The following is a 55,068-nucleotide window of genomic DNA, read 5'->3' as shown; positions in this document are numbered from 1 at the left end:
GCCATCCACTGTGCCTTGCGCGCCTTCGCCCGTGACGGACTCAAAGTCTTCTGCCGCCGTCACCCTGATGCCGCGCGCTTCCGCGCCGCGAACGATAGCGGCTGCCAGTGGATGTTCGCTCGCCGCTTCCACCGCCGCGACAAGCGTCAGCAGTCCGGTTTCGTCCCAGCCATCGGCGGGCGCCACGGTTACCAGTTTCGGCTTGCCCTCGGTCAGCGTGCCGGTCTTGTCGACCACGACAGTATCCACTTTCTCCAGCGTCTCCAGCGCCTCGGCATTGCGGATCAGGATGCCGTTCTGTGCGCCCTTGCCGGTGCCCACCATGATCGACATCGGCGTTGCCAGGCCAAGTGCGCACGGGCAGGCAATGATCAGGACGGCCACGGCATTGACCAGCGCGAAGGCCAGCGCCGGGTCCGGCCCGAACATGGCCCACACGATGAAGGTCAGCACCGCTGACGCCACAACCGCCGGTACGAACCAGGCCGCGACAATATCCGCCAGCCGCTGGATCGGTGCCCGCGAGCGCTGCGCCTCGGCCACCATGCGCACGATCTGCGCCAGCACGGTGTCTTCGCCAACGCGCGTTGCGGTCATCACCAGGCTGCCGGTCGTGTTCACCGTGCCGCCTGTGACCGCGTCGCCCGCCACTTTTGCGACCGGTACGGGCTCGCCTGACACCATGGATTCGTCGACGGAGGAATGGCCCTCGGCCACCTCGCCGTCCACGGGTACTTTCTCGCCGGGGCGGATGCGTAGACGGTCGCTGGATTTGACTGCGTCGAGATCGACATCTTCCTCGCTGCCGTCCGCGCGGATGATCCGTGCCGTTGGCGGGGTCAATTGCAGCAGGGCGCGAATTGCACCGGACGTGGCGCTGCGCGCGCGCAGTTCCAGGACCTGCCCCAGCAGGACCAGCGCCGTGATCACTGCTGCCGCTTCGTAATAGACGTGGACGTTTCCGTTCATGTCCCGGAACGCATCAGGAAACAGGCCTGGTGCGATGGTCGCGACCAGGCTGAACAGGAAGGCCGTGCCGACGCCCAGCGCGATCAGCGTGAACATGTTCGGGTTCCATGTCCGGATCGAGCGCCAGCCGCGGCTGAAGAAGGGTGCCGCGCCCCACAGCACCACCGGCGCGGCCAGGGTCAGTTGTATCCATTGCGCCACGCCGGGTGGGACTATCCCGTGCATGGGCTGGCCGGGAATCATGTCGCTCATCGCATAGACAAACAGGGGCAGGGCAAATGCGGCGCTGATCCAGAACCGGCGCGTCATACCATCCAGTTCGCTCGTATCCTCGTCCAGCGACACAGACTCCGGTTCCAGCGACATGCCGCAGATCGGGCAGCCAGAGTTCGACGTCTCGCGCACCTGCGGATGCATCGGGCAGGTCCACACCGTGCCGGAAAAGCTTTCAGGTACATGATCATAAGCCGAGTCCGGTTTCGTCGCTTCGCCGCCGCCGTGGCAGCAAGCATGCGGTTCGGGCGAGTCAGCGGCTGTGTGCGCGTGATGTGTGTGGGTGTGGGAAGACGTATCCATGATGCAGACGCTCCGGGGGTTGCCTTACGCCCACATAATACCCCATGGGGGTATATTCAAGATGCCGTGCGCCAGCTTCGCCGTCCGGCGGGTTGCCACATTTTTTTGAATGATCTGGGACGGGCCGGCCGTTCGGACCGGACGTTAATCCTGTGCGGAGGCGCCAGGTTCCACCAACACGCCCTCTTGCTCCAGTGCCCGAAGAACATCGCTCGCCATCCAGGTTTCGGTGCGCGAAATCTGCTGCTCGCGCTTCAGTTCCAGGCCGAAGGGCAGGACGAGTGCTTCCGGCGGTCCCACCGGCACGGTCTCATGTTCGGCGAACAGCGAGCGCGGTTCCGGCGTCGGCAGCATCGCCGCCAGCAGGAAGCCGCCGGCAAGGATCGCCCCAGCCCAGACATTTGACTTGAACACGCCCAGCGCGTCCTGCTCCTGGCTGGATTTCAGGCGCACCACCTGCCACAGGCCGTGGCCCAGGAAGGCCAGCGCCGTCACCGCACCTGCCCGGACAGATCCGTTGCTAAATGCCGCCAGCGCGACCAGCGCCGCCGCGCCCATGTGGAAACAAAAGCCCACCAGAACGGCCCGCTTGCCGAACAGGCGCGCTGTCGAGCGTACGCCAATCAGCGCATCGTCTTCGCGGTCCTGCAGGGCATAGATCGTGTCATAGGCAATCGTCCACAGGACCAGCCCGGCATAGAGAATGAACACCGGCACCGACAGGCTGCCCGCCGTCGCCGCGCCGACGAGAACGCCCCAGTTGAAGGTCAGGCCCAGCCAGGCTTGCGGCCACCAGGTTACCCGTTTCATGAACGGATAGGCCGCCACCAGCGGCAGTGCCAACAGCGCTACCAGTTTCGCGTCGCCCGGCAGGCAGGCCCACACGGCCAGCCCAATCGCCAGCTGCACGCCCAGGAATGTGAATGCGTCGCGCAGGGTTACTGCGCCGGAGGGCAACGGCCTGAGGGCCGTGCGCGCCACCTGCGCATCGAAGTCCCGGTCGGTAATATCGTTCCACGTACAGCCCGCCCCGCGCATTGCCACAGCGCCCAGCAGGAACAGCGGAACCCAGAACAGGTCGACAAGATAGAGCCCGGTGCGCATCCGCACGAAGGCCAGCCCGATCAGGCAGGGCAGGAAAAGCAGCCAGATGCCGACCGGTCGGTCCAGCCGCGCCAGCATGGCATAGGGCTGCGTCCAGTCCGGCAGCATCGCCAGCAGCCCGGGCAGGGCGCTGTCAGCCGGAATGGAACGCAGGGCTGGCCTGCCGGGAGTTTCAATTTCGCTCATCGCGCGGCTTATACAGGGATTTTCGGCACTTCACAGCATGAAGCAACCCTCACGCGAAAGTGCCTCAGGCAGTCTCCTCGAACGCAAATTGCTCGGTATCGACCGAGGCCTGCGCGGCGGGAGAATAGCGCGGGCCCTTGACGGCTTCCGGCTGGAACACCTCGTCGAGCAATGCCACCTGGTCCGGCGACAACGCCAGTTCGGCGGCCTTGAAATTGTCTTGCAGGTGCTTGCGACTGGTCGTTCCGGGGATCGGCACACAATCGGGGTCCTTCACCAGGGTCCAGGCAATCGCCAGCTGAGATGTCGTCACCCCCATGTCGCCTGCCATCTCCTGCGCCTGTTTCAGCAACGGCAGGTTCTCGGTCCAGTAGGGTTCGGTCCAGCGCGGGAAGATGCGGCGCATGTCGCTGGGGTGGTAATCGGCCGGCGCCGGCGGATTGTCAGCCAGGTAGCCCCGCCCGACAGGCGAGAAGGGCACGAACGTCACGCCCAGCTCCTTGCAGGCATCCAGCACCGCGATCTCGGGATTGCGTGTCAGCAGCGAATATTCCGATTGCATTGCCGAAACGGGGTGCACCGCATGGGCCCGGCGCAGCAGGCCCTCGCCCATTTCCGACAGGCCGACCATGCGGATCTTGCCTTCGGTCACGAGGTCGGCCATTGCGCCCATCGAATCCTCGATCGGCACAGCCTTGTCGGGCCGGTGCATGTAGTAGAGATCGATCACATCGCGCTGCAGTCGTTTCAGGCTGGCCTCGCAAGCGGTCTTGATACTCTCCGGCCGTGCATCGATCCGCCGCTTCTCGCCATCGAACATCAGCACGCACTTGCTCGCCTGCAGATAGTTATTCTTCCTGTCCTTGAGCGTTTCGCCGATCAGCGTCTCATTCTTGCCGAAACCATAGATCGTCGCCGTGTCGAGGAAATTGTATCCGAGATCGAGCGCCTCGTGCAGCAGCGCCGCCGCATCGCCCTCATCTGATGGTGGCCCATAGCCATGATGCAAGTTCATGCAACCGAGTCCCACAGGATAAACCGTGTCCGACCCCAGCTTGCGCGGTGTTGTGCTCATATCGAAGTCTCTCTGCTGGCCTCTTTGCGACAGACTAGGCGCCAGACGGCGAGCGGGGCAACCTGTGAATGGCGTGACAGTGCGCCGGAGCCTGATGATTCAGGTCAAGGCACTGCCATGCCTGCGGAGTCAGGATGACCGGGGATCACCAGACAGGAGGCGCACCCCATGGAAGATGTTGAAAAGCTGCTCAAAGGCACAGTCGATGAACTCGAAAAGCTGCTGGATGCCCGCAATGTGCTGGGTGAGGCGATTGAGCGCGACGGGACCACGATCATCCCGATGGTCAGTTATGGTTTCGGATTTGGCGCCGGCGGCGGCACCAGCCAGAAGAATGGCGCCAATAGCGGCACAGGCGCCGGCGGCGGAATCAAGCCGCTCGGCGCGATCATCATCGACAAGGCCGGTGCACGTGTCGAAGGCATTAAGGGCGCTGTGTCCAGTATCGCCGAAGTCGTCGGCGAAGTGGCCGCCCACGCCGTAGACAAGGCGTCGGAACGCGAGTCCAAGCCTGCCACGAAGAAGTAAGCCGCGGTGGCGGGCGTGCTTGCAGCCTTGGCCGGGGCATTTGTTCTGGTGCTTATGGTGCTGGTCCTTTTGCTCGGCACACCGGTGAAGCTTCAGCTGGCTTTCCGGTCACGTCCGCAACGTCGCGTGACCGTGAAGGCCCGCCTGCTCGGCGGCCTGACGCCTGCCATGGGCATCTATGACAGCGAAGCGGAGACACCCGCCGGCCCGCCGCCCGAACGCAAGCAGACGAAAAAGGGCGGCATGGCCTTGTCCAGGGTCCGCCGGATGGCTGCGGCGGCGCCGGACCTGCTGGCTGGCCTGCGGCGACCGGTCCATGTCGAGTCCATCGCGCTCGACGCCGAGTTCGGTCTGGGCGACCCGGCAGAAACCGGCCAGTTGTTCGGTATGCTGACACCGCTGATCTATGCCATGCCGCAATCGCCAGCCGTCAGCCTCGTCGTTCGCCCGAATTTCAATGAGTGCTGCCTGCGCGGGGCGGCGGACGCTGTCATCCGGTTCATCCCATTCGGATTCGTGCCGCCCGTCCTGCGCTTTGCCTGGCGCGCCTATGGTCCGAGGCGATGAAGGTCGCCCTGGAACAGCCGGTCCGGATTGGCGATGTCGCGGTCGCGGCCATCGTGGAGACCACGATCACATGCCATGAATGGCCCGGCCGCCTTGCGGTCCAGTCCCGCAAAAGACCGCTCGCCGTCCTAGTGCACGGCGCAGGCGTGACTCGCGCCTACAATGTGGAGGGAGTGGAAATCAGCCCGGACGATTTCGACGCACAGTTTCCCGGCCAGCGTGCGGATTTTGAATGCCGGCTGAATCCCGAGGGCGAACAGGCTCGACACCTCATGCAACCAGCACCGTCTTCCGGTTAACGAAGGCCTTGATGCCATCTGCCGCCAGCTCGCGTCCGTAGCCGGACTGTTTGATCCCGCCGAAGGGCAGGCGCGGGTCTGATGCAACCAGTGCATTCACGAAGGTCGATCCGGCTTCAAGATCGCGCGAGACCTGCTCGATCTCGCTTTCATCCTGCGTGAAGATCGCAGAGCCGAGCCCGAAATCACTCTGGTTGGCCCTGCGAATCGCCTCGCTCAGGCTGTCGACGCGCCAGACATTGGCAACGGGGCCGAACATTTCCTGATCCGCGCCTGGTGTCCCGTCTGGCGCGTCCGCCAGAACCTGTGGTGCGAACCACCAACCGGTGTCGGCGACCTTTGTCAGCTTGCTGATCCGCTTCGCGCCGCCCTTCAGTGTCGCCTCGACCTGTTCGGCGAGTTCGTCGCGAATGGCCTCGGTTGCCAGCGGGCCGATATCAGTGTCGTCAAGCAGCGGATCGCCGACGCGCAGCGCGTCGATCTTCGCCACCAGGGCCTCAGTGAATGCGTCGTAGATATGGGCGTGAACAAAGAAACGCTTCGCCGCGATGCACGACTGGCCATTGTTCCGTGTGCGCGACTTCACTGCCGCATCCACTGCCTTGCCGAGGTCCGCCGACGGCATCACGATAAAAGCGTCCGACCCGCCCAGCTCCAGCAGCGAGGGCTTCAGCTCGTCGCCGGCAATGCTGGCAACGCTGCGTCCGGCAGGGCCGGATCCCGTCAGCGTCACGGCCTTCACGCGGCGGTCGCGGATAACGCCTTCAACCGTTCTCGATCCGATCAGTAGTGTCTGGAAACAGCCTTCCGGAAATCCAGCCTCGCGGAACACGGCCTCGATATTCAGGGCAGAGCCCCACACATTCGAGGCGTGTTTCAACAGGCCGACATTGCCCGCCATCAGGGTCGGCGCGGCAAAGCGGAAAACCTGCCAGAACGGGAAGTTCCACGGCATCACGGCCAGCACCGGCCCGACAGGCAGGTGGCGCACATAGGCGCGTTTCGCTTCCGTCTGGATGTGCTCATCGGCGAGGTAGGCTTCGGCATGCTCGGCATAATGGCGGCAGACGAGGGTGCATTTTTCGATCTCTGCGACGGCTTCGCGCAGCGGCTTGCCCATTTCCAGCACCATCGTGCGGGCATAGGTGTCCTTTCGGTTCTCCAGGATGTCGGCGGTCTTGTGCATCAGGCGCGACCGTTCGGCGAAGCTGGTCAGGCGCCATGTCTGGAAACACGCGTCAGCTCGGTCGATCGCCGCATCGACACGGGCACTGTCGAACGGAGTAAATGTCTGCAGGACGTCTCCGGTGGCGGGGTTGATCGAGGTGACGACGGGCGTGCTCATGAGGCGATCCTTCGGCTTAACTTCAAACCTATATAGGCATATACAGCGCCGATGAGTTCCATGCCTCGCCTTTTCGTGAATGCCGACCTCGTCGCAGGCGAGTCATTCGCCCTCGACGAGGCGCAGGCGAATTACCTGATACGCGTCATGCGCCTCGGCTTCGGCGATGCGGCCCGCGTCTTCAATGGACGAGACGGTGAATGGCGCGCCGAGATCAGCAAGGCTGAAGGCCGTCGCGCCGAGATGACTCCGGCCAGGCAGCTGCGCGAACAGGCCGGGCAGGGCGGTCCGCTGCTCACGCTGCTGTTTGCTCCGGTGAAGAAATCCGAGACGGATTTCATTGTCGAGAAGGCGACCGAACTCGGTGCCGCCCGCATCCAGCCCGTCATCACCGAGCGTACGCAAACTCGCAACGTCCGCCTCGACCGGTTCCAGAAGATCGCCCTCGAAGCGGCCGAGCAGACCGAGCGCCTCGACCTGCCGGACGTGGCCGATGCTGTCAGCCTCGACGCCGCGCTCGCGGCCCTGCCATCCGGCACGGCCCTGATCTACTGCGACGAAGCAGGCGATGAGGCGGATGCGCCCTGGGGCGGGCAGGCGGGCCGGGCCCGGCCGATGGCGAATGTGCTGCCGGAGATCAAACGCCGTCCTGCCGCCATCCTGATCGGTCCCGAAGGCGGCTTCAGCCCGTCAGAACGCTCACACTTGCGCGCCCTCAAGGATACATATCCGGTGAGTCTCGGCCCCCGCATCCTGCGTGCTGAAACGGCGGCAGTGGCAGCGATGACCCTGTGGCAGGCCTTGTGTGGTGATTGGGGCGCCTAGAACGACCAGCGCTTCAGCGGCATCGGCACTTCGTCGACCCAGCGGCGCTTCCAGTCGAGTACAACGCCGACGCGGTGATCGATCTTGCCGTCCCAGTGCGGCTTCAGGCCGACCGCCTGCAGCAGGTCGAACAATTCCTGCGCGATGGCGATATGGGCAACGTCCAGTTCCGAGCGCACTGCGCCATAACTGAAATAAAGGCCGTGGCCTTCGACGGCGCTTTCGGTGTCCTGCTGGTGGAAAAACACGTAGCCGCGGGCCTGCTGGCCCATCGCTTCATAGTCTTCGATTTCCACGCCGATTTCGGCAGCCCCGCAATTGCCGCAACAAGTGAAATTCTGCCGCGCAACGACCCCATTGTCCTCAAGCGTGTCCATGGCCAGTTCAAGGCGGTCATAGTCGGTCAGTACCGGCCAGCTTTCCTGCTCATCGACCAGTGCCTGCACGGCGGTGACCAGCGCCTGGCGCACTTCGACCCGGCGGTCACGTTCGGACATGGTTGTCTCGAAGTCCTCGGTGAGTTCGAAGAGAATTTCCTCGATCTCGTCGATTTCCTCATAGCCGCCCCGCACGTGGATATGCGCCCACATTTTCAGGTCGTCACGCTCGTCTGCCTTCAGCCTGTTCACGCTGGTCCCTCTGAATTCTCATTTCCGACGAGAGGATAACCCGGTTGGCGTCGGGATGAAACATCCCTATGTGCACTTCCATCGCCGATTTATGGGAGGCACCAGATGACCACACCGACGTCGGACATCGACGAGTCCTCCGCGCGTATCGAATCCAAGTCAGAACTGGTTGAGTACCTTGCCGCAGGGTCAAAGCCCATGGCGGACTGGCGCATCGGTACGGAGCACGAGAAATTCGGCTTCATCAAGGATGGCTTGCGCCCGCTCCCTTATGAAGGCGACGCATCCATTCGCGCCATGCTGGAAGGCCTGCGCGACCAGTTCGGCTGGGAGCCGATTGTCGAGGGTGGCCACCTTATCGGCCTGAAACAGAACGGCGCCAGCGTTTCGCTCGAGCCTGGCGGCCAGTTCGAATTGTCCGGCGCGCCGCTCGAAACTATCCACCAGACCTGCAACGAGGTCGGCCGCCATCTGGAAGAAGTGCGCCAGGTGGCCGAACCGCTGGGCATTGCCTTCCTGGGGCTCGGCGCCAGCCCGCTCTGGAGCCTTGCCGAAACACCGGTCATGCCCAAGGGCCGCTACCGCATCATGACCGCCTATATGGACAAGGTCGGCCGCCTTGGCCGCCAAATGATGTTCCGCACCTGCACCGTTCAGGCGAACCTCGATTTCGGTTCGGAAGCCGACATGGTGAAGAAATTCCGCGTATCGCTCGCCCTGCAGCCGCTTGGCACCGCCCTGTTCGCCAACTCGCCGTTCCTCGACGGGCGCCCCAACGGCTTCCTGTCCTATCGCTCGCAGATCTGGACCGATACTGACCCCGACCGCACGGGCATGCTGCCTTTCGTCTTCGATCAGGGCTTCGGCTTCGAGCAATATGTCGACTATGCGCTCGACGTGCCGATGTATTTCGTCCGCCGCAAGGGCGAGTATCTCGACGCCAGCGGCCTCAGCTTTCGCGACTTCATGGCCGGCAAGCTGCCGATCCTGCCCGGCGAAAAGCCCGCAATGGACGATTTTGCCGACCATCTCTCGACCATTTTTCCGGAAGTGCGCCTGAAGCGCTTCCTCGAGATGCGCGGCTCCGATGCCGGTCCGTGGAGCCGCCTCTGTGCCTTCTCCGCCTTCTGGACGGGCCTGATGTACTGCCCGGACTGCCTCGATGCGGCCTGGGACCTCGTGAAGGACTGGACAGCTGCCGAGCGCGAATCCATGCGCCAGGGCGTGCGGACCCTGGGCTTGCGGACGCCTGTTCCCGGTGGCGGCTCGATGCAGGATCTCGCCAAGCAGGTGCTTGCCATTTCCCGGCAGGGCCTGAAGAATCGGGCGAACCTCTCCACGTCCGGGGACGACGAGACCGGCTACCTCACCGAACTCGACGATATCGCAACCACCGGGCTCACCCCTGCCGACCGCCTTCTGGCCCGCTATCACGGCCCGTGGAACCGCGATGTGCGTCCGATTTTCGCGGAAGAGGCGTATTAGGGGCACGCTTTTGCGCTGTCAGAGCCCTGCTTAAGCACAAATTGCCTTGAGCCTTCGCGCGGTGCGTGGTCAAACTCCCCGCTTGCGCCGCGTGCGTGCCACAGACTGAAACGAGCCTGGGGAGGGCCACTGTGACAGATACTACGATTTCAAAGATTGATCCCGTTGCGGGAGACACGAGCTTTTTCGGTCATCCGAAGGGCCTGCTGATCCTGTTCCTGACCGAGATGTGGGAGCGCTTTTCCTATTACGGGATGCGCGGCCTGCTGATCCTCTACCTGACGCAGCATTTCCTGTTCTCGGACGAGCGCTCAGCGGTGATGTACGGTGCCTATACGGCGCTGGTCTATGTCATGACGATTATCGGCGGAACGCTGGCTGACCGGTATCTCGGACAGAGAAAAGCCGTCACGTTCGGAGCCATCCTCCTGTGCCTCGGGCATTTCGGAATGGCGTTCGAAGGGTCCGGCTCGAAGGAAATCATCGACACCGGCACCGACCGGATCGAGATTGTTGACGAAGGGCGCGGCAGCAACCGCCAGCTGTTCATTGAAGACGACGGATCCCTGAAGCGGATCGTGTTCGATGGCGAGACCGGCGATATCAATGTGCTCGCATCCGACGACCGCCAGAAAGAGCCAACAGCGGAAGTTGCCCGGACCATACCGGCAGACGGTTTCACCACCGTGATCGAGCGCGAAGCCCTGTACATGAACATCCTGTACCTGTCGCTGGCCCTCATCATTGCCGGCGTCGGGTACCTCAAGGCCAACATCTCGACGATCGTGGGTGCGCTCTACGAGTTTGACGACCCGCGCCGTGATTCGGGCTTCACCCTGTTCTATATGGGCATCAACCTTGGCGCGTTCCTGTCTTCGATCACCTGCGGTATTCTCGGCATCGTCTATGGCTGGGCCTGGGGCTTCGGCCTCGCCGGCATTGGCATGCTGGGCGGCCTGCTCATCTTCCTGTGGGGACAGAAATACCTTGGCGGAAGAGCGGAGCCACCGAACCCGGAAATGCTGAAAAAATCCTTCCTCGGCCCAATCAGCGTGGAGCTGGCCTGCTATCTCGCAGGTCTGGTCATCATCGGCGTGGCCATGCTGATTGTCATGAATGCCGAGATCATTCCCGATGGATTTGTCGGCGGCCTAGGTGTGCTCGTGTTCATTGGTCTCGTCACCTACGCTTTCGTGACCATGAAGGGCGCCGAGCGGAATCGCATGTTTGCCGCGATCTACTTCGTTCTGGCACAAATCCCGTTCTGGGCGCTGTTCGAACAGGCGGGATCCTCGCTGAACCTGTTCACTGATCGTCTGGTCGACAAGACCATGTTTGGCGTCGAAGTGCCCGCGCCGGTCTTCCAGGCGTTGAATGCGGGCTACATCGTCATCTTTGCGCCAATCCTGGCCTGGCTGTGGATTGCGCTCGCGAAACGGAAGCTGGAGCCGTCAACACCGGTGAAGTTCGCCGTGGGCGTGTTCCTTGCCGGGCTCGGCTTCCTGTCGCTTGTGGCAGGGATTGGTGCGTCCGGGTCGACAGGCCTGACGGCCGTGTACTTCATCTTCCTGATCTACTGGGTGCACACGATGGGTGAACTCATGGTCTCGCCTGTCGGGCTGTCCGCGGTCACGAAGATGGCACCCGCGCGTGTCGTTGGCATGACGATGGGCGCATGGTTCCTCTATTCCGGCCTGTCGAACTATCTTGCCGGCATCATCGCTCGCGGGACCGGTGCTGAAACCATTGGCGGCCAGATCACTGATGTCGCCGCGGCCAAGGCCAATTATGCCGCCGTCTATGCGAATGTCGGATATGTCGCCATGGGCGTCGGCGTGGTGATGCTCCTGATCTCTCCGATCATCAAGAGCTGGATGAAGGCTGACCACTTGCCCGAAGAGTCTCCGATGGTTTCGGACGAGATGTCGTAGGAAAAGAGCGATACCAAACAAGAAGGGCGGCCTTTGCGGGCCGCCCTTTTTCGTTTTGGACGAAAACAAGTCTATCGCATCGGTGGATTGAACGGATCGGTGGGCAGGCCGCGCTTGATCCAGCCGTCGCCGTCGCCGAGATGCCCCGTCATGCCTTCGGACACATTGAACACGTGGGCGAATCCTTCCGAGACCAGCTTCTGTGCCGCAGATGTCGACCGGTTGCCCGATTTGCAGATTACCGCCACGGGGTGTTCGAGATCGCCATAAACCGCTCCCCGCGCCCGTGCGACAAAGTCGATATCCTGAAGCGTCGCGCCAACACTATCGCGCGGCATGCCGGTCATTGCCCATTCGGTCGGGGTGCGCACATCGATCAGGACCAGTTCGCCCTTTTGCGACATCTGGTAGGCCGAATCGGCGCTCAGGGTTTCGACATCCGCCATCGCCGCGCCACCAAGGCCAAGGGCTCCGCATACCAGTGTCAGGAACTGAATTCTCATTGCCGTCATTCACCTCTACGCTGCCAGAGGGCAGGCCCTCCGATAATGTGGCAACAACGTGGCAAAACCCCTGCGACGCCGCAAGAGTCTCATGGCAAAATGACAGGAATTTTATCCAGCGCCGCCAACGGTTAAGGCACCGACCTTGAGGGTTGGCTGTCCCACGCCCACCGGAACCGATTGCCCGGCCTTGCCGCATACGCCGACGCCGTCATCCATGGCGAAATCATTGCCGATCATGGACACCTGCTGCAGCACGGTCGGCCCGTGGCCGATCAATGTGGCGTTTTTCACCGGGGCAACGATCTTGCCGTCTTCGACGAGGTAAGCCTCGGTGCACTGGAACACGAAATTGCCCGACGTGATGTCGACCTGACCGCCGCCGAAGTCGACGGCCCAGAGGCCGCGCTTGATCGAGGCGACAATCTCGTCCGGGTCCTTGTCGCCGCCCAGCATGACCGTATTGGTCATTCGCGGCATGGTCTGCGCCTCATAGCTTTCGCGCCGCCCATTGCCGGTCGGGGCGACGCCCATCAGGCGGGCATTCAGCCGGTCCTGCATATAGCCCTTCAGGATGCCGTCCTCGATCAGGACCGTGCGCTGGGTCGGCGTGCCTTCATCATCGAAGGAGAGCGAGCCGCGGCGTGCCTCGATACTGCCATCGTCGATCACGGTGACGCCTTTGGCGGCGACCTGTTCGCCGATCCGTCCGGCATAGACACTCGTGCCCTTGCGGTTGAAGTCGCCTTCCAGACCGTGCCCGACGGCTTCGTGCAGCAGCACTGCGGGCCAGCCCGGGCCGAGCACGACTTCCATCACGCCCGCAGGCGTCGGGATGGATTGCAGGTTCACCGAGGCCTTGCCGAGCGCCCGGCGGACCATGCCCTGCCAGCGTTCAGGTTGGATCCACTCGTCATAGGCGGCGCGGCCGCCTGCGCCAGCACTTGCGGATTCGCGCCGGCCATTTTCTTCCAGTGTCACCGAAACGTTGAGGCGCACCAGCGGGCGTATCTCGGAGAAGGTCGCCCCGTCCGGGCGGACAATGTCGATCTCCCGGTGGCTGCCGGCGAGCGAAACCGAGACTTGCACAACGCGCGGATCAAGCGCCCGCGTCCAGGCATCGATTTCGGCGAGCAGGCCGGTCTTGACCGTGAAGTCCGGTGCGGAGGTCGGGTCAATCGGCGCATAGAGGCGGCGATTGGTCGGTTGCGGGCCGTCGGCCAGCTTGCCGGAATAACCGCGCTTGGCCTGGGACGCCGTCTGGGCCGCGCGGGTAATCGCGCCAAGAGACAGTTCGGAGCCATATCCGCTGCCCTGTGCCTCGCCCGCCACGACGCGCAGGCCGAAGCCCTGGTCGGTATCGAACGCAGCCGATTTCAGCCGCCCGTCATCGAACATGAAGCTTTCAGAGCGCGACCGCTCGATGAACAGGTCACCGTCGTCTCCACCGGAAACGGCATCAGACAGGATATCCGCAGCGCGGGCGACGTCGAAAGGCAATTGGGTCTGGGTCATCCATCCTAAATGCGTGTGATCGGCGTCCGCAGCAAGGGCAAAGCCTGTCATGCGGCACCAGAGGCTGCGGCCAACTCGCCGCCGCGCGGATCAACCTGCGTGCAAAATTCGACGGACGCCTAGTTGGTGGTGACTTCGAAACGTTCCATCTGGCGCTTGGCCAGGTCTGAATCGGGGTTCAGTTCATCGGCCCGCTTGAAGTCGAAATAGGCGCCCTGGATGTCACCCGTGCGCTCCTTGGCGATCGCACGATTGTAATAGGCGGCGTAGAGATCGTGGGAGTCGAGTTCTATCGCCTTGTTCAGCGACACCATGGCCGCATTGAAATCCTTCCGCATGATATGAGCGGCGCCTTCGTTGAGATAGGTTGCGCCTTCATCCGGATTTAGCCGCTTGGAGATGTCATAGTCCGAAAGGGCCGCCTCAAGCCTGCCCGCCCGCATGCGCAACACGCCGCGATTAGTATACGTGGCGGCCTTGTTCGTCACGTTCATGATCTCGGATTCGATCGCCTTGGTGCAGATTTTCTCGCCTTCGCTGGCGGAAACGCGCTGATACTTGGCCGCTTCGTAGCAGTCCTTGGCGATGCCGCCCCCGATAATGGTTACTTGCGCAATGGCCAAGGGGGCGGACAGCGTCACTGCGATCAACGCGAGTGCCGGGAATTTCAACATTGTCGTCTCCCTGTTCTTATTGTTTTTTCCAAAATAGCATGAATTCCCCAAAGCGGCGAGCGCCTGCGACAATATTGAGCGTCAAAACTGCTGGGTTGCGGGGGCGGTCTGATATAGATACAGCGGAGCAATTCCAACGAGACGAGGATTCCTTCGTGCGACACTTCCTTGCCGCCTTGTGCGCTTCAATACTGGCTGCACCGGCCTTCGCTGCCACCCCCGTCGACGGGGCGCTCGGCTTCCAGCCTGCTGCAACGCGCATTGCTGAGCGCATTCATTTCTTCCACGACGACTATGTCATGTGGATCATCACCGCGATCACGATCTTCGTGTCGCTACTGCTGATCTGGGTCATGGTGCGCTACAATCGCAAGTCCAATCCTGTGTCGCGCAAATTCAGCCACAACTCGCTGATCGAGGTCATCTGGACGGTCGTTCCGGCGCTGATCCTGGTCGCGATTGCCGGTCTGTCCTTCCCGAACCTCTACTATCAGGACGTCGTGCCGAACCTTGAGAAGATCCAGACCGAATCAGCTGAGCTGCTGGCAGACGGCAAGTCCGCAGCCTACGAGCGCTACACAAAGAACTATTTTCCGGACGCCGCAGCCAAGGGCTTCGTGAACGTGAAGGCCCAGGGCAACCAGTGGAACTGGACCTATTCCTACCCAGACATCCTTGACGCCGATGGCGTTGCGCTGGAATTCGTATCCAACGGCATCCACAAGGGCACCTCTGGCGATCCGACTGATACAGACGTGCGTCCGCGTAACCTTGCCGTCGACTATCCGATGGTCATCCCGGCTGGGCGTTATATCCGCTATTACACTGCGGCGGCCGACGTGATCCACTCGTGGACCGTTCCTGCTTTCGGCGTGAAAACGGATGCTGTACCAGGTCGTCTCAACGAAGGCTGGTTCCTGGTCGACGAACCGGGCGTCTATTACGGCCAGTGTTCGGAACTATGCGGCGTTGATCACGCCTACATGCCAATTGAGGTGCGTGTCGTGCCACAGGAACAATTCGATGCATGGGCCCAGCTGATGCTGGCAGGCGACTATGAAGCCGCCGCCGCGTCCGTTCGGACCATGGCCGCACTTGAGACGAGCACCCAGCTCGCCGCCAACCACTAAGCTTTGAGAGAAGAGTAGATCCGCCATGCCAATGGATGAAATCGCCCTCGACCATCACCACGATGCCCACGATCACAAGCCCGGCTTTTTCAAGCGCTGGTTCCTGTCGACCAACCACAAGGACATCGGAACACTTTATCTGATCTTCTCGCTGTGTGCGGGTATCGTCGGCTACACGCTGTCGGGCCTTATCCGTTGGGAACTGGCCGAGCCGGGCATCGGCCCGATGCTTTGGATCGTCGAACACCTTCAAGGCGTTCAGGGCGATGCGGCCATTGCGCATGCCAAGCATTTCTACAATACCGTGATCACCTATCACGGCCTGATCATGATCTTCTTCATGGTCATGCCAGCCCTGATCGGCGGATTCGGCAACTGGTTCGTGCCGCTTATGATCGGCGCGCCGGACATGGCCTTTCCACGTATGAACAACATCTCGTTCTGGCTGACGGTTGCCGGTTTCGTGCTCGCCTGTATCTCAATGGCTGTTCCGGGCACGTCGGCCGGTAACGGCTTTGGCGGTGGCTGGGTGCTGTATCCTCCGCTTTCCTCGACAACAGGTCACCCTGGGCCAGCCATGGACCTTCTGATCCTGTCGTTGCACACGGCCGGTATCGCGTCGATCCTTGGCGCCATCAACTTCATCGTGACCATCCTGAACATGCGCGCGCCTGGCATGACCATGCACAAGATGCCGCTGTTTGCCTGGGGCGTGCTGGTCACGGCTGTCCTGCTGCTCCTGTCCCTGCCGGTTCTCGCTGGCGCGCTGACGATGCTGCTGACAGACCGCAATTTCGGCTCGCAATTCTTCAATCCCGCCGGCGGCGGCGATCCGATCATGTTCCAGCACCTGTTCTGGTTCTTCGGTCACCCGGAAGTCTACATCATGATCCTGCCGGCCTTCGGCATTGTCAGCCACATCGTGTCGACCTTCTCGAAAAAGCCGATCTTCGGCTATCTCGGCATGGCCTATGCGATGGTTTCGATCGGCGTCATCGGCTTCGTCGTGTGGGCGCACCACATGTACACGGTCGGCATGAACGTGGACCTCAAGGCCTATTTCATCGCGGCGACCATGGTCATTGCGGTGCCCACCGGCATCAAGATCTTCTCGTGGATCGCGACGATGTGGGGCGGTTCCATCGACTTCAAGGTTCCGATGCTCTGGGCGATCGGGTTTGTCTTCCTGTTCACAGTCGGCGGCGTTACCGGTGTCGTGCTTGCCAATGCCGGTATCGACCATGCCCTGCACGACACCTATTACGTCGTTGCCCACTTCCACTACGTGCTGTCACTCGGCGCCGTATTCGGCCTGTTCGCAGGCTGGTACTACTGGTTCGAGAAGATGTTCGGCATCAAGTACAACGGCATGATCGGTGGTCTCCACTTCTGGCTGATGTTCATTGGTTCCAACGTCCTGTTCTTCCCGCAGCACTTCCTCGGCCTGCAAGGCATGCCGCGTCGTTACATCGACTATGCTGACGGTTTCCACACTTGGCACCTCGTGTCGTCGGTTGGTTATGCGATCACGCTCGTTGCCACACTCGTCTTCTTCGTCGGCCTCATCGAAGCGATGGTTCGCCGTCGCAAAGGGGTCGCCAATCCGTGGGGTGAGGGCGCAACGACACTGGAATGGACGCTGCCTTCGCCGCCGCCATTCCACCAGTATAACGAGCTGCCGCACGTCACGACCAAGGGCGGCCACTAGACGCTCAGTTTGCCGGCCCCGGTTCGGGCCTGCATACGGATACGAAAATCGGGGCGGCCCTGCGCTGAAAAAGCGTATGGGCCGTTTCGCTTGAATGCCCCATAAGGCCCTGACAATGACAGACGCACCCGCCACATCCACAAAGCGCTACGCCACGGCGAGCGACTATGTGAACCTGATGAAGCCGCGCATCATGATGCTCGTCGTCTTCACAGCGGCTGCGGGACTCATCGCAGCAGCGAGCGCCACCGACACGCCCATCAACCCGCTGATGGGCGCCATTGCCCTCCTGGCCGTGGCCTTGGGCTCTGGCGCGGCAGGTGCCATCAACATGTGGTTCGATTCAGATATCGATGCGGTCATGACGCGCACGGCCACGCGACCGATACCGTCCGGCGCCGTGCCACGTGAGGAGGCCATCGCGATGGGCCTGATCATGTCCGGCGTCTCGGTCATGCTGATGTGGCTGGCTTCGAACTGGCTGGCGGCCGCCCTGCTCGCCTTTTCGATCTTCTATTATGGCGTCATCTACACGATGTGGCTGAAGCGCTCGACGCCTCAGAACATCGTCATTGGTGGCGGGGCAGGGGCGTTCCCGCCCGTCATCGGATGGGCCGCCGTGACCGGCAACACGCCGCTCGATGCCTGGATCCTGTTTGCCATCATCTTCTTCTGGACGCCGCCGCACTTCTGGGCACTCAGCCTGTTGGCGCATGGTGAGTACGAGAAGGCGGGCGTGCCGATGTTGCCTGTCACACATGGCGCCAAGGCGACCCGCCTGCAGATACTGCTTTATACGATCATCCTCGTTCCGCTGGCACTGACGCCTGTGCTGACCGGCCTTGGCGGCTGGATCTATGCCGCCACGACGGGCGTGCTGGGCGCGGTTTTCATGACTTATGCTGTCAGGGTCTTCCTGTCGAAGGCCGGGGATCCCGATTGTACGGCAGCCGAGAAGAAACTGGCGCGGTCGATGTTCCTGTTCTCGATCCTCTACCTGTTCATCGTCTTCGCCGCGCTGATTATCGAGCGTGCAACCGGCCTGTATTTCGCTGTGAGGGGTTTCTAGATGACCGACGAGAAAGAGCCTTACGCTGGCGAGTTCGTCAATGCACCGATCCTTGATCCCGCGGCGATGGCCGCGCGCAAGAAGCGAAACGTCTGGCTGGGGCTTGCCCTGTTAGGCTTTGTGGTCCTCGTGGCAATTACGACCATGATCCGTCTCTCAAATACTGATCTCAGCCAAGGCGCCGGCTTCTATTACAGCAATAGCGGAAGCCCCGCTCCGGTCGACAAGGCCTCGGCCCTGCCGCCGGGCATGACCGAGGAGCAGGCCGCGCCTCCCGCCGGATTGGAGCCGACGGAGGCGCCGGAATGAAACTGTCCAACCGCACTATTGGCCTCATCGCTGGCGCCGTGTTCGCCGGGATGCTTGGCCTCGCGTTCATGGCGGAGCCGCTCTACAAGAGTTTTTGCCAGATAACAGGCTTCGGCGGCACGACCCGAATCGCGACGCGCGCGCCGAAGGAAATCCTCGATCAACAAGTCACCATGCGTTTCGATGCAAACGTGGCCGACACGGCATTGGTGTTCCGGCCGTTGCAGCGCGAGCAGACAGTGAAAATAGGCCAGCACGGACTCGCCTTCTTCGAGGTCGAGAACCCCACGGACAAGCCGATTCGCGTCATTGCCAGCTACAATGTGACACCGCATTTTGCAGGACCGTACTTCTACAAGCTGGAATGCTTCTGTTTCGAGGAGCGCGTGATCGCGCCCGGCGAATTAAAGAAGCTGCCGGTCGTCTACTTCATTTCCCCAGACATGATCGATGATCACGTGGCCGGGCAGCTCGAGACGATCACGCTCAGTTATACGTTTTTCGACAGTGCAGCCTATAAAGGGCCTCTCAAGCAGGAAGCCAGGGGTGCGGCGAATTCAGCCGCTCCGGGTTGAACCGGTTGCGTTTTTGGCGCGGAGCGGGCTAAACAGCGCAAAGCTATACGTGATAATTTCAAGGGGTTTTCCAAGCCATGTCCAGCGGCGACGTCAAACACGACTACCACCTCGTAAATCCCTCGCCCTGGCCGCTGATCGGCTCACTGGCTGTGCTGGTACTGGCCGTCGGCGGCGTGACCTACATGAAAGGCCTGTTCGGCCTTGAAAAAGGCAGCATCTGGCTGATGGCCCTCGGCTTTGCCATGGTCGCCTATGTGATGATCGGCTGGTGGCGCGAAGTCGCCAAAGAGGGCGCTATTGGCGACCATACACCGGTTGTCAGCATTGGCCTTCGCTACGGCATGATCCTGTTCATCGCCTCGGAAGTCATGTTCTTCGTGGCCTGGTTCTGGGGCTTTTTCGAATTTTCGATCTACGATCAGGCGCGTGTCGGCGACACGTGGGATGCGACCAACCCGCTCTATGCCGATGCATTGGCTCGCTTCAAGGACTGGCCACCGGTCGGCGTCGAGACGTTCGATCCTTTCCACCTTCCGCTGATCAATACCCTGGTCCTGCTCCTGTCAGGCACCACGGTGACCTGGGCGCACCACGCGCTTCAGCACAATGACCGGTCCGGCGCCAAGCTTGGCCTGCTGCTGACCATCCTGCTCGGCATGGGCTTCACCGCGCTTCAGGTGATCGAATACAGCCATGCCGGCTTCACCTACGATGGCACGCTTTACGGCTCGGCCTTCTTCATGGCCACTGGCTTCCACGGTGCGCACGTCGTGATCGGTACCATCTTCCTCGCCATCTGCCTGATGCGCCTGTTGATGGGCGGCATGACCCCGCAGAAGCACCTCGGCTTCGAATTTGCGGCCTGGTACTGGCACTTCGTCGATGTGGTGTGGCTGTTCCTCTTCGCCTTCGTGTACGTTGCGCCGTACCTGATTTTCGAAGGCGGCAAGTAAGCGCCTTCTTGCGAACCTGACCCGATCCCAGGCCCGCCGGCGCGTCCAACCGCCCGGCGGGCCTTTTTCTTAAGAGGCCTGCCCGCCATGTCATTTCGCCCGATGCCTGTGCTCACGCTGTTCACCGTGCTCAGCCTTGCGTTGCTGGTCTGGCTCGGCAACTGGCAATATGGCCGCTTCCTCGAGAAGATGGCGCTGGACAAGTCCGAGCCGGAATGGACGGTTATTGACGGAACGGTCGTGCCGGGCAGCGAGTCCATGGTCTATTCCTATATTGATGCCGCCGCAGCGTGGCGGCGCGTCGTCGCCATCGACACTGGCGAGGAGGTTGTCTTCACGCCGACGGAAGTAATCTACCAGGTCGAGCCGCCGCAGCCCTGCCAGGGCCCGGAATGCGGAGCCGGCCTGCGCTTTGCTGCGCGCGGCCTCTACCAGGTGCCGCGTGGCCGCAATGCCTTCAGCGGAACCGACAGTCCGGAAGCGGGCATCTTCTACACGCTTGATCCGCAAGTCCTCGCAACCCTCTTGCCCGCAGGCGAGGCCGGTCGTGTGCACGGCCGCGTGTTCGAACCTGACACGATACAGCTCAGCGAGAATGGCCGTACAATGGTCGGCGACAACCCGTTCGCGCGTGTTCGCGCTGACTCCAAACTGCCGCCGCAGCGTCATTTCGGTTATGCGATCACCTGGTGGGGGCTCGCCATCGCGCTGCTCGGCGTGTATCTCGCCTTCCATTACCAAACGGGCCGCCTGCGGCTGCGCAAAGGGAGCGATGCGTGAAATATGTCTCGACACGCGGGCAGGCCGCACCAGTAGATTTCATTGGCGCCTGCCTTGCGGGCCTGGCGCCCGATGGCGGTCTCTATGTGCCGGAAACCTATCCACAGATTGCGCCGCCCAAGCCGGATGAGCCCTATGCGCATGTCGCCGCGCGCATCCTGTCGGCCTTCGCAGGCGATGCCATTCCGCAAGCCGACATGCTGGCCATGTGCGAGCGGGCCTATGCAAGCTTTGCCCACCATTCGGTGGCCCCGCTGACGCAGGCAGGCCCCGGCCTTTGGCTGATGGAATTGCATCACGGACCGACGCTGGCGTTCAAGGACGTGGCGATGCAGATCATCGCCCAACTCTATGACTATATGCTCGGCAAGACCGGGAAGCGCCTGGCCATCGTGTGCGCGACGTCGGGTGATACGGGCGGCGCGGCGGCTGCGGCTTTTGCTGGCGCGAAGCATGCCGACCTCTTCATCCTGCACCCGCACGAGCGCATCTCGCCTGTCCAGCGCCTGTTCATGACCACGACCGGCGCGTCCAATGTCACGAACCTTGCCCTGGATGGCGACTTCGATGACTGTCAGGCGATCGTGAAATCCCTGTTCGCCGACAAGGCCTTCGCCGACGGCGTCGGACTCTCGGGCGTCAATTCGATCAACTGGGCCCGAATTGCAGCGCAGTCGGTTTATTACGCCACCGCGCAGGCAGCCCTTGGCGGCAAGATTCGCTTCGTGGTGCCGAGCGGGAACATGGGTGATGCGCTTGCCGGTTATGTTGCGGCACGCTGCGGATTGATGACTGGCGGTTTCGAGATTGCCTGCGCCGTGAACGAGAACGATGCCCTGGCGCGCTTGTTCAATACGGGACTCATGTCGCGGGCACCTGCCGTTGCGACGCCGAGCCCGGCCATGGACATTTCCGTGCCGAGCAATTTCGAACGGCTGCTGTATGAAGCAACCGGCCGTGACGGCGATGCCGTGCGCAGCGTCTATGACCGTTACAAGCAGGCGGGCGACGCCGAGTTGCCCGATGCTGCCAGGAGCCGTCTTGGCTGCGTCGGCATCACCGCATCAGCGGTCAACAATGCCGATACGCTTGGCGAAATGGCGAAATTCGAATCCGAGACCGGGTGGCTGATCTGCCCGCACACGGCGGTGGGCACGTTCGAAGCGCGCCACTCGCCGCGCAGCGATGTTGCAACCGTGGTTCTGGCCACGGCGGCCGCTGCGAAATTCCCGGAAACGGTCAAGCAAGCGACCGGTCTCGACGCACCTCTGCCTCACCGTTGCGGCACGTTGCTCGCGCGTGGCGAAGTGTTCGACCGCCTCCCGGCCGACGTGGCAGCCGTGCGCGGTGTGATTGAAGCCAAGATCAAAGCGGCCCCCTGATGGCTGTCCTTCAGCGCGATACTTTGATTTCGGCTGAACGCGTGGTGCTCGCACCGCCCCGCAAGGCCGACTATGATGACTGGGCCGCGCTGCGTTCGGCGAGCCGCGAGCACCTTGAACCTTGGGAGCCGCTCTGGCCGGGTGACGCCCACACGAAAGCCGACTGGGCGCGGCGCCTCAAAGCCTGGACGTCGGCCTGGAAGGCAGGGCAGGCTTATGTATTCCTGATCCGCAACATGTCGGACAATGCCCTGATCGGCGGCGCCTCTCTGACACATGTGCGCAGCTGGCCAGCCTCCAGCGCGAGTCTCGGCTACTGGCTGGGAGCGGACTTTGAAGGGAAAGGCTATATGCGCGAAAGCGTGATCGCGGTTTGCGACTGGGCATTTGCGCATCTGAGACTTTGGCGAATCGAGGCCGGGACGCTGGCCGAGAACAACCGGTCGCGCAAAGTGCTCGAAGCGGCGGGGTTCGAGGAAGAGGGCTATGCCCGCGCCTATCTCGAGATTGCAGGCGAGCGGCGCGACCATGTCCTTTTCGGTCTCGTCAGGCAACCGGAACGCAGCTAGATTCAAGATGATGGCCAAATCCAATCCAAAGCAGCCACACGGCAACTGGCACTGGCATGCGCCGACCCAGCGCCTGTTGATAGATGCGCCGAAGGCTACGCCCCTCTCTGACCTGTCAGGAGACTGGTCGATAGATGCGCTTGAACAGATGCTGGAAGGCCTCAGCCGCGGGCGTCTCGGCAAGGCTTTCAAGACAGGGGATGGCCCGGTGCGCTGCGCCTTGCGGCTGTCGAATGGGCGGGATGTTCACCTCGTCGGCGCTTTTGTCGGGCAATCCGAGGCGCGCGGCATGTTGCTGGTCGGGGACGACTTTCCGGAAATCGATCCGTCCGACCTGAAGCCGGGGCCGGACCTTTCGCCTGTCTTCCAGCCGATCATTTCCCTGCGCGACGGTCGCATCGCCGGCTTCGAGGCGCTGGCCCGCTGGGATGGCGCAGAAGGCACGTCGCCCCCCAGCCGATACGAGGACGAGGCGCTTGCGTCGAACATGCTCATCCGGTCTGCCGAGACGCTGGCGATGCTGCGGGAGAAATCCGGCCGGGATGATGTGTTCATGCACGTGAACCTGACCGCCCGCGACCTCGCCCGGGGCACTATGCCTGCCCTGGTCGAGGCGTTGATGAACGGTTACAAGCTGCCGCCGGGTGCACTCAGGATCGAACTGACCGAGCAGGCGGCGCTGCGCAATGTGAGCAACGCGCTGGCCGCGGCAATGGCACTGAAAGCTGTTGGTGCAGGCCTTGTGCTCGATGATTTCGGTACAGGGCATTCGTCCTTTGCCTGGCTGGCAGACCTGCCGGCTGACAGCCTGAAAATCGATCATGGCCTGACTTGCCGCCTTGGCCAGAAACGCATCGACACGATCCTGACGACGATTACGCTGCTCGCGAGCCGCCTTGGCATGACGAGCACGGCGGAAGGTGTCGAGAACAAGGATGATGCGGTGAAATTGCGGGCCCTCGGATTTGACCATGTGCAGGGCTTTGCCTTTGCCCGGCCGATGAACGCCGAATCGGCTGCTGCGTTCCTGACTGCCTGATCAGGCAGAGCCGCCATCGACCTGGAGGCGTCCGGAATCGACACCCATGCGGCCAAGGGCGTGGCGCCATTTCAGGTCATAGTCATCGCCGAACACGATGTCGTCATCGGGGTCGCCGACCAGCCAGGCGTTGGCAGCCAGTTCCTCTTCCAGCTGCCCGGCGCCCCAGCCGGAATAGCCGAGCGCCAGAACCGATTTTCGCGGGGCTGCGCTGGAGCCGATCAACAGCAGCATGTCGCGGGTTGCGGTCATGCAGAGAGCGCCGTCGATCTCCAGCGTTGCGCCTTCGCTGATCACGTCGTCAGTGTGGATGACGAAGCCGCGTTCGGTGCTGACCGGGCCGCCGTCGAGAACACGTGTGTCGGGCACGCCAAGTTCGGTCTCCACATCGAGTTGCTCGAACAGTTCCGGCAGGCGAATGCCCTCCATCGGCTTGTTCAGCACAATTCCCATGGCGAAGTCCGGGGAGTGGGCACAGAGCAGGATGACTGATCGTGAAAACCGCGAGTCGCCGATGCCGGGCAGGGCGATCAAAAGTTTGCCTGTGAGGTCTGTATCCATGCGCCGAAGGTCTCCGTTCGAACAAGGCTGAGGCATGGCTTGGGATTTGGCAAGGGCGATCCGGCTTGCGGCGACAGTGGGTCGGCCCTATGTCCAATGCCAAACCTGCAAGGAGACAGACAGATGAGCATCAAGGTCGGCGACAAGCTTCCGGACGCAACTTTCATGGAGATGACGGGCGACGGTCCCCAGCCGCGCACCACGGCCGATGTTTTCGGCGGCAAGACGATTGCACTGTTCGCCGTACCGGGGGCCTACACGCCGACCTGTTCGGCCCGCCACCTGCCGGGCTTCATCGACAAGGCCGGCGACATGAAGGCCAAGGGCGTCGACGAAATCGTCTGCACCTCGGTCAACGACGTGTTCGTCATGGGCGCGTGGGGCAAGTCTGCCGGTGCCGGAGAGACCGTGCGCATGCTGGCAGACGGCAATGGCGCATTCGCCTCGGCGCTGGGCCTCGAGCTCGACGGAACCGGATTCGGCATGGGCAAGCGTTCTCAGCGCTATTCCATGCTGGTCAAGGATGGCGTGGTCGCCGAACTCAATGTCGAGCAGGGACCTGAATTCAAGGTTTCCAGCGCCGATTACCTGCTCGGCCAGCTTTAGCGCTGCCTGCGTAGTATCTGTTAAACAAATCAAGCCATTATCGGCGCGTTCGGGGGGACCGGGCGCGCCGTTTTTGGTCGATTTTTATTGATTATCGGCAAATTCCTCCCCACATGAATGTGAGTTGAAGAGGAGAGGAATACATGGACTTTCTAATGACAGTGCCGGTTCTGATTGCAGTCGTCGGCCTCATTCTGATCGTGTCCACCGTCAAACAGGTGCCACAGGGCTATAACTGGACGGTCGAGAATTTCGGGCGCTATACGAAGACGCTGACACCAGGCCTGCATATCATCATGCCGATCGTCCAGAAGGTCGGACGCAAGATGAACATGATGGAGACCGTGCTGGACGTGCCGCAGCAGGAAGTCATTACCAAGGACAATGCCATGGTGTCTTGCGATGCCATCGTGTTCATCCAAGTGATCGATGCTGTCTCGGCGGCCTATGAAGTCAACAATCTCCACAATGCGATCCAGAACCTGTCGCTGACCAATATCCGTACCGTGGTTGGATCAATGGACCTTGATGAAGTGCTTTCGAACCGCGACGATATCAACGCGCGCCTGCTGCACGTAATCGATGCGGCGACCAATCCGTGGGGCGTGAAGGTCACGCGGATCGAGATTGCGGACCTCAGCCCGCCAGCCGACATTACAGAAGCCATGAACCGCCAGATGAAGGCCGAGCGCCTGAAGCGGGCGGAAATCCTGACGGCGGAAGGCGACAAGCAGTCGGCCATCCTCAAGGCCGAAGGCCAGAAGCAGGCGAAAATCCTGGAAGCCGAAGGCCGCCGCGAAGCCGCCTTCCGCGATGCCGAGGCGCGCGAACGCGAAGCCGAAGCCGAAGCCAAGGCGACCGCCATGGTCAGCGAGGCCATCGCCAAGGGCGACGTCAACGCGATCAACTACTTCCTCGGCCAGGCCTATGTCGCCGCGTTCGAAAAGCTGGCGACAAGCCCGCAACAGCGCACGGTTATTATCCCGGCGGAATTCTCGAGCATCCTCGGCGCGATCGAAGGCATCAAGGGCCTGACGGGCGCAGCCAAGGAAGCGCAGCTCGCGTCGCGGGCACAAGGCGGCGCTGTTCCGCCGACGCGGACCGAATACTAAACTGCGTCCCATGCCCGGCCCAAGGCCGGGCATGGGCCTCCATCTTACCCCCAACCGGGAGACCTGGATCATGGAACAGATTTTCACCGAGCTTACCGTCTGGCACTGGCTGGCCCTTGGCCTCGTCCTGTTCGGCCTCGAGCTGATGACAGGGACGTTCGACCTGATGATGCTGGCAATTGCCGCCTGGCTGACCGGCGCATTCGCCTTTTTCGGACCCGACGCCTATGCCACGTGGCAGGGCCAGATGGTTGTCTTCGGCCTGGCCGCCTTCGTGCTGGTCATGGCAGGACGCACCCTGTTCGCGGGCCTGCGCGGCACGGTGGACGAGCATCCGACGCTGAACAAGCGCATGGCCGGACTGGTCGGCCAGCGCGGGCAGGCGACGGGTGACTTCTCAGGCGGCCATGGCCAGATCCGGATCGGCGACACGGTGTGGGGCGCGGAAGCGGCCGACCCGATGGTTCCGATTCATGCCAGCGATTCGGTCGTCGTCGAGGGCGCGCGCATGAATACGGCGATCGTGCGCAAGGTCTGACCCTTACTGGCCGGACCTGATGAAGGCGCGCACATCGTTCGACAGTTTGGCGCCTTCGGGTTCGGACAGGTACATCATGTGGCCGGCGTCATAATAATCGAACTGGACCCGGTCGAGCACGACGCCATTCTTGAACAGGGCCATCTCGGCGCCGAAGAAAGGCGTGGCGAGATCATACCAGCCTGAGGCCAGCAGCACTTTCATCTGCGGGTTCTCGCGCATGCCCTTGCCGAGCCAGGGCGTGACGTTGACGTAAGCGGGCCAGCCACCTTCATCCATGCTCCAGTTCCACTGCGAGCCGGGCTCGCCGGTCAACACCTTGTAGGGCCGGGTGAAGTCCACTTTCAGCTGGCGGGTCAGGTAGTCATTGATGGCGGCGACATAGGCAACATCCATTCCGTAGCCTGACGGATCATTTTCTGGTGAGTCGGCGGTGCCTTCGCTGTCGACACCTTTGTAGCGTCCGTCGAAACGGCCGACGGAATAGCCTTCGCGGCGCAGGAGTTCCTTGCGGAAGCGGGTCGGGTCGATGCGCAGCTTCGCTTGTTCGATCCATTCGGCAGGGACGCCAAGATAGGCGCTCATCTCACTGGCGATTTCGGCCTGTTCGGCATCGCCCAGTGTCGAGCCGCGGATCAGGGCCGGGGCCAGCGTCTCGGTTGCATAATTGCGGGCATCTTCGACGAAGGCGGCGAAATCATTGTTCCATTTCGTCCTGTCGGCCTTGCCATGATACCAGGCGATCGCTGCTTCGCTCGGGAAGAAAGCGAGGTGGGCGGAGTCATTACCCGGCGCGAAGCGCCCGTTCTGGAAGTCCAGAATCGCGGAAATCAGGATCACGCCATTGAGGCCGATACCGTTCCAGCCGCCCTGCAGTTTCTCGGTCAAGGCTGCGGCGCGCGTGGTGCCATAGCTTTCGCCGGCGAGGTATTTCGGGCTGTTCCAGCGGCCATTCTCGGTGATCCAGATACGGATGAATTCGGCGATGCTCTCGGCATCTTCGTTGACGCCGTAGAATTCCTTGCCGGTAGTGTCGCCAAGCGGACGGGAATAGCCGGTGCCGACGGGATCGATGAAGACCATGTCTGTCACGTCGAGCAGGGAATTCTGGTTGTCGCGGATCGTGTAGGGCGGGGCGCCGACGCCGGAGGCATCAGACGGGGTGATCACCTGTTTCGGGCCGAAGGCGCCCATGTGCAGCCAGAGCGAGGCCGAGCCCGGGCCGCCATTGAACACGAACGTCACCGGGCGCTGGCGCGCGTCAGACACGCCGTCACGGATATAGGCGACCGAGAAGATGGAGGCGGTGGGCTCGTCTTTCGCGTCGCGCAGGTAGGTCTCGCTGGCGACGGTCCTGTACTTGATCGTCTGGCCGTTCAGCTTGAGAGACTGGTCGGAGGAGAAGGCTTTGGCTTCAGGGATGTCCGGCTTTTCCTTGGCCGGCTCGGCCTTGTCGGCCTTTTCGTCGGCAAAACCCGGTACGGCAATGAGTGCCAGGCACAGTGCCAGCCATAATCCACGCATCTTATCAACCCTCAGCAATCTGGTGTGGCCGGGACAGTATCAGGGCAACGGGCGGGGGCAAGGGTGCCAAAAACCCGTAAGAGGGGCTCATGCCTCAAGCGAAGTCGAAGGACGGGCCCCGTGCCGCCCGCGCCCGTCCTTCGACTTCGCTCAGGATGAGCGCTCTCGAAACCAGAATCCGTGTCCCCGGCGCAGGCCGGGGCCTCATGCCTCACGTCCGGGCGCAGTGGCGCGAGGTCCCGGCCTGCGCCGGGGACACGGAGTGTGGAGATTCGGACGATGGGACGCCGCCTAGCCGGGCTGCCACGCGCCATCCATTGCCGCCTCGGCGCCCCAGCAGACATAGGTGATGGCCGAATGCGTCAGCCTGCCGAGCGGGCGGCTGGCCCGGCCGGGCATCAGGCGGCGCGGGCGCACGGGACTGTGGCGGGCGATGCGGCCCGCGGCCCTTGTGCCGCGATTGCGGGCGATCCAGCGGGCAAGGCGGGCGGCATGGGCGTCCGGGTCTGCCAGCACTGCGTCGAGCCGGCTGAGCCGGGCGAGCAGGGGCGCGGTGGGCAGGGGGGCGAGGCTCGTGTCAGAGGGCAGGGGCCGCCAGACCATGCCGGAGCCGAACACGTGGATACGCGGGCCGAATTTCACATAGGGCAGGCCCTGTTGCGGCAGGCGGATCGTGAGGGGTTCGGTCAGGGGGAAGGCGGTGGGGGCGCGGGAATGGTCCGGTGGAGGCAAGGGTGCGGCAGGGCTGGGGGCTGTGTGGCCCGAGGCTCCGGATATTGCGGGCGCGATGGGGGTGATCGGCGCTTTCAGTGCGAGGATCAGCAGCATGCGCCGCACCATGGATTCCGCCGGGCGCAGGATTCGCAGGACTTCCGCGTGGACATGCCGGGCGATTGTGGCGGTCTCCGGCTCCTTCACCAGTTGCCGCGCCCACCAGGCGAGCTTCGCCGCCCGCGGCCAGTTGGCAGTAATCAGGTCAAGGAGGAGCTGGGGCGTGAATTGCATGCGCGACATTGTACGGCCAGCGCGGAGGGGTGGGATAAGTATTTTGGTGAGCGCCTACGCTCAGCGACGAAACGGGCTTCATATTTGAGTTGGCCTGACCCATTGACGCGGTCGTCAGCTTTTGCGCTAGCTAACAAAATGAATAGGTGCTGAAGCTTTGATGGGAGACGGAAGTGAGACAGTCTGAGTACATCTCCGTTGCCTACTTTGTTGTACTGGCTTCGTTTGGTGTGGCGGCCAATCTTTGTAATGTAGGACTTGGGCAACCGCTGATTCTGATGGCGGTGCTTTCCATGCTGATTATTCACGTCAACTTATTTCCGTTCTCTTGGGTTAGAAGGAATTTAGCTTTCGGTCGGCAAGGCCTTTACGCCACTTCCGGTGCGTTTTCTACCATCGTCGGATTCATGTGGTTTCTCAACAAATAGCTGCGAACCGGAGCAGTCCCTTCTAGAAAAAATCGGATGCTGACCAGAAGCAGACCCCGATCAATGCCTGAATGTCTGACCATCTCTTGTGAAAGCAAGCGAAGCCCGCCTCCCCTAAATCGGCATTTTAGGCAGCGACAGCTGGAAGATGATCGCCAGCGCGCGCACGGTGAATGCGGTGCGCCGTCAAAGCCCCCTCTCCCTTGGAAGAGGGGAGAAGCTCCCTCAAAACGGTGATTTCGGCAGGGACAGCTTGAACACGATTGCCAGCGCCCGGAGCGTGAAGGCTGCCGCCAGCCCGCCGATGAAGGCGCTGGTTTCGGGGACGCCATAGGCGGCGAGGCCGAAATAGACGCCCGCGCCGAGCAGGGCGGCGGTGGCGTAGATATCCTTCTTCAGGAGCAGGGGTTCCTCATTGGCGACCACATCGCGCATCAGGCCGCCGGCGCTGGCGGTGAGGGCGCCCATGATGAGCACGACGGCGAGGCCGTGATCGAGGCTCATGGCCTTGGCCGCGCCGGTAACCGCGAACAGCGACATGCCGAACGCGTCGGCCCAGCGCAGGGGACGGAAGTTTTCCAGGAAGCGGTGGAACACGAAGGCGGTGAGGCCGCCTGCGAGGGCGAGGAGCAGGGTTGGCGTGTCTGACAGCCAGAAGACCGGCTGGTCGAGGATCAGGTCGCGCAGCGTGCCGCCGCCAATGGCGGGCAGGAAGGCGAGCACGATGATTCCGAACAGGTCCATGTCCTTGCGCACGGCGACGATGCCGCCGGAAATGGCGAACACGAACACGCCGATACGATCGAACAGGGTGAGGATGAGGTCGGGGGACATGGGCCCGCTCCTGTGGTGCGTTTGGCCGGTGGGCGGGGCTTGTCGCATCATGGCAGACTGCAGGTTGCGTGGCGAGTGAAGTGACCCCTCACCCCCGGCCCCTCTCCCGAGGGAGAGGGGGGAAGAAAGTATTCTCAGCTCTGCGCTTCGAGCTTGTCTTGCGTCCTGGTGTCGAAGTCGCTGGCATCGTGGCGTTCGCGCAGTTGCGATTCCGGCTTGCCGAAGGTGCGGTTGACCATCTTGCCGCGTTCGACGGCGGGGCGGGCGCCGACCTGTTTCATCCAGCGGATGACATTTGTGTATTCGTGGACCTGAAGGAACTCGCCGGCGTCATAGACCGCGCCGGTGACCAGCGCGCCATACCAGGGCCAGATCGCCATGTCGGCAATCGAGTATTCGTCGCCGGCCATGTAGGCATTGTCCTTGAGGTGACGATCCAGCACGTCGAGCTGGCGCTTCACTTCCATGGCATAGCGGTTGATCGGGTATTCGTATTTCTCCGGCGCGTAGGCGTAGAAATGGCCGAAGCCGCCGCCGAGGAAAGGGGCGCTGCCCATCTGCCAGAACAGCCAGTTGAGGGCTTCCGTGCGCTTGTGATGATCCTTGGGCAGGAAGGCGCCGAACTTTTCCGCGAGGTAGAGCAGCATGGAGCCGGACTCGAACAGGCGGGTGGGCGGACTGGTGGAATGGTCCATCAGGGCCGGGATCTTGGAATTGGGGTTGATGGCGACAAAGCCGGAGCCGAATTGCTGGCCCTCGCCGATATTGATCAGCCAGGCGTCATATTCGGCGCCCGCGTGGCCGGCGGCGAGCAGCTCCTCGAACATGATCGTGACTTTCACGCCGTTCGGCGTGCCGAGGGAATAGAGCTGGAAGGGATGCTTGCCGACCGGCAGCTCCTTGTCGTGGGTCGGTCCGGCGATGGGGCGGTTGATACTGGCGAACCGGCCCCCGCTTTCCTTGTCCCATGTCCAGACTTTCGGCGGGGTGTAGGTCGGGTCGCTCATATGTAGTCCTCCAGCTTGGCTTTGCGCCTTGCCCCTACATGTAGGGGCGCGGGCCGGATTGTGAATAACAATCTGGTGAGGGGCGGGTTTTAGCCGGCCGGGGCCGCTGCAGCCGTGGGCGCAAACAGCGTACAGGCCAGCCACCGGCTGACCGTCTTGGTCAGCGCCTGGTCGCCGATAATGGTCAATTCGTCTGCCTTGATGGCGTCCCGGTATGTCCGATGGCCAAGCCAGACATCGGTCATCGTGCGTACGGTCGAGTTGAAGTAGACATCGACATCCTGTCCGGGGTTCTTCTCGCAGACCTCGACATTGGTTTCGTTGGCGACGAGCCACCAGGTGCGGAACTGTTTCAGGTCGCTGAAATCAAACTGGAGGATGGTTTGCGGGCCGGGCAGCATTTCGCGCACAATGCTGCGCTCAAGGTAGAGCATCAGGAGCTCGACGTCATAGTCTTCCTCGACAAGATTATCCTTGGCCCAGCGCATGCCCCAGTCGCCCAGCGACACGATGATCGGCAGCAATTCCTTGCAGCCCGGCGTGGGGAAGTATTCGAAACCGCGCTTGCCGGTCAGGCTGCGGCGAACGAGCAGCCCGTTCTCGGCCATGGATTTGAGGCGTTCGGTGAGGACGGCGGTGGAAATGGATCCGAGGCCGCGCTGGAATTCGCTGAACCGGCTTGCCCCCATGAGTGCCTCACGCACAATCAACAGGGTCCATCGGTCGCCGAGGACTTCGGTGGCTTTTGCGATCGGGCAGAACTGGCTGTATTTCATCGGTGTCCTCCTTAGCCCTGACCATAACTTTGATTTGGGAAGCGAGATACTTCGTAATCCGAAGTGCATGGCTCTGGATCGTGAAGTATTCCGGCGCCGGGCCCGGGCCTAAGCCTGTTCCATCGCAACCAGGGAACAGGAGACCGGACCATGACCGGATTTAGAATAGAAACACTTGCAACAGCGCCTGCGGGGTCTCGGGACATTCTTGGCGCCATCGACGCAGGCCTCGGCTTCATCCCGAACGTGTACGGTGTATTTGCGGGCGCGCCGAACGCTCTCAGCGCCCTTGCGGCCATCAATGCCGGCTTTGACGCCGCGTCGTTCACGCCGGGCGAGCGCGAGATCATCGCCCTGACGACCAGCGTCTTCAACCAATGCCCCTATTGTGTCGCCGGGCATTCGACCTTTGCGCTGGCCCACGGGGTCGACCCCGAGACGGTCGAGGCGGCACGCTGCGGCAGGCCGAGCAAGGATGCCCGCCTCCAAGTGATTGGCGAAATAACGCGCAGCATTCTTGAGAAGAAGGGCGCGCTTGGCCCTGCCGAGATCCGGTCATTCCTCAATGCCGGGTTCCAGCCCGCGCAGATCCTTGAACTCCTGATCGGCATTGCCGGGAAAACAATGACCAATTTTGCGAGCAAGATAGCCCGCATTCCGCTGGATGACGCCTTTGCCGCACAGGCGTGGACGCCCGCCAGTACCGAAACCCCCGCCGCAGCCTGACAGGCCCGACGAGCCCCGTCTTCCGTCTGGAAGAGGGGGCTGTCCGGGATCAGAGGACTTCGAGCATTTCCTGCACGAGGGGGTGGCGGACGACATCGGCGCCTTCGAGGCGGATGACGGCGGCGCCCGCCAGTTTCTCGAGCCGCTCGGCGGCATTGGCGAGACCGGAAAATTCCGGCAGCAGGTCGGTCTGGGCCGGGTCGCCGGTGATCACCATGGTCGAGTGCCAGCCAAGACGCGTGAGCAGCATCTTGATCTGCGTATAGGTGCAGTTCTGGGCCTCATCGATGACGATGAAGGCATTGTTGAGCGTGCGCCCGCGCATGAAGCCGATGGGGGCGATCTCGATCACGCCTTCGGCCAGCATGTGTTTCAGCTGGGCCGGAGAGAGCCGGTCGGACAGGGCGTCATAGAGCGGGCGCAGATAGGGCGCGAGCTTGTCTTCCATGGCGCCGGGCAGGAAGCCGATCTGCTCGCCGGCCTCGACAGCGGGCCGCGACAGGATGATGCGGGCGACTTTGCCCTTTTGCAGCGCCTCGACCGCCTTGCAGACGGCGAGATAGGTCTTGCCCGTGCCGGCGGGCCCGAGCGCGGCGACGAGCGCATGGGTCTCCATGGCTTTCATCAGCTGGGCCTGGTTTTCCGACCGGGGCTTGACGGTTTTCTGGTAGCGCTGGGTGCGGTCGGGCTCGGCTGCGCTGGGCTTTCGCTTGCGCGTGTCTGCATCATCGGGATGCCAGCTGCGGCCGCCATCAATGGCGTGGAGAAGGGGCGGCTGGCCGCGGCCGGCGTCCTGAATCCAGGCCGTGGCTTTCACCTCTGAGGCTGTCTTCATTCGCTTGGCGGCGTTGCGTTTACCCATGGGAGGACTCCTTGGTTCCAGGCATGAAAAAAGCCGCCTGCAGGATTGCGGACGGCTTGGCGAAAAACGGGGGAAGAAGGGCTGACCGCCCCGTGGGCGGCGTGGCCAGTCCGGAAACGTTCGGCTCCGGCGGCGAGGTGCGACTGGGTCTGTTTATGACCGTCTCCACGTCCGAATCTGTTGTTGATTAAACCCTAGCAGGGTTATCAAACCCTTTATGCGATATTCCGCAGGCGAAATGAGAGGACGAATCATCATGGCAATCTACCAGATCGGAGAGGCACGACCCCAGACGCCGGCGAGCGGAAATTACTGGGTGGCCGAAAATGCCCAAGTTATGGGCAACGTGATCCTGAAGGAGAACGCCTCTGTCTGGTATGGCGCCGTGCTGCGTGGCGACAATGACCCGATCACGATCGGCGAGAATAGCAATATCCAGGATGGCAGCGTGCTGCACACCGATGTCGGCGTGCCGCTGACCATCGGCCGTGATGTGACGGTAGGGCATATGGTGATGCTGCATGGCTGCACGATCGGCGACGAAACGCTGATCGGCATCGGCTCGACCATCCTCAACAAAGCCAAGATCGGGAAGAACTGTATCATCGGGGCCCACACGCTCATCCCCGAGGGCAAGGAGATCCCCGACAATTCCCTGGTCATGGGATCGCCGGGCAAAGTGGTGAAGACGCTGTCGGAACCACAGGTGCAGATGCTGAAAATGTCGGCGCTGCACTATGTCGAGAACTGGAAGAAGCACCGCGACGGCGTGAAGCGGATCGACTGACGGGTTTACCGGCGCAGGTAGCGGATCGCGAAAACCTTGCCGGTCACGCGGACGACTTCGCCGCGCACATTGCCGGCAAACACTTCGTCGCCGACCATGGGGACCGCGCGTTCGGCCTCGAAGCTGGCGCCGGTGAGCGAAATGTCGAGCACGCGGCACTTGATCTCGCGCCCGTCACCAAGGGTCAGGAGGGCGGGCCCGCCACCGGTCGTGCGGGGTCCGCTCCGGTCATCGGCGAGATCGAGCCTGTCCTTGTTGAGAAGCCAGGTCAGGCGGTCGGCCAGCTTTTCGCGCTTGTGCTGCACGATCCGGAACTGGACGGCAAAGCCGGTCGGCGTCGCGCGGATGACGGTAGCAGCCACGCGGCCGAGATCGTTGAAATAGCAGATCACCTGGGCCCCGGCTGCGGGATGGTGGCCAGACCGGATCATGGCCCCGGAGCAGGAAATGTCGATTGTCGTTATCTCGTGGTCGGCGCCATTGTCGTCGAGGACACGGCCGGCAAGATTCAGGGCGACGCGCTTGTAAAGGCGCCGGTCCTTTTCAGGATTGACCAGCGGACTGTCGCAGACCGCTGAGCTGCGCGGAACGGTCATTTGCTGCTCCCGAAAGCCCGAAATTCGCGGACTTGTCCCACCGTGAACGCTTTACTTAGGCGTTTTAGGTTCACAAAGTGTTGTCGAGACAGGCCGGAACACGGGTTCCGGGCGCGTCATTCATTATCCAACCGGGCCGGAGCCGCATTTCATGGAAACTTATGATTATGTCATCGTTGGCGCTGGCAGCGCCGGGTGCACGCTGGCCAACCGCCTGTCGGCCGATCCGGCGATCAAGGTTTGCCTGATTGAAGCGGGCAAGAAAGACAATTCGCTGATGATCCGCATGCCGGCTGGTGTCGGCAGCCTGATCAAGCAGGCCAATGACCAGAATTGGGGCTTCCATACCGAAGCCCAGAAACACATGAACGGGCGCAAGCTTTACTGGCCCCGGGGCAAAGGCTGGGGCGGATCGTCTTCAATCAATGGCATGGTCTATATTCGCGGCCATGCGGGCGATTATGACCAATGGTCCCAGATGGGCCTGACCGGCTGGAGCTATGCCGATGTATTGCCCTATTTCAAACGCTCCGAAGCCCATGAGTCCGGCGACAGCGCGTTCCATGGCGGCGCGGGCCCGCTGCGTGTATCGGAAAGCCCGATGTCGAGCCCGATCTACCGCGCCTTTGTCCAGGCCGGCGAACAGGCCGGGTTCAAGCTGACTGACGATTTCAACGGCGCCCAGCAGGAAGGCTTCGGCCGTTACCAGCGCACGATCCACAAGGGCGAACGCTGGAGTGCCTCATACGGCTACCTGCGGCCGATCGAGGGTGTCAGGCCGAACCTGACGGTCATCTCGACCGGGCTGGTGACGCGCGTGCTGATCGAGAACGGGCGCGCGACGGGCGTTGAAGTCGTCGAAGGCAAGGGCGCGCTGACCCAGGTGATCCATGCCGACAAGGAAGTCGTTGTCTGCGCCGGTGCGGTCCAGTCGCCGCAAATCCTGATGCTGTCGGGGATCGGCAATCCGGAACATCTCGACCGGTTCGGCATCAAGGCGAAGGTGAAGTCGCCGGGCGTCGGCCAGAACCTCCAGGACCACCTGGACGTCACCGTGATCCACGAGATGACCCAGCCCGTATCGGCCTATTCGCAGCAGAAGGGTTTCAAGAAACTCGGCGTGGGCCTTCAATACCTGTTCAACCAGACCGGTGCCGGGGCCGACAATTTCCTGCAGGCGGGCGCCTTCATCAATTCACGCGAAGGCCTGTCGATGCCCGACATCCAGCTGCACCTCGTTAATGCGATCATGATGGACCATGGCAATCATGATCCGCAGAAGGACGGTTTTACCGTTCATGCCTGCCAGCTGCGGCCGGAAAGCCGGGGCACGATTTCCCTCGCTTCGGCCGATCCCTTTGCGCATCCGGTCATCGACCCGAACTACCTGGCGACAGAGGAAGATCGCCGGGTCATGCGCGAGGCTGTGAAAATGGTGCGGGATGTGTGTGGCCAGTCGGCGCTGAACGCATTGCGCGGGGCGGAAATCATGCCGGGAGCAAGCGTCGTCACCGATGAGGATATCGACGCTTTCATCCGCCGGACCGGGGAGACGATCTACCATCCGGTCGGCACGGTCGCGATGGGCACGAACGATGCGAGCCCCGTCGATGGCCAGCTGCGTGTGCGCGGCGTCGACGGGCTGCGTGTCGTTGATGCGTCGGTGATGCCGACGCTCGTGGGCGGGAACACGAATGCGCCGACGATCATGGTGGCCGAGAAAGCGGCCGACATGATGCTCGGCAAACCCGCCCTGGCACGTGAGGACACCCTCACGCCAGCCTGAGGTCAGGCGTTGTTGGCGACGAGGCGCAGTTTCGGGCCTTCGATCTGTGTGTCCGGCGGTACAAGCATGGAGATGCGGTGGCGCCAGATCGGGCGGCCCTTGAGCATGGGTTCGCCGCCAAGCGTCTGGTAGAGGCCGAGCAGGCGGGGCGTATCAGTCTGGCCGCCTGGCCGCACCAGCGGCATCAGGGTGATTTCGACTTCCACGCGCTGGCCGGTGAGCGTTTCGCCGCGACCGCGGACCACGCCCGGCGCGCCGTCATAGCGAATGGCTTCCATGAAATGGGTCATCATGTACCGGTCAGGGCCGCTCCAGAGTTCCAGGAAGTCATGATTGGTCAAGTCGCGGCCCAGCAGGCCGGAGAGGCCCTGTCCGGCGGTGCGGAATCGCCAGCCATCATCCTTGCCGTGCTGGACGACAAACAATTGCGTGATCAGGTCTGGGTGTTCGGCCACGCGCGGGTCATCGACCGCATTGGAATCCGGCCCCCGGCTCATCCTGCGCCATGCGTCGATCAGGATCCGGGTGTTCGGGTGTATTGACCGGTCTTGCATGACAGGCTGTCTCCATATTGATTTGGCCCGCAGCGGGCCGTCCTGAACAGGCAATCGCAATATCCATTCCAGAAGCAGGATCATGTGTCTGGGGAAAAGCAGACGGTGAACGCGCGAAATTCGCCTCAAAGGGAATGCGCTGGGCACACGCGTCGCGCGCCGGCAGCCCAGATGTGCCAGATCGTACCAAGTCGAAACAACCGGAGATATCGGGGGAGGCAAGCGTGCTGCGCCTGGGCGATAATTTTGCGGTGGAGGTCTTGCGCAGAAAAACGGCTCCGTTAGTCCTGCGCGCACCGTTACCTATCCGCTGCCGCGAATCTCGTGGCGTCCTCTCAAACTTGACTACAAAATCCCAGGGAGAATACCGAGTGTCCAAGACACCTTCACGCGCCGCTGCGCGTTCGAATCTAAAGACAGCCCTGTGCTTCAGCGTCGGCTTCGCCGCCATTGCAAGCGCCGCCACGCCAGCCATTGCACAGGAAGCAGACGACGAATCACCACGGACGCTGCAGACGGTCACGATCACCGCGACCAAGCGGGAGCAAACGCTCCAGGACGTTCCGGTCGCCGTTTCGGTTGTTGACGAAAGCGTCATCGCCAAAGCCCAAATTCTCGATCTCAACGACCTCCAGTCGGTCGTGCCATCGCTCAGCGTCGGCCAGCTCCAGTCGTCGGCCAACACGAATTTCGTCATCCGTGGCTTCGGCAACGGTGCCAACAATGCCGGTATCGAGCCCTCGGTCGGTGTGTTCATCGATGGCGTGTACCGTTCGCGGTCGGCGTCCCAGATTTCCGACCTGCCGAACATCGAGCGCGTTGAAGTGCTGCGCGGTCCCCAGTCGACGCTGTTCGGCAAGAACGCGTCTGCGGGTGTCATTTCGGTGGTGACTAAGAAGCCGTCTTTTGAGCTCGGCGGCAATGTCGAAGGCACTGTCAGCAATTTCAACGGATACCGCGCCAAGGGCTATGTCACCGGTCCGATCAGCGACACGCTCGCGTTCAGCCTCGGCGGCAGCTACAATACACGTGACGGCTATGTCGACGACATCGGTACCGGCCAGGACACCAACGAGCGCAACCGTTTCGGTCTTCGCGGCGAACTCTTGTTCGAACCGAACGAAAACACATCGTTCCGCCTGATCGGCGACTATGACACGATTGATGAACTTTGCTGTGCAGCCGTCAACGTCGTGAACGGCCCGACCGGTCCGATCATCAACGCCCTTGGTGGCGAACTCGTGCCAGAAGATCCGTTCTCTTATAACGTGGCCTACAATTTCGGGTCGGAGAACAAGATCGATAATGGCGGCCTGTCGCTGCAGGGCGATTTCGACCTGGGCAACATGACACTGACCTCGATCACGGCCTACCGGGAATCAGACCTGGAGCAGAATGCAAACTCCGACTTCACGTCTGCCGACCTGATCGGGCGCAATTATAACAAGACCAATATCGAGACCTTCACGCAGGAAGTTCGCCTGACATCCGGCGGCGACGGCCCGATCGACTGGATGGTCGGCGGGTTCTATTTCGATGAAACGGTCGCCATCGATAATGAGTTCTTCTATGGCGCCGACTTCCGCGGCTATGCTGACGTCCTGTCGGGTGGCGGACTGGCAGCCGTCGAGGGGGCTCTCAGCCTGCCGGTCGGGCTTGTCTTTGCCCAGGAAGGCCAGGGGCTGGTCGAGGAGTTCGGGCAGGACAACACGGCCTGGTCCCTCTTTGGCACGATCGACTGGCACGTGACGGACCGGTTCACGGCCACGCTCGGCCTCAACTATACTGAAGACGAAAAAGACGCTTATGGCAGCATCGTAAACACGGATGCGTTCTCGAGCCTGGACCTGGTCGCGATCGGTTTCGCGCAAGCCTTGGCTGGTTATAGCGTCGATGCGACCGATCCGGCGCAGGTTGCCGCCTTTGCCGGTGCCAATCCTCTCGCATTTGCAGCCATCCAGGCAGCTGTGCAGGATCCGGCAACGAACCCGCTGCTCGGCCTCCAGCCGCTTCAGTTCCTGCCGCCCTTCCTCGCGTTCCCCAACGCTGTTGAAGACGGTCACTCCAATGACGATGACCTGACCTACACGTTCCGTCTTGCCTATGACGCAACCGACAACCTGAACGTCTATGCCTCGTATGGCACGGGCTTCAAGGCGACATCATGGAACCTGTCACGTGACAGCCGCCCGTTCGCGAGCGACTTCACGCCGGGCTCGTCTGTGACCAGCCCTGGTTCATCGCCGATCCGCGACGCGGGCCTGGCCGTACCGAACCTGACGACGGGTACCCGCTTTGCCGGGCCGGAAGAAGCCAAGGTGATCGAAGTGGGTGCGAAGTTTGCCTATGACTCGTTTGCGGTGAACGTGGCCTATTTCGACCAGGTCATCTCTGGCTTCCAGTCGAACGTGTTTACCGGAACCGGCTTCGCGCTGGCCAATGCGGGCAAGCAATCGACCAAGGGGCTCGAACTTGATGCATCATGGAATGTGACCGACAACCTGTTGCTGACTTTTGCCGGCACCTTCCAGGACCCGGTCTATGATGACTTCAGGAACTCCGCGAGCGGCGACATCACCGGCCAGGCCCCAGAAGGCATCCCGGAAACGTCGACCTCGACGTCGGCGACTTACACGTTCGACATCAACACGCTCGAGGCTTTTGTTCGCACCGACTGGCAGTATGAGAGCCCATCGGTCTATTTCGACGACCCGGCCGATCAGGCGCTGATCGGCGAGATGCGCGAAGTCAGCACATGGAACGCTTCGGCAGGTTTCACGACCGAAAGCGGTCTTGGCGTGTCGGTCTGGGGACGCAACATCTTTGATGACGAGTACATCACGGTGGCGTTCCCGTCCGTGGCGCAGGCCGGCTCGCTGAGCGGGTACCCGAACCAGCCGGCAACCTACGGCATCACGGTCCGCAAGTCGTTCTAGGCCCAGCCGCGACCAGATTGAAGAAAGCCCCGTCGTTCGCGGCGGGGCTTTTTTATGTCTGGCGGCCGAAAGCCGGCCTGCAGCACAGGCGCGGCCTGCCATTGTGCGCAGGCGTGTCTATATAGAGGGAAGTGTGATTCCCCTCAGGAGGCTGCATGGCCCGAAATCCCGGACGTTCGCCCATCATCAATGCACCGCCCGTGGTGACGGCGCTGGCGCTGATCCTGCTGGTGGCCCACGGCGGAAGGATATTGCTCAGCGACGGACTGCAGGACACGCTGCTGTGGAACGTGGCGCTCATTCCGGAACGGTTCTGGGGATGGCTCGGCGCCAGCCTGCCGCCAGGTGCCGCCGAGCCTTATTCCAATATTGTCTCGGCCATCGCGCCGTTCTTCACGATTGGCTTCGTTCATAGCGACTGGGTCCATGTCGGCCTCAACACGGCCATGCTGCTTGGCGTCGGCAAGCCGGTGTACGAGTTTCTCGAGCGGACCCGTGCGCGCGGACGCAACTGGAGCGGCGAACTGTTCCTCTTCCTGTTCTTCATGAGCCTGGCGGGCGGGTCGCTTGCGCACCTTGCCGCGAACTATCCGGTCGGGCAGCCGGCGATCGGGGCGTCCGGCGGCGTGTCGGGCCTGATCGCGGCTGTCCTGATGGCCCAGCAGGGCACAGAGCCGCGCCTTGTCTCCCGGCCCTTCATCGCGGGATCATTCGTCTTCCTTGTTGCAAACCTGGTCCTGGCCTTCATCGGACCGGCCATGCTGGGCGCGGGAATCGCCTGGCAGGCCCATGTCGGCGGATACATTGCCGGCGCCCTCGTGTTCCGTTTCCTCATGTGGCGCCGGGAGGGCGTCGAGGCCTGATTTGCGTTCCTGATCGATTCGGCACGCCGGATATGGTATCGTCGCGAAACAAAGAAATCGGAATCACCGATTGAGGCTTGGAGGATGATGCATGACGATTGACCAGATTCTGAACGACAAGGGGCGCGAAGTGATCTCCGTGGCTGCGGACGATACATTGGGCGCCGCCGCCAAGGTGCTGGATTTGCGCCGAATCGGGGCGGTTGTTGCGCTGGATTCCGGCGAGTCGATTGTCGGCGTCCTCTCCGAGCGCGATATCGTGCGCCAGGTGGCCCGCCACGGCCACGCGGCGCTGGAGATGAATGTCGGCGACGCGATGACCCGCGACGTGGTCACGGTGCCGTCCACGATGCGGATCGATCACGCCATGCAGCTGATGACCGACCGGCGGATTCGCCATTTGCCGGTCCTTCGCAACGAAAAGCTGATCGGATTTGTCTCGATCGGCGACCTGGTGAAATGGAAGATTGCCGAGACAGAGGCCGAAGCAGAGGCGATGAAGTCTTATCTTTCCGCGCAATACTAGGCTGATTGCAACAAAAGTGACATTTTCTGCCAAAACCCTGTTTTAAGGGGTTGCGGCTTCGGCATCAGGGGGGTATTCCCCGGCCTCCGCTGCAGAGACCTAACGGTTTCCAAAGCGGGCCCCGCAGACGGGCTGCTTATTAGGTGAAATAGTTCTTGATATTTCACCCGAACAGCGGCTATATATGCGGTTCTTCGAAATGCCTGATTTTGCAGGCCGTCACAACGGTCGACAATTTCATTTGTGCCAAAATCCAGTCGGAAACGTGGTCAAACACGCAGACTGCAGAAAGCGCAAAAAAGGGTGTTGACGGGGAGTTGGGTGGCCCATATAAGCCGCCTCTTCCGGAAGGGGCGGCGCCCCGGATGGCCTACCGGAACTTCGGTTCCAGCTGTTTGACATTGTAAGAGATTAGGAAGAGAAACGCAGGCGGCGTGACGGCTTGCGGACACGGATTTCGGTCCATGTCCAGACGATCACGACGGATGCGTTTCTTAAGAGAAAATTCTTTTTTCCATCGATCAGGTTTCGGCCTGGTCTTTGTGACAAAGGGTTTCTCGTCAAGAACGCAATACTTGATGCTTAACAGCAAAAGTAACCGTCCTTATTCCAAAGGACGGATCGTCAGATCAACACTCAACTTGAGAGTTTGATTCTGGCTCAGAACGAACGCTGGCGGCAGGCTTAACACATGCAAGTCGAACGATATAGTGGCAGACGGGTGAGTAACGCGTGGGAACGTACCTTTCACTACGGAATAGCTCTTGGAAACGAGTGGTAATACCGTATACGCCCTCCGGGGGAAAGATTTATCGGTGAAAGATCGGCCCGCGTTAGATTAGCTAGTTGGTAGGGTAATGGCCTACCAAGGCGACGATCTATAGCTGGTCTGAGAGGATGATCAGCCACACTGGGACTGAGACACGGCCCAGACTCCTACGGGAGGCAGCAGTGGGGAATCTTGCACAATGGGCGAAAGCCTGATGCAGCCATGCCGCGTGAATGATGAAGGCCTTAGGGTTGTAAAATTCTTTCGCTAGGGATGATAATGACAGTACCTAGTAAAGAAGCCCCGGCTAACTTCGTGCCAGCAGCCGCGGTAATACGAAGGGGGCTAGCGTTGTTCGGAATTACTGGGCGTAAAGCGCACGTAGGCGGACTTTTAAGTCAGATGTGAAATCCCAGGGCTCAACTCTGGAACTGCATTTGAAACTGGAAGTCTAGAGACCAGGAGAGGTTAGCGGAATACCGAGTGTAGAGGTGAAATTCGTAGATATTCGGTGGAACACCAGTGGCGAAGGCGGCTAACTGGACTGGTACTGACGCTGAGGTGCGAAAGTGTGGGGAGCAAACAGGATTAGATACCCTGGTAGTCCACACCGTAAACGATGAGAGCTAGTTGTTGGCAGGCATGCCTGTCAGTGACGCAGCTAACGCATTAAGCTCTCCGCCTGGGGAGTACGGCCGCAAGGTTAAAACTCAAAGAAATTGACGGGGGCCCGCACAAGCGGTGGAGCATGTGGTTTAATTCGAAGCAACGCGCAGAACCTTACCTACCCTTGACATACCGATCGCGGTTTCCAGAGATGGATTCCTTCAGTTAGGCTGGATCGGATACAGGTGCTGCATGGCTGTCGTCAGCTCGTGTCGTGAGATGTTGGGTTAAGTCCCGCAACGAGCGCAACCCTCATCCTTAGTTGCCATCACGTTTGGGTGGGCACTCTAAGGAAACTGCCGGTGGCAAGCCGGAGGAAGGTGGGGATGACGTCAAGTCCTCATGGCCCTTACGGGTAGGGCTACACACGTGCTACAATGGCAGTGACAATGGGATAATCCCCAAAAACTGTCTCAGTTCGGATTGTCGTCTGCAACTCGACGGCATGAAGGTGGAATCGCTAGTAATCGTGGATCAGCATGCCACGGTGAATACGTTCCCGGGCCTTGTACACACCGCCCGTCACATCATGGGAATTGGTTCTACCCGAAGATCGTGTGCTAACTTCGGAGGCAGCGAGCCACGGTAGGATCAGTGACTGGGATGAAGTCGTAACAAGGTAGCCGTAGGGGAACCTGCGGCTGGATCACCTCCTTTCTAAGGATGCTTCGGATTGTCTGGCTTGCCAGGCTCTGGAGTTCCAAAGAACATTCGCCCCCTTGAGGGGCAAACACATAGCGGCTTTCACGCCGTCTTCGTTTCTCTTCCTTCGTTCGTACTTCGGGTTGCTTTGCGGCAGCCTGAAAAGTAAGCGAGCCCCGCGGGCGCTTGTTATCGCCTGTCTTCGACTTTGACCGTGTGGCTCTATCGAGTTGCTGGTCAGGGGCCGGTAGCTCAGGTGGTTAGAGCGCACGCCTGATAAGCGTGAGGTCGGAAGTTCAACTCTTCCTCGGCCCACCATCGAAGCCTGTTCCGGCAGGTTATGGGAGCGCGCTTGCGGATGCCCGGTTTGGGGCCTTAGCTCAGCTGGGAGAGCGCCTGATTTGCATTCAGGAGGTCAGCGGTTCGATCCCGCTAGGCTCCACCATCCGCTATTCGACACGAACGAAAGAAGTTTACCGTTTCCGGGCCTTTTGGGCTCCGGGATATTTGTCATCGTAAGGGAAAGATTGATCCGGCCGGCCGCCATGCCTCGTGCATGCGCGTCACCAGCTTCAGCCGAATAACCTGCCTCGCAGCAATGTGGGAACCAGGTCAAAGGGTCAGTCTGCAAGAAACCAACATGTCTGATCGAGATCCATGTTTGTGGCGAGCGCGTATGCGTTTTCCACTGCACATGGGTTTCAAAAACGATCAAGCGTCAAAAGGGCATCCGGGGGATGTCTTGGCGGTAAGAGGCGATGAAAGACGTGGCACTCTGCGATAAGCACCGGGGAGGCGAGAGCACCCTTTGATCCGGTGATTTCTGAATGGGGAAACCCATCTCCGAGATGTTGGATAATTCGAGCGCTTCGGCGCTCGACCTGTCTAACATTTCACTAGTGAGATATTTTAACCTGAATACATAGGGTTAAAAAGCAAACCCAGGGAATTGAAACATCTAAGTACCTGGAGGAAAGGACATCAATTGAGACTCCGTTAGTAGTGGCGAGCGAACGCGGACCAGGCCTGGTCTGAAACAAGGCGAAGCATCTGGGAAGGTGCGCCATAGTGGGTGATAGCCCCGTAGCCGTAAAATGAAGACCTTTTAGAGTAGGGCGGGACACGTGAAATCCTGTCTGAACATGGGGGGACCACCCTCCAAGCCTAAGTACTCCTTACCGACCGATAGTGAACAAGTACCGTGAGGGAATGATGAAAAGCACCCCGATGAGGGGAGTGAAACAGATCCTGAAACCGGATGCCTACAAGCTGATGGAGCCCTTAGGGGTGACATCGTACCTTTTGTATAATGGGTCAGCGACTTAGTGTTGCGTGCAAGCTTAAGCCGTTAGGTGTAGGCACAGCGAAAGCGAGTCTTAATAGGGCGAATGAGTACGTAGCATTAGACCCGAAGGCAAGTGATCTAGGTATGGGCAGGCTGAAGGTGCAGTAACATGCACTGGAGGGCCGAACCGTTGAGCGTTGAAAAGCTCTCGGATGACCTGTGCCTAGGGGTGAAAGGCCAATCAAACTTGCTGATAGCTGGTTCTCCGCGAAATCTATTTAGGTAGAGCGTCACGATGAGACTCTGGGGGGTAGAGCACTGAATGGGCTAGGGGTTCTCACCGAATTACCAAACCTTCTCAAACTCCGAATACCCAGAAGTTATGCGTGGCAGACACACGGCGGGTGCTAACGTCCGTCGTGAAAAGGGAAACAACCCAGACCGCCGATTAAGGCCCCCAAGTTATAGCTAAGTGCGAAACGATGTGGAGGTGCTGAGACAATCAGGAGGTTGGCTTAGAAGCAGCCATCCTTTAAAGAAAGCGTAACAGCTCACTGATCAAGCGCCTCTGCGCGGAAAATGTATCGGGACTAAAGTTATACGCCGAAATCGCGGGCTCAGTAATGAGCGGTAGCGGAGCGTTCCGTAAGCCTGTGAAGGTGAACCGTGAGGTTTGCTGGAGGTATCGGAAGTGAGAATGCTGACATGAGTAGCGACAAAGAGGGTGAGAGACCCTCTCGCCGAAAGACCAAGGGTTCCTGCGTAAAGTTAATCTGCGCAGGGTTAGCCGGCCCCTAAGGCAAGGCCGAAAGGCGTAGTCGATGGGAACCACGTTAATATTCGTGGGCCAAGGGATGAGTGACGGATTTCGAAAGTTGTATCCTCTTATTGGATTGAGGGTGCAGCCTGGAAGTCCCAGGAAATAGCCTCCCTATTAGACCGTACCCGAAACCGACACAGGTGGTCAGGTAGAGCATACCAAGGCGCTTGAGAGAACTATGTTGAAGGAACTCGGCAAATTACCTCCGTAACTTCGGGAGAAGGAGGCCTCACATTGGGCAACCAGTGCTGAGGGGCACAAAACTGGGGGTTGCGACTGTTTATCAAAAACACAGGGCTCTGCGAAGCCGCAAGGCGACGTATAGGGTCTGACGCCTGCCCGGTGCCGGAAGGTTAAAAGGAGAAGTGCAAGCTTTGAATTGAAGCCCCGGTGAACGGCGGCCGTAACTATAACGGTCCTAAGGTAGCGAAATTCCTTGTCGGGTAAGTTCCGACCTGCACGAATGGCGTAACGACTTCCCCACTGTCTCCAACATAGACTCAGCGAAATTGAATTCCCCGTGAAGATGCGGGGTACCCGCGGTCAGACGGAAAGACCCCGTGAACCTTTACTACAGCTTCACAGTGGCATTAAAGAATATATGTGTAGGATAGGTGGGAGGCTTTGAAGCATCAGCGCCAGCTGGTGTGGAGCCAACCTTGAAATACCACCCTTGTCTTCTTTGATGTCTAACCGCGGCCCCTTATCGGGGTCCGGGACCCTGTGTGGCGGGTAGTTTGACTGGGGCGGTCGCCTCCCAAAGTGTAACGGAGGCGCGCAATGGTAGGCTCAGAGCGGTCGGACATCGCTCGTTGAGTGCAATGGCATAAGCCTGCCTGACTGTGAGATCGACGGATCGAGCAGAGTCGAAAGACGGTCATAGTGATCCGGTGGTCCCGAGTGGAAGGGCCATCGCTCAACGGATAAAAGGTACTCCGGGGATAACAGGCTGATGATGCCCAAGAGTCCATATCGACGGCATCGTTTGGCACCTCGATGTCGGCTCATCACATCCTGGGGCTGGAGCAGGTCCCAAGGGTTCGGCTGTTCGCCGATTAAAGTGGTACGTGAGCTGGGTTCAGAACGTCGCGAGACAGTTTGGTCCCTATCTGCCGTGGGTGTTGGAGACTTGAGAGGATTTGTCCCTAGTACGAGAGGACCGGGATGAACACACCTCTGGTGGACCTGTTGTGGCGCCAGCCGCATTGCAGGGTAGCTATGTGTGGACTAGATAACCGCTGAAAGCATCTAAGCGGGAAACTAACCTCAAAACTAGGTCTCCCTGAGAGCCGTGCAAGACCAGCACGTCGATAGGCTGGGTGTGGAAGTGCAGCAATGCATGAAGCTAACCAGTACTAATTGCTCGATAGGCTTGATCGTGAAACTCGTGTGTAGTTGAAAGCGCATCGCTTTCGCTCATACGTGGGCCTCGAAAAGACATTTTGGTTTCATATTGCATTATACCTTGCTGATTTCCGCCGACCCGGTGGTTATGGCAGGGGGTCCCCACCCGATCCCATCTCGAACTCGGTCGTTAAGCCCCCTTGCGCTGATGGTACTTCGTCTTAAGGCGTGGGAGAGTAAGTCGCTGCCGGGTCCGCAGAAATCAGTAAGTATAATGCCTCTTGCAGACACATATCTTTCCTTTACTTCGAATGGTCGTTGCATGACGGCCTGCCGTGGCGGACCTTGGTTCTACACGGAACTTGTCCGGCCTCAGCCTGGAACGGCGGGCCGGATTTGCATTTCAGGGCCCGGTCTCTTAAATGCTTGTACAATTGACGCGGGATGGAGCAGTCCGGTAGCTCGTCAGGCTCATAACCTGAAGGTCACAGGTTCAAATCCTGTTCCCGCACCCAAATAAGCCCCTGATTTCTTAGCGGAAATCGGGGGCTTTTCCCGTTTTGGCGGATGAATGGTTTCAGTCGTCTGCGCCGGCTCGTTCGCCTGCGGCAGGCGGGTAGCGTACGGCGCCGCGCAGGAACACCTCGACGACCATGTCGACCGACGCCTCGATCTCATCTGGGCTGGGGCGAAGGCTGTCATCCATCAGGGCACGGTTCACCAGGCCGGCGCGTGCCATTTCCAGGAACAGTGTGGCAGCCCCATAAGGGTCTTCGAGGCGGATCTCTCCGGCGTCGACACGATCGATCAGGTAGTCGGCGAGCGCCCGGCGCAGGCGGTCTGGACCGCGGCGCACGAATTCACGCGGAATCTCCGGGAATTTCCGGGCAAGCCCGAGTATCAGCCGGTACATTTCAAGCAATTCTGGCTCCAGCAACTTGCTGGTGAATTGCTGGCCGATCCGGCGCAGGCCTTCCTCGACCGGCGCATGGGCTGACAGTTCGACCCCCATGCTGGCCGTGATCAGGCGAATACGCTCGTCGAGCATTGCCAGGAACAGGCCCTGCTTGTCGCCGAATTGTGAATACAGGGTCGACAACGACCCGCCGGCCCGCAGGACGATGTCCGACATGCTGGCCGCCTCATAACCCTGCTCAAGGAACACCTCGCGCGCTGCCGCAATGAACGCCGCCCGCCGTTTGTCGCCCCGGCTGACCGGTTCGACGGTGTGCGCTTCTGTCGTGTGGGCCGTGTCCATGTCCGTCGGGGTCCTGTCTGTGCCTGTCGTCCAGTGTTGCCACTTGAAACCGTAATTGACATTACACATTTTGTGAGTGTAATCAATATTACACTCGCTGTGGCTCCGTCTCGGCAATTCAGTTGATGAGGTATTCAGATGGCGCTCAAGCCATTTCCATCCGTTCCAAAAGTCGTTGAGCCGGTGAAGGAGGCCGTTGAGGCCGATGTTCAGGCAACGCCCAGTGATCCTGTTGCCGCACCCGCCCAGCCGCCCGTCGATTACCGTCGCTATGGCGTCTATGCGGCGATTGCGCTGGTCGCGATCCTGGCTGTCTGGAAGGGGATCGGCTGGTGGACAACAGGCCGTTTCGAGGTGACCACGGACAATGCCTATATCCGGGCTGACATCACCACGGTTGCCTCCAAGATCCAGGGCTATGTCGATACCGTCGCGGTCAGGGACAATCAGGCTGTGAAGGCGGGTGATCTCCTCGTGGTGCTTGAAGGCGCCGATTATGCGGCGCGCCTGGCCGAAGCCGAAGCCGCCCTGTCGCAGGCCGAGGCCCAGGCCGCGCAGGCGCGCGCCGAAGTTGCCTCCAGGCGCTCGCTCGAAGCCTCTGCACTGGCGCAGATTTCTGCCCAGAAGGACATGCTCGCCGAGTCCCGCGCCGGCGCTGTGTCTTCGAAGGCCAATGCCAAGCTCGCAACCGACGATCTCACGCGCTATACCGAGCTTGCGGGCAAGGGGCACTATCCTGCCGCGCGCCTGGAGACGGCCCAGGCCGAATCTGACGCCGCAGGGGCCGAAGCCAGCCGCGCCGACGCGGCGGTCACGACCCAGAAAAGCCAGTTGCATGTTGCCGAGGCCGGCCTCGCCCGGGCCCGCCAGGACATTATCGCGGCTGAAGCCGCTGTCGCAGGCGCAAACGCGCAGGTTGACGCTGCCAGAGCCCGCGTGACGGCGGCCCGGCTGGACGCAGGCCGCGCCGAAATTCGCGCGCCGGTATCCGGTGTCGTGGCCAACCGGGTTGTCTCTGAAGGCCAGTTGCTCAGCCCCGGCCAGCAGGCGCTGTCCATCGTGCCGGTCGACCAGGCGTATGTCATCGCGAATTTCAAGGAAACACAGGTAGAGAAGATGCGCCCCGGCCAGAAGGTCGAGCTGCATGTTGATGCCTATCCCGATCTCAAGGTCGAAGGCATTGTGGACTCCCTGGCGCCGGCGTCCGGGGCACAATTCAGCCTGATCCCCCAGGATACGGCGACGGGCAATTTCACCAAGATTGTGCAACGCGTCCCCGTGCGCGTGGCCATCTCGAAGGACGCGCTCGACACCGGCCTGATGCGTCCGGGCTTGTCGGTCGAGGCCGTCGTCAACGTCAAACCGGCAAAGTCGTGAGATGAGCAGTTCGGCCCCGACGGGGACGGGCGACGCCACGGCTCCGGCCGATGGCGACAAGATTCCGTGGACACTGCATGTCGGCTTTTTCGCCATGGTCATCGGCATGTTCATGTCGATCCTCGACGTGCAGATCGTGGCAAGCTCCATCCGGCAGATCCAGGCGGGCGTCTCGGCCAGCAGCGAGGAAATCGCCTGGGTGCAGACAGGCTACCTGATCGCCGAAGTCGTCGGCATTCCACTCTCGGGATTTCTCAACCGTGTGTTCGGCCTGCGCCGCCTGTTCATGATGTCGGCAGCGGCGTTCACGGTCTCCAGCGTGCTTTGCGCCATATCCTGGGACCTGGATTCCCTCGTCTTCTTCCGGTGTATCCAGGGCTTTGTCGGCGCCGCCATGGTGCCGACGACAATGGCGGCCGCCTTCACATTGTTCCCCGGCGGACGGTCCATGACGCAGCAGGTGATGATCGGCATGGTCGCCACGCTCGCACCGTCGATCGGGCCGACGCTGGGCGGCTGGATTACCGGGCATATGAGCTGGCACTGGCTGTTCCTGCTCAATGTCATTCCCGGCATTGCGGCAGTCGTTCTCGTGTGGATGTTCGTGCCGCGGCAGAAGGGCGAGACGAACCTGCTGCGCCGCATCGACCTCATCGGGCTGGCGAGCATGGCGGTGATGCTGGGCGCCTTTGAATGGATCGTTGAAGAAGGCCCCGCAGAAGGCTGGGGACAGAGCGGCATGATCGTGCGTTGGACGTTCTACTGCATTGTTGCAACAGCCATTTTCTTTTATCGCGCCTTCCGGGTCGAATACCCGATTGTCGACCTGTCCGTGTTCCGCGACCGCAATTTTGCCTCCGGTGCGGTCGTCGGGATCGTTGTCGGCTTCGTCCTGTACGGGTCGGTATACGCGCTCCCGCTGTTTCTCGGTCAGGTGCGGGGCTATTCCGCGCTCCAGATCGGACAGATCATGGGCGTGTCAGGCATGGCCATGTTCTTTGGCGGGCCGATCGCCGGTGCGCTCACGCGGCGGTTCGATCCGCGCCTCATCCTCGGTGTCGGACTGGTCATGATCACGATCGGCGTCGCGGGGAATGCGCAGATGACGCAGCAATCGAGTTTCAACGAACTGTTCTGGCCGCAGGCCATCCGCGGCGTCGGCCTGATCGTGGCCATGGTGCCGACCACAAACCTGGCGCTCGGCACGCTGCCGCCAGAGCGGGTGGCAAATGCATCGGGCCTGTTCACTGTCTGCCGTAACCTCGGCGGTGCGGTCGGTATTGCGTTCCTGAACACGCTGATGCTGCACTATAATGCCTTCCACCAACAGGAACTGTCTGCCGGCATGAGCATGGCGCGTCCGGAAGTGCAGCAATGGCTCAGCCAGGCGGCGGCGCGCCTTCAGGCAACAGGTGTGGCCGATCCCCAGGGTGCGGCGATGATGGAACTCGGCCACCGCGTCCAGATGGAAGCGCTCGTGATGACCTACAACAACCTGTTTATGGCGATGGCCATGGCATCTGCCGCAGCGTTCCTCATTGTCTTTGTCTTGCGCAAACCCAATCCGGATGGCGGGCCCGTCGCGGCGCACTGAGCGCCGGGCGCGCCCCGGCGTCGCACGACATATCCCTCTGACTAGGGAGTTCCGCGTATTTCCAGCCCCTGTGGGAACGTCAGTATGGGACACAGCGCCCTTCCGACCATCGTCAGGACGCCCATACAGAGGAGCTCAGAATGAACACCAAGACAGCCACCAGCGCGGCGCTCAAGACCGAGATCGCCGAAGATGTCGACGCGCTGAAACGCGACATTTCGGTTCTGCGCGACGATTTGCGCGAAGCCCTGAAAGACATGCGCAGCCTCGCCGCCGTGCGCGCCCAGGCCGGCCTTGAAAAAGGCGTGGAGCTGGCCAGGAAAGCCGGTGACGAGGTCGACGAAGCCAAGACGGCCGTCGAAACGCGCATCCGCGAAAACCCGTTGACGGCCATCGGCATTGCCTTCGGTGCCGGCCTGATGCTGGCATTGTTGCGCCGGAACTAGGTCTCCATGGACACGACGAAACTGCGTCTCTTCGCGGCCGTCGCCGGGATCGTGTTCGGTCTTGGCGGCGTGTTCGCACTGGCCGTGGCGCTGACACTGGCGCTGGCCACGGTGATGGGCCTCGTCGGGGCCTGCTTCACGGTGGCGGCGCTGATGCTGTCGGCCGCCTGCGCCTGCCTCTATATGTTCCTCCAGCCGGCGCGCTCGTCTGCCGATGAGCTGGACGACATTGAAGACGCGACAGCCGACGCGCTGGCAGACCTGCCTTTCGACGCGCTGAAATCCATCGTCGAGAAGCGGCCGTTGACCGTCACGGCGCTGGCCCTTCTGGCAGGGTATTCGGTCGCGAAAGATCCTGCAGGCGTGGCGCGCCAGGCGCAGCGTTTCATGGTAGGCTTGCTCTGACCGGGCCTGAACACACGGTCGGACCCGCCCGCCACGCCGACAGGAGATTCATGCGCTCTGTTTTCCTGATTGTCTCCGCGCTGACAGCGGGCGTTGCTCTCGGACGAAAGTTCCTGTCGGGCGAAGTGACCAGTCGCAAGAACAAGGCGATCGAGGCGGCCGCCCAGGAGGCGCGTATCCGGCTCCGGCGCGAGGCCCATAAATTCCTCAAGAGCAGTTTTCGCCACTATGCCATCGCAACCGGCGTGAAGGCGGCGATCCTCGTCACGCTCTGGATCGTCTGGCGTGCGCACGGCCTCAGCGACAAGGCCATTTCCATATCCGTCGGCACCGCGCTGGTCGCCTTCCTGGCCCGCGACGCCTGGGTGATCTATCCGCCCGCCCGCTATGTCATCAGCGCGCTGGTGCGAAACGGCTGGCACCCGCTGCGCGCCTTGCGCGAAACGGTTGCCGCGCTTGTGTTCGAGCAGGTGCTGGCAGAGGCCCAGGCGCAGCCCCAGCCGCGTTCGCACAAGCTGCTCATTTCCCTCGCCGGCCATGATCGCGAGACCCTGCACAAGGAAGTTGCCGAAGCGGTAGCCGACATTGCCCGCCAGACCTCGTGGGACGACCTCAAGCCCTACATATTCAGCGCCGTCGCCAAGACCGTGTCGATCATGGCCATCTACGCAATCATGGTCGCCGTGCTCATCTCCCGGCTGCCCTGAGCGGAGACTGGAGCGGGTGAAGGGAATCGAACCCTCGTATTCAGCTTGGGAAGCTGCTGCTCTACCATTGAGCTACACCCGCATGCGCGGTGCTATCTGAGCCTGAAATACAGGTAGCGCAAGGCCCATTGCCATTGGCGCTGGCAGTTTCGGGCCGTCCGGCGTAGAAGGCCCGGCATGAACGGATTTTTACTCGTAGCAGCAGGCGGCGCACTCGGCGCCATGCTCCGGCACAGCGTCGGATATGCCGCCGTGCGCCTGCCTCTGGGCGGCGCGGCGGGTGCGACCCTGATGGTCAATATTGTCGGCAGCGCCCTGATGGGCGTGCTCATGGCCTGGCTGATGCACCGGCAGGGCCCGTCGCAGGGCGCCTGGCTGATGTTTCTCGGCACGGGCCTGCTCGGCGGCTTCACCACATTCTCCGCTTTTTCGCGCGAAATCGTCATCATGATGGAATCCGGCGCCTACATGCGGGCGCTCAGCTATGCGCTCGTCTCTGTCATCGTGTCGGTCCTTGCGCTGATGGCGGCGCTCTACATTACACGGAAGGTGCTCGCATGAGCGGCCAGATCATCACCGAAACCGTCTCGGACAAGGAAGAAGGCACACGCCTCGACCGCTGGATCAAGCGCCGCGTGCCGGTCACGCAGGGCCAGGTCGAGAAATGGCTGCGCACGGGCCAGGTCCGCGTCGATGGCGGCCGGGCCAAGGCCAACATGCGCCTGTCGGCCGGCATGGCCGTGCGCCTGCCCATCCTCGACGGCGAGGCCCCGCGCCAGCGCGATCCCGCCGCCAATGCCTCGGCCAAGGATCGCGAGTTCCTGAAAGAGCTGATCCTCTACGAAGATGATGAGATGATTGCCTTCAACAAGCCCGCCGGCCTCGCCGTGCAGGGCGGGTCGGGGCAGGGGCGCCATATCGACGGCATGCTGCCGGCCCTGTCGGAAGGCGAACACCGCCCGGTCCTCGTTCACCGTCTCGACAAGGATACGTCCGGCGTCCTGCTCGTCGCGAAATATCCGGCTGCCGCTGCGCGCCTCGGCGAACTGTTCCGGGGCCGCGAGATGGACAAGGTCTACTGGGCCGTCACCGTGGGCGTGCCCAACCCGCCCTTCGGCCAGATCCGCTGCTGGATGGTCAAGGGCGTGCCGGACGACCGCGAGGAAAGCGGCTGGCGTCCGGTCAACCCGAATGTCAAACGCCGCGATGCCGACCGTGAGCGGATGATCCGCAGCTCGCAGGGCGTCGAAGGCGCCAAGCATGCGATCACCGACTATGCCGTCATCTCCACTGCCGGACAGAAAGCCGCCTGGGTCGCCCTCAAGCCGCTGACAGGCCGCATGCACCAGCTGCGTTTCCACATGCTGGAAATGGACACGTCGATCCTTGGCGACTTCAAGTACAAGAACCGCCGCGAAGTGCCCAACGGCCTTGCCGCCGGCCTGCACCTGCATGCCCGTGCGCTGATCATCCCGCGCGAACACGGCAAGCCGATCAGCATTGTCGCGCCGCTGTCGCCGCACATGAAAGAGACGTTCGAAACCCTCGGCTTCCTCGAGCAGGAAGCGGGCAAGAATCCGCTGGCGCCTTTCGTCTGATGCTGAAGCTTGCCATCTGGGACATGGACGGCACGATTGTCGACAGCCGTGACGTCATCCTCACGGCGATGACCCGTGCCTTTGAGACGTGCCATCTCGCCCCGCCCTCGCATGAAGAAACCCGGAAGATTGTCGGCCTCAGCCTGCATGAAGGCTGCCGCATCCTCGCGCCGAAAGACATCACCAACGCCAAACTGGACGATCTCGTCGCGGCCTATCGCGACGCCTTCATCCTGCGCCGCACGGAGCCGGGCTTCGTCGAGCCGCTGTATGACGGCGCGATGGAGACGCTGCAGCAGCTGCGCGACGACAACTGGCTGATCGCCATGGCCACCGGCAAGTCGCACCGCGGCATCCGCGCCATTTTCGAGATGCACCCGCTCGAGCCCTTCTTTGACACGA

General features: G+C 61.4%; 53 protein-coding genes, 4 tRNA genes and 3 rRNA genes (2 of these 60 only partly in view). 41 read left to right on the top strand and 19 right to left on the bottom strand.

The genetic code is table 11. The features are described from left to right. From AC0L7I_RS15255 to AC0L7I_RS15245, 3 genes are all read right to left on the bottom strand, one after another. Window positions 1-1,545 carry the 5' portion of a copper-transporting P-type ATPase gene (locus tag AC0L7I_RS15255; protein ID WP_473397283.1) on the bottom strand. 708 nt of this gene lie to the left of the window's left edge, so 1,545 of the gene's 2,253 nt are visible here — the first part of the coding sequence; it begins with the start codon at window positions 1,543-1,545; its stop codon lies beyond the left edge, outside the window. 144 nt (window positions 1,546-1,689) lie between these two features. Continuing rightward, window positions 1,690-2,835 carry a 4-hydroxybenzoate octaprenyltransferase gene (ubiA, locus tag AC0L7I_RS15250; protein WP_473397282.1) on the bottom strand — a complete coding sequence of 382 codons (1,146 nt, stop codon included), beginning with the start codon at window positions 2,833-2,835 and terminating at the stop codon, window positions 1,690-1,692. A 64-nt stretch (window positions 2,836-2,899) separates the two neighbouring features. After that, entirely contained in the window at window positions 2,900-3,910 is a 1,011-nt protein-coding gene (locus tag AC0L7I_RS15245) for an aldo/keto reductase (RefSeq protein ID WP_473397281.1), read from the bottom strand. Window positions 3,911-4,078: 168 nt separating this feature from the next. Here AC0L7I_RS15245 and AC0L7I_RS15240 point away from each other — a divergent pair, with 168 nt between their 5' ends. The 3 genes from AC0L7I_RS15240 to AC0L7I_RS15230 are packed head-to-tail and all read left to right on the top strand — an operon-like array spanning window position 4,079 to window position 5,304. Then, entirely contained in the window at window positions 4,079-4,438 is a 360-nt protein-coding gene (locus AC0L7I_RS15240; RefSeq protein WP_473397280.1) for a GerW family sporulation protein, read from the top strand. Window positions 4,439-4,453: 15 nt separating this feature from the next. Next, window positions 4,454-5,005, top strand: coding sequence for a DUF2953 domain-containing protein (locus AC0L7I_RS15235; protein WP_473397279.1), 552 nt, complete (start codon window positions 4,454-4,456; stop codon window positions 5,003-5,005). Then, window positions 5,002-5,304: a hypothetical protein gene (locus tag AC0L7I_RS15230; protein WP_473397278.1), complete on the top strand. Its 303-nt coding sequence runs from the start codon at window positions 5,002-5,004 to the stop codon at window positions 5,302-5,304. Before AC0L7I_RS15235 ends, AC0L7I_RS15230 begins: the two co-directional genes overlap by 4 nt. Here the strand turns inward: AC0L7I_RS15230 and AC0L7I_RS15225 are convergent. Then, window positions 5,276-6,649: an NAD-dependent succinate-semialdehyde dehydrogenase gene (locus AC0L7I_RS15225; protein ID WP_473397277.1), complete on the bottom strand. Its 1,374-nt coding sequence runs from the start codon at window positions 6,647-6,649 to the stop codon at window positions 5,276-5,278. The genes AC0L7I_RS15230 and AC0L7I_RS15225 overlap by 29 nt on opposite strands. Window positions 6,650-6,700: 51 nt before the next feature. On the opposite strand from AC0L7I_RS15225, the gene AC0L7I_RS15220 reads away from it, so the two are divergent. Next, complete coding sequence (locus AC0L7I_RS15220; protein WP_473397276.1) at window positions 6,701-7,474, top strand: 16S rRNA (uracil(1498)-N(3))-methyltransferase; 774 nt, start codon at window positions 6,701-6,703, stop codon at window positions 7,472-7,474. Here the strand turns inward: AC0L7I_RS15220 and AC0L7I_RS15215 are convergent. After that, window positions 7,471-8,103 carry a DUF6891 domain-containing protein gene (locus tag AC0L7I_RS15215; RefSeq protein ID WP_473397275.1) on the bottom strand — a complete coding sequence of 211 codons (633 nt, stop codon included), beginning with the start codon at window positions 8,101-8,103 and terminating at the stop codon, window positions 7,471-7,473. The two genes, AC0L7I_RS15220 and AC0L7I_RS15215, sit on opposite strands and share 4 nt — an antisense overlap. Window positions 8,104-8,208: 105 nt before the next feature. Here AC0L7I_RS15215 and AC0L7I_RS15210 point away from each other — a divergent pair, with 105 nt between their 5' ends. Next, window positions 8,209-9,588 (top strand): glutamate--cysteine ligase, encoded by a 1,380-nt coding sequence (locus tag AC0L7I_RS15210; RefSeq protein WP_473397274.1) that lies wholly within the window; start codon window positions 8,209-8,211, stop codon window positions 9,586-9,588. A gap of 131 nt (window positions 9,589-9,719) precedes the next feature. Further along, on the top strand, window positions 9,720-11,519 hold the full coding sequence (locus tag AC0L7I_RS15205; RefSeq protein ID WP_473397273.1) for a peptide MFS transporter: 1,800 nt from the start codon (window positions 9,720-9,722) through the stop codon (window positions 11,517-11,519). 71 nt (window positions 11,520-11,590) lie between these two features. On the opposite strand, the gene AC0L7I_RS15200 is transcribed toward AC0L7I_RS15205, so the two are convergent. The 3 genes from AC0L7I_RS15200 to AC0L7I_RS15190 all read right to left on the bottom strand — a co-directional run bounded on the left by AC0L7I_RS15200 (window position 11,591) and on the right by AC0L7I_RS15190 (window position 14,211). Then, on the bottom strand, window positions 11,591-12,022 hold the full coding sequence (locus AC0L7I_RS15200; RefSeq protein WP_473397272.1) for a rhodanese-like domain-containing protein: 432 nt from the start codon (window positions 12,020-12,022) through the stop codon (window positions 11,591-11,593). Window positions 12,023-12,133: 111 nt separating this feature from the next. After that, entirely contained in the window at window positions 12,134-13,537 is a 1,404-nt protein-coding gene (tldD, locus tag AC0L7I_RS15195; RefSeq protein WP_473397271.1) for a metalloprotease TldD, read from the bottom strand. A 119-nt stretch (window positions 13,538-13,656) separates the two neighbouring features. Next, window positions 13,657-14,211 (bottom strand): tetratricopeptide repeat protein, encoded by a 555-nt coding sequence (locus AC0L7I_RS15190; protein ID WP_473397270.1) that lies wholly within the window; start codon window positions 14,209-14,211, stop codon window positions 13,657-13,659. 155 nt (window positions 14,212-14,366) lie between these two features. On the opposite strand from AC0L7I_RS15190, the gene coxB reads away from it, so the two are divergent. From coxB to AC0L7I_RS15140, 10 genes are all read left to right on the top strand, one after another. Beyond that, the gene (gene coxB / locus AC0L7I_RS15185) at window positions 14,367-15,341 is read left to right on the top strand and encodes a cytochrome c oxidase subunit II (RefSeq protein ID WP_473397269.1); all 975 of its coding nucleotides are present in this window, start codon (window positions 14,367-14,369) and stop codon (window positions 15,339-15,341) included. A gap of 25 nt (window positions 15,342-15,366) precedes the next feature. Further along, window positions 15,367-17,049 (top strand): cytochrome c oxidase subunit I, encoded by a 1,683-nt coding sequence (gene ctaD, locus AC0L7I_RS15180; protein WP_473397268.1) that lies wholly within the window; start codon window positions 15,367-15,369, stop codon window positions 17,047-17,049. 115 nt (window positions 17,050-17,164) lie between these two features. Next, entirely contained in the window at window positions 17,165-18,118 is a 954-nt protein-coding gene (gene cyoE / locus AC0L7I_RS15175) for a heme o synthase (RefSeq protein ID WP_473397267.1), read from the top strand. Beyond that, window positions 18,119-18,427 carry a hypothetical protein gene (locus tag AC0L7I_RS15170; RefSeq protein WP_473397266.1) on the top strand — a complete coding sequence of 103 codons (309 nt, stop codon included), beginning with the start codon at window positions 18,119-18,121 and terminating at the stop codon, window positions 18,425-18,427. It abuts the gene before it with no gap. Further along, the gene (locus AC0L7I_RS15165) at window positions 18,424-19,002 is read left to right on the top strand and encodes a cytochrome c oxidase assembly protein (protein WP_473397265.1); all 579 of its coding nucleotides are present in this window, start codon (window positions 18,424-18,426) and stop codon (window positions 19,000-19,002) included. Before AC0L7I_RS15170 ends, AC0L7I_RS15165 begins: the two co-directional genes overlap by 4 nt. 77 nt (window positions 19,003-19,079) lie before the next feature. Further along, window positions 19,080-19,958, top strand: a complete 879-nt coding sequence (locus tag AC0L7I_RS15160; RefSeq protein WP_473397264.1) for a cytochrome c oxidase subunit 3 — start codon at window positions 19,080-19,082, stop codon at window positions 19,956-19,958. An 87-nt stretch (window positions 19,959-20,045) separates the two neighbouring features. Then, the gene (locus AC0L7I_RS15155) at window positions 20,046-20,738 is read left to right on the top strand and encodes an SURF1 family cytochrome oxidase biogenesis protein (protein ID WP_473397263.1); all 693 of its coding nucleotides are present in this window, start codon (window positions 20,046-20,048) and stop codon (window positions 20,736-20,738) included. Further along, window positions 20,735-22,120 carry a threonine synthase gene (thrC, locus tag AC0L7I_RS15150; RefSeq protein ID WP_473397262.1) on the top strand — a complete coding sequence of 462 codons (1,386 nt, stop codon included), beginning with the start codon at window positions 20,735-20,737 and terminating at the stop codon, window positions 22,118-22,120. Before AC0L7I_RS15155 ends, thrC begins: the two co-directional genes overlap by 4 nt. Continuing rightward, window positions 22,120-22,689: a GNAT family N-acetyltransferase gene (locus AC0L7I_RS15145; protein ID WP_473397261.1), complete on the top strand. Its 570-nt coding sequence runs from the start codon at window positions 22,120-22,122 to the stop codon at window positions 22,687-22,689. The genes thrC and AC0L7I_RS15145 overlap by 1 nt, the downstream gene beginning before the upstream one ends. Beyond that, on the top strand, window positions 22,649-23,728 hold the full coding sequence (locus tag AC0L7I_RS15140) for an EAL domain-containing protein (RefSeq protein ID WP_473397260.1): 1,080 nt from the start codon (window positions 22,649-22,651) through the stop codon (window positions 23,726-23,728). Before AC0L7I_RS15145 ends, AC0L7I_RS15140 begins: the two co-directional genes overlap by 41 nt. Here AC0L7I_RS15140 and AC0L7I_RS15135 read toward each other — a convergent pair whose 3' ends face one another. Next, entirely contained in the window at window positions 23,729-24,289 is a 561-nt protein-coding gene (locus tag AC0L7I_RS15135) for a YqgE/AlgH family protein (protein ID WP_473397259.1), read from the bottom strand. Between the two features lie 123 nt (window positions 24,290-24,412). Here AC0L7I_RS15135 and AC0L7I_RS15130 point away from each other — a divergent pair, with 123 nt between their 5' ends. From AC0L7I_RS15130 to AC0L7I_RS15120, 3 genes are all read left to right on the top strand, one after another. Beyond that, on the top strand, window positions 24,413-24,895 hold the full coding sequence (locus tag AC0L7I_RS15130; RefSeq protein ID WP_473397258.1) for a redoxin family protein: 483 nt from the start codon (window positions 24,413-24,415) through the stop codon (window positions 24,893-24,895). Between the two features lie 143 nt (window positions 24,896-25,038). Continuing rightward, window positions 25,039-26,007: an SPFH domain-containing protein gene (locus AC0L7I_RS15125; protein ID WP_473397257.1), complete on the top strand. Its 969-nt coding sequence runs from the start codon at window positions 25,039-25,041 to the stop codon at window positions 26,005-26,007. Window positions 26,008-26,077: 70 nt separating this feature from the next. Next, window positions 26,078-26,545: an NfeD family protein gene (locus AC0L7I_RS15120; RefSeq protein ID WP_473397256.1), complete on the top strand. Its 468-nt coding sequence runs from the start codon at window positions 26,078-26,080 to the stop codon at window positions 26,543-26,545. A 3-nt stretch (window positions 26,546-26,548) separates the two neighbouring features. On the opposite strand, the gene AC0L7I_RS15115 is transcribed toward AC0L7I_RS15120, so the two are convergent. Next, window positions 26,549-28,069 carry a S10 family peptidase gene (locus AC0L7I_RS15115; protein ID WP_473397255.1) on the bottom strand — a complete coding sequence of 507 codons (1,521 nt, stop codon included), beginning with the start codon at window positions 28,067-28,069 and terminating at the stop codon, window positions 26,549-26,551. Window positions 28,070-28,360: 291 nt separating this feature from the next. Continuing rightward, the gene (locus AC0L7I_RS15110; RefSeq protein WP_473397254.1) at window positions 28,361-29,074 is read right to left on the bottom strand and encodes a hypothetical protein; all 714 of its coding nucleotides are present in this window, start codon (window positions 29,072-29,074) and stop codon (window positions 28,361-28,363) included. A 173-nt stretch (window positions 29,075-29,247) separates the two neighbouring features. Between AC0L7I_RS15110 and AC0L7I_RS15105 the strand changes: the two genes are divergently transcribed. After that, entirely contained in the window at window positions 29,248-29,502 is a 255-nt protein-coding gene (locus tag AC0L7I_RS15105) for a hypothetical protein (protein WP_473397253.1), read from the top strand. A gap of 225 nt (window positions 29,503-29,727) precedes the next feature. Here the strand turns inward: AC0L7I_RS15105 and AC0L7I_RS15100 are convergent, their stop codons facing one another. The 3 genes from AC0L7I_RS15100 to AC0L7I_RS15090 form a co-directional block, all read right to left on the bottom strand. After that, on the bottom strand, window positions 29,728-30,336 hold the full coding sequence (locus tag AC0L7I_RS15100; protein ID WP_473397252.1) for a trimeric intracellular cation channel family protein: 609 nt from the start codon (window positions 30,334-30,336) through the stop codon (window positions 29,728-29,730). A 134-nt stretch (window positions 30,337-30,470) separates the two neighbouring features. Beyond that, window positions 30,471-31,343 carry a glutathione-dependent disulfide-bond oxidoreductase gene (gene yghU / locus AC0L7I_RS15095; RefSeq protein WP_473397251.1) on the bottom strand — a complete coding sequence of 291 codons (873 nt, stop codon included), beginning with the start codon at window positions 31,341-31,343 and terminating at the stop codon, window positions 30,471-30,473. Window positions 31,344-31,432: 89 nt separating this feature from the next. Continuing rightward, window positions 31,433-32,119 carry a winged helix-turn-helix transcriptional regulator gene (locus AC0L7I_RS15090; RefSeq protein WP_473397250.1) on the bottom strand — a complete coding sequence of 229 codons (687 nt, stop codon included), beginning with the start codon at window positions 32,117-32,119 and terminating at the stop codon, window positions 31,433-31,435. Window positions 32,120-32,269: 150 nt separating this feature from the next. Here AC0L7I_RS15090 and AC0L7I_RS15085 point away from each other — a divergent pair, with 150 nt between their 5' ends. Beyond that, window positions 32,270-32,845, top strand: coding sequence for a carboxymuconolactone decarboxylase family protein (locus tag AC0L7I_RS15085; protein ID WP_473397249.1), 576 nt, complete (start codon window positions 32,270-32,272; stop codon window positions 32,843-32,845). 49 nt (window positions 32,846-32,894) lie between these two features. Here AC0L7I_RS15085 and AC0L7I_RS15080 read toward each other — a convergent pair whose 3' ends face one another. Then, window positions 32,895-33,707 (bottom strand): PhoH family protein, encoded by an 813-nt coding sequence (locus AC0L7I_RS15080; protein WP_473397248.1) that lies wholly within the window; start codon window positions 33,705-33,707, stop codon window positions 32,895-32,897. 23 nt (window positions 33,708-33,730) lie between these two features. Here AC0L7I_RS15080 and AC0L7I_RS15075 point away from each other — a divergent pair, with 23 nt between their 5' ends. Both AC0L7I_RS15075 and AC0L7I_RS15070 read left to right on the top strand, forming a co-directional pair. Beyond that, window positions 33,731-33,898, top strand: a complete 168-nt coding sequence (locus AC0L7I_RS15075; protein WP_473397247.1) for a hypothetical protein — start codon at window positions 33,731-33,733, stop codon at window positions 33,896-33,898. A 65-nt stretch (window positions 33,899-33,963) separates the two neighbouring features. Next, window positions 33,964-34,494 (top strand): gamma carbonic anhydrase family protein, encoded by a 531-nt coding sequence (locus tag AC0L7I_RS15070; protein ID WP_473399164.1) that lies wholly within the window; start codon window positions 33,964-33,966, stop codon window positions 34,492-34,494. 5 nt (window positions 34,495-34,499) lie between these two features. Here the strand turns inward: AC0L7I_RS15070 and AC0L7I_RS15065 are convergent, their stop codons facing one another. Beyond that, window positions 34,500-35,090, bottom strand: coding sequence for a PilZ domain-containing protein (locus tag AC0L7I_RS15065; protein WP_473397246.1), 591 nt, complete (start codon window positions 35,088-35,090; stop codon window positions 34,500-34,502). A gap of 151 nt (window positions 35,091-35,241) precedes the next feature. Between AC0L7I_RS15065 and AC0L7I_RS15060 the strand changes: the two genes are divergently transcribed. Then, on the top strand, window positions 35,242-36,876 hold the full coding sequence (locus AC0L7I_RS15060) for a choline dehydrogenase (RefSeq protein WP_473397245.1): 1,635 nt from the start codon (window positions 35,242-35,244) through the stop codon (window positions 36,874-36,876). A 2-nt stretch (window positions 36,877-36,878) separates the two neighbouring features. Here AC0L7I_RS15060 and AC0L7I_RS15055 read toward each other — a convergent pair whose 3' ends face one another. Next, window positions 36,879-37,430 (bottom strand): PAS domain-containing protein, encoded by a 552-nt coding sequence (locus AC0L7I_RS15055; protein ID WP_473397244.1) that lies wholly within the window; start codon window positions 37,428-37,430, stop codon window positions 36,879-36,881. A gap of 371 nt (window positions 37,431-37,801) precedes the next feature. On the opposite strand from AC0L7I_RS15055, the gene AC0L7I_RS15050 reads away from it, so the two are divergent. The 9 genes from AC0L7I_RS15050 to AC0L7I_RS15010 all read left to right on the top strand — a co-directional run bounded on the left by AC0L7I_RS15050 (window position 37,802) and on the right by AC0L7I_RS15010 (window position 47,796). Then, window positions 37,802-40,366, top strand: a complete 2,565-nt coding sequence (locus AC0L7I_RS15050) for a TonB-dependent receptor (RefSeq protein WP_473397243.1) — start codon at window positions 37,802-37,804, stop codon at window positions 40,364-40,366. 155 nt (window positions 40,367-40,521) lie between these two features. Further along, complete coding sequence (locus AC0L7I_RS15045; protein WP_473397242.1) at window positions 40,522-41,229, top strand: rhomboid family intramembrane serine protease; 708 nt, start codon at window positions 40,522-40,524, stop codon at window positions 41,227-41,229. A 91-nt stretch (window positions 41,230-41,320) separates the two neighbouring features. Then, window positions 41,321-41,755 (top strand): CBS domain-containing protein, encoded by a 435-nt coding sequence (locus tag AC0L7I_RS15040; RefSeq protein ID WP_473397241.1) that lies wholly within the window; start codon window positions 41,321-41,323, stop codon window positions 41,753-41,755. A 637-nt stretch (window positions 41,756-42,392) separates the two neighbouring features. Then, window positions 42,393-43,847, top strand: a 16S ribosomal RNA gene (locus AC0L7I_RS15035). Window positions 43,848-44,073: 226 nt separating this feature from the next. Further along, window positions 44,074-44,150, top strand: a tRNA-Ile gene (locus AC0L7I_RS15030). A 51-nt stretch (window positions 44,151-44,201) separates the two neighbouring features. After that, a tRNA-Ala gene (locus AC0L7I_RS15025) sits at window positions 44,202-44,277 on the top strand. Window positions 44,278-44,541: 264 nt separating this feature from the next. Beyond that, a 23S ribosomal RNA gene (locus AC0L7I_RS15020) occupies window positions 44,542-47,317 on the top strand. Between the two features lie 102 nt (window positions 47,318-47,419). Next, window positions 47,420-47,534 (top strand): 5S ribosomal RNA (gene rrf / locus AC0L7I_RS15015). Together the 16S, 23S and 5S rRNA genes with 3 tRNA genes alongside form the textbook arrangement of a ribosomal RNA operon. Before the next feature lie 185 nt (window positions 47,535-47,719). Continuing rightward, window positions 47,720-47,796: transfer RNA gene (locus AC0L7I_RS15010), tRNA-Met, on the top strand. 62 nt (window positions 47,797-47,858) lie between these two features. Here AC0L7I_RS15010 and AC0L7I_RS15005 read toward each other — a convergent pair. Next, complete coding sequence (locus AC0L7I_RS15005) at window positions 47,859-48,608, bottom strand: TetR/AcrR family transcriptional regulator (RefSeq protein ID WP_473397240.1); 750 nt, start codon at window positions 48,606-48,608, stop codon at window positions 47,859-47,861. Window positions 48,609-48,677: 69 nt separating this feature from the next. Here AC0L7I_RS15005 and AC0L7I_RS15000 point away from each other — a divergent pair, with 69 nt between their 5' ends. The 5 genes from AC0L7I_RS15000 (at window position 48,678) to AC0L7I_RS14980 (ending at window position 53,068) form a co-directional block, all read left to right on the top strand. Further along, the gene (locus tag AC0L7I_RS15000; protein WP_473397239.1) at window positions 48,678-49,916 is read left to right on the top strand and encodes an HlyD family secretion protein; all 1,239 of its coding nucleotides are present in this window, start codon (window positions 48,678-48,680) and stop codon (window positions 49,914-49,916) included. 1 nt (window position 49,917) lies between these two features. Beyond that, complete coding sequence (locus AC0L7I_RS14995) at window positions 49,918-51,510, top strand: DHA2 family efflux MFS transporter permease subunit (RefSeq protein WP_473397238.1); 1,593 nt, start codon at window positions 49,918-49,920, stop codon at window positions 51,508-51,510. Between the two features lie 140 nt (window positions 51,511-51,650). Then, window positions 51,651-51,956 carry a hypothetical protein gene (locus AC0L7I_RS14990; protein WP_473397237.1) on the top strand — a complete coding sequence of 102 codons (306 nt, stop codon included), beginning with the start codon at window positions 51,651-51,653 and terminating at the stop codon, window positions 51,954-51,956. 6 nt (window positions 51,957-51,962) lie between these two features. Beyond that, window positions 51,963-52,361, top strand: a complete 399-nt coding sequence (locus AC0L7I_RS14985; protein ID WP_473397236.1) for a hypothetical protein — start codon at window positions 51,963-51,965, stop codon at window positions 52,359-52,361. Between the two features lie 50 nt (window positions 52,362-52,411). Beyond that, on the top strand, window positions 52,412-53,068 hold the full coding sequence (locus AC0L7I_RS14980) for a hypothetical protein (RefSeq protein WP_473397235.1): 657 nt from the start codon (window positions 52,412-52,414) through the stop codon (window positions 53,066-53,068). Between the two features lie 8 nt (window positions 53,069-53,076). Here the strand turns inward: AC0L7I_RS14980 and AC0L7I_RS14975 are convergent. Next, window positions 53,077-53,150, bottom strand: a tRNA-Gly gene (locus AC0L7I_RS14975). Between the two features lie 95 nt (window positions 53,151-53,245). Here AC0L7I_RS14975 and AC0L7I_RS14970 point away from each other — a divergent pair. The 3 genes in view from AC0L7I_RS14970 to AC0L7I_RS14960 are tightly spaced (each overlapping or abutting the next) and all read left to right on the top strand, a layout consistent with a single transcriptional unit that may run on beyond the window. Further along, entirely contained in the window at window positions 53,246-53,629 is a 384-nt protein-coding gene (locus AC0L7I_RS14970; RefSeq protein ID WP_473397234.1) for a fluoride efflux transporter FluC, read from the top strand. Continuing rightward, window positions 53,626-54,666, top strand: a complete 1,041-nt coding sequence (locus tag AC0L7I_RS14965; protein WP_473397233.1) for an RluA family pseudouridine synthase — start codon at window positions 53,626-53,628, stop codon at window positions 54,664-54,666. Before AC0L7I_RS14970 ends, AC0L7I_RS14965 begins: the two co-directional genes overlap by 4 nt. Next, window positions 54,666-55,068: the 5' portion of an HAD-IA family hydrolase gene (locus AC0L7I_RS14960; protein ID WP_473397232.1), read on the top strand. Its footprint extends 272 nt past the window's final position; the window shows 403 of its 675 coding nt (coding positions 1-403); it begins with the start codon at window positions 54,666-54,668; the stop codon falls past the right edge of the window. The genes AC0L7I_RS14965 and AC0L7I_RS14960 overlap by 1 nt, the downstream gene beginning before the upstream one ends.

This window comes from Hyphomonas sp. J20-32, from assembly GCF_055808555.1.
This window is presented reverse-complemented; position numbering and strand designations above follow the sequence as displayed.

What these genes read in the sequence shown, in the direction of transcription:
- AC0L7I_RS15080 (WP_473397248.1), bottom strand. Translation starts at nt 33,707, where the DNA reads ATGGGTAAACGCAACGCCGCCAAGCGAATGAAGACAGCCTCAGAGGTG.
- AC0L7I_RS15245 (WP_473397281.1), bottom strand. Translation starts at nt 3,910, where the DNA reads ATGAGCACAACACCGCGCAAGCTGGGGTCGGACACGGTTTATCCTGTG.
- AC0L7I_RS15085 (WP_473397249.1), top strand. Translation starts at nt 32,270, where the DNA reads ATGACCGGATTTAGAATAGAAACACTTGCAACAGCGCCTGCGGGGTCT.
- AC0L7I_RS15145 (WP_473397261.1), top strand. Translation starts at nt 22,120, where the DNA reads ATGGCTGTCCTTCAGCGCGATACTTTGATTTCGGCTGAACGCGTGGTG.
- AC0L7I_RS15230 (WP_473397278.1), top strand. Translation starts at nt 5,002, where the DNA reads ATGAAGGTCGCCCTGGAACAGCCGGTCCGGATTGGCGATGTCGCGGTC.
- AC0L7I_RS15005 (WP_473397240.1), bottom strand. Translation starts at nt 48,608, where the DNA reads ATGTGTAATGTCAATTACGGTTTCAAGTGGCAACACTGGACGACAGGC.
- AC0L7I_RS15075 (WP_473397247.1), top strand. Translation starts at nt 33,731, where the DNA reads ATGAAAAAAGCCGCCTGCAGGATTGCGGACGGCTTGGCGAAAAACGGG.
- AC0L7I_RS14985 (WP_473397236.1), top strand. Translation starts at nt 51,963, where the DNA reads ATGGACACGACGAAACTGCGTCTCTTCGCGGCCGTCGCCGGGATCGTG.
- AC0L7I_RS15130 (WP_473397258.1), top strand. Translation starts at nt 24,413, where the DNA reads ATGAGCATCAAGGTCGGCGACAAGCTTCCGGACGCAACTTTCATGGAG.
- AC0L7I_RS14965 (WP_473397233.1), top strand. Translation starts at nt 53,626, where the DNA reads ATGAGCGGCCAGATCATCACCGAAACCGTCTCGGACAAGGAAGAAGGC.
- AC0L7I_RS14980 (WP_473397235.1), top strand. Translation starts at nt 52,412, where the DNA reads ATGCGCTCTGTTTTCCTGATTGTCTCCGCGCTGACAGCGGGCGTTGCT.
- AC0L7I_RS15155 (WP_473397263.1), top strand. Translation starts at nt 20,046, where the DNA reads ATGTCATTTCGCCCGATGCCTGTGCTCACGCTGTTCACCGTGCTCAGC.
- AC0L7I_RS15060 (WP_473397245.1), top strand. Translation starts at nt 35,242, where the DNA reads ATGGAAACTTATGATTATGTCATCGTTGGCGCTGGCAGCGCCGGGTGC.
- AC0L7I_RS15055 (WP_473397244.1), bottom strand. Translation starts at nt 37,430, where the DNA reads ATGCAAGACCGGTCAATACACCCGAACACCCGGATCCTGATCGACGCA.
- AC0L7I_RS15045 (WP_473397242.1), top strand. Translation starts at nt 40,522, where the DNA reads ATGGCCCGAAATCCCGGACGTTCGCCCATCATCAATGCACCGCCCGTG.
- AC0L7I_RS15170 (WP_473397266.1), top strand. Translation starts at nt 18,119, where the DNA reads ATGACCGACGAGAAAGAGCCTTACGCTGGCGAGTTCGTCAATGCACCG.
- AC0L7I_RS15065 (WP_473397246.1), bottom strand. Translation starts at nt 35,090, where the DNA reads ATGACCGTTCCGCGCAGCTCAGCGGTCTGCGACAGTCCGCTGGTCAAT.
- AC0L7I_RS15160 (WP_473397264.1), top strand. Translation starts at nt 19,080, where the DNA reads ATGTCCAGCGGCGACGTCAAACACGACTACCACCTCGTAAATCCCTCG.
- AC0L7I_RS15135 (WP_473397259.1), bottom strand. Translation starts at nt 24,289, where the DNA reads ATGGATACAGACCTCACAGGCAAACTTTTGATCGCCCTGCCCGGCATC.
- AC0L7I_RS15070 (WP_473399164.1), top strand. Translation starts at nt 33,964, where the DNA reads ATGGCAATCTACCAGATCGGAGAGGCACGACCCCAGACGCCGGCGAGC.
- AC0L7I_RS15190 (WP_473397270.1), bottom strand. Translation starts at nt 14,211, where the DNA reads ATGTTGAAATTCCCGGCACTCGCGTTGATCGCAGTGACGCTGTCCGCC.
- AC0L7I_RS14990 (WP_473397237.1), top strand. Translation starts at nt 51,651, where the DNA reads ATGAACACCAAGACAGCCACCAGCGCGGCGCTCAAGACCGAGATCGCC.
- AC0L7I_RS15125 (WP_473397257.1), top strand. Translation starts at nt 25,039, where the DNA reads ATGGACTTTCTAATGACAGTGCCGGTTCTGATTGCAGTCGTCGGCCTC.
- AC0L7I_RS15210 (WP_473397274.1), top strand. Translation starts at nt 8,209, where the DNA reads ATGACCACACCGACGTCGGACATCGACGAGTCCTCCGCGCGTATCGAA.
- AC0L7I_RS15165 (WP_473397265.1), top strand. Translation starts at nt 18,424, where the DNA reads ATGAAACTGTCCAACCGCACTATTGGCCTCATCGCTGGCGCCGTGTTC.
- tldD (WP_473397271.1), bottom strand. Translation starts at nt 13,537, where the DNA reads ATGACCCAGACCCAATTGCCTTTCGACGTCGCCCGCGCTGCGGATATC.
- yghU (WP_473397251.1), bottom strand. Translation starts at nt 31,343, where the DNA reads ATGAGCGACCCGACCTACACCCCGCCGAAAGTCTGGACATGGGACAAG.
- ctaD (WP_473397268.1), top strand. Translation starts at nt 15,367, where the DNA reads ATGCCAATGGATGAAATCGCCCTCGACCATCACCACGATGCCCACGAT.
- AC0L7I_RS15100 (WP_473397252.1), bottom strand. Translation starts at nt 30,336, where the DNA reads ATGTCCCCCGACCTCATCCTCACCCTGTTCGATCGTATCGGCGTGTTC.
- AC0L7I_RS15220 (WP_473397276.1), top strand. Translation starts at nt 6,701, where the DNA reads ATGAGTTCCATGCCTCGCCTTTTCGTGAATGCCGACCTCGTCGCAGGC.
- AC0L7I_RS15240 (WP_473397280.1), top strand. Translation starts at nt 4,079, where the DNA reads ATGGAAGATGTTGAAAAGCTGCTCAAAGGCACAGTCGATGAACTCGAA.
- AC0L7I_RS15120 (WP_473397256.1), top strand. Translation starts at nt 26,078, where the DNA reads ATGGAACAGATTTTCACCGAGCTTACCGTCTGGCACTGGCTGGCCCTT.
- AC0L7I_RS15115 (WP_473397255.1), bottom strand. Translation starts at nt 28,069, where the DNA reads ATGCGTGGATTATGGCTGGCACTGTGCCTGGCACTCATTGCCGTACCG.
- AC0L7I_RS15225 (WP_473397277.1), bottom strand. Translation starts at nt 6,649, where the DNA reads ATGAGCACGCCCGTCGTCACCTCGATCAACCCCGCCACCGGAGACGTC.
- AC0L7I_RS15200 (WP_473397272.1), bottom strand. Translation starts at nt 12,022, where the DNA reads ATGAGAATTCAGTTCCTGACACTGGTATGCGGAGCCCTTGGCCTTGGT.
- AC0L7I_RS14995 (WP_473397238.1), top strand. Translation starts at nt 49,918, where the DNA reads ATGAGCAGTTCGGCCCCGACGGGGACGGGCGACGCCACGGCTCCGGCC.
- AC0L7I_RS15140 (WP_473397260.1), top strand. Translation starts at nt 22,649, where the DNA reads ATGTCCTTTTCGGTCTCGTCAGGCAACCGGAACGCAGCTAGATTCAAG.
- AC0L7I_RS15000 (WP_473397239.1), top strand. Translation starts at nt 48,678, where the DNA reads ATGGCGCTCAAGCCATTTCCATCCGTTCCAAAAGTCGTTGAGCCGGTG.
- AC0L7I_RS15110 (WP_473397254.1), bottom strand. Translation starts at nt 29,074, where the DNA reads ATGCAATTCACGCCCCAGCTCCTCCTTGACCTGATTACTGCCAACTGG.
- AC0L7I_RS14970 (WP_473397234.1), top strand. Translation starts at nt 53,246, where the DNA reads ATGAACGGATTTTTACTCGTAGCAGCAGGCGGCGCACTCGGCGCCATG.
- ubiA (WP_473397282.1), bottom strand. Translation starts at nt 2,835, where the DNA reads ATGAGCGAAATTGAAACTCCCGGCAGGCCAGCCCTGCGTTCCATTCCG.
- AC0L7I_RS15040 (WP_473397241.1), top strand. Translation starts at nt 41,321, where the DNA reads ATGACGATTGACCAGATTCTGAACGACAAGGGGCGCGAAGTGATCTCC.
- AC0L7I_RS15090 (WP_473397250.1), bottom strand. Translation starts at nt 32,119, where the DNA reads ATGAAATACAGCCAGTTCTGCCCGATCGCAAAAGCCACCGAAGTCCTC.
- cyoE (WP_473397267.1), top strand. Translation starts at nt 17,165, where the DNA reads ATGACAGACGCACCCGCCACATCCACAAAGCGCTACGCCACGGCGAGC.